Raw genomic sequence first — 45,820 nt, 5'->3', positions numbered from 1 at the left:
GACGGCAAGTGGTACTACTTCGAAGGCTCCGGCGCCATGCGCTCCGGCGGCTGGATGAAGCAGGGCTCCTCCTGGTACTACCTCTCCGGCTCCGGGGCGATGCAGACCGGCTGGCTGAGCAAGGGCGGCTCCTGGTACTGGCTCGACCCGGAATCCGGCGCCATGGCCACGGGCTGGGAGAAGGCCTCGGACGGCAAGTGGTACTACTTCGAAGGCTCCGGCGCCATGCGCTCCGGCGGCTGGATGAAGCAGGGATCTTCCTGGTACTACCTGTCCGGCTCCGGGGCGATGCAGACCGGCTGGCTGAGCAAGGGCGGCTCCTGGTACTGGCTCGACCCCGAGAGCGGGAGGATGGCCACGGGCTGGGAGAAGGCCTCGGACGGCAAGTGGTACTACTTCGAAGGCTCCGGGGCCATGCAGTCGAGCCGCTGGCTGAAACAAGGAACCGCTTGGTATCACCTGAGCGGATCGGGAGCCATGCAAACCGGCTGGTTGCTCACGGGAGGAGCTTGGTACTGGATGGATCCCGAATCAGGCATGATGGCAACGGGCTGGCTCGAGAACGGAGGGTCATGGTACTATCTTGACCCCTCCTCTGGAGCCATGGCGACCGGCACCGCGGTAATCGACGGTACCCGCTACATATTCGACGATTCCGGCGCGTGCGCTGATTTCGTGGATGAATAGAAAAAGAAAGGCCCTTCATGCGCAACGCAGATAATCAGCTCGTCTCTATAATCGTCCCGGTCTTCAACGCGGAGCCGTACCTTGCGCAATGCCTCGACAGCATTCTCGCGCAAACGCACCGCGAGCTGGAGGTCATCTGCCTGAACGACGGCAGCACGGACGGCTCTCTCGCCATTATGCAGGCATACGCCGCTCGCGACGAGCGCATCCGCGTCATCGACAAGCAGAACCAAGGCTACGGAGCCACCTGCAATCGCGGACTGGAAGAGGCGCGAGGCGCATGGATCTCCATCGTCGAGCCCGACGACTGGATTGAACCTGGCATGTATGCCGACATGCTCGCTTTCGAAGCAACCTTCAACGATCCCGCAGACATCGTGAAAACCCCGTACTGGCGCATCTGGATGCCCGACACCCCCGAGCAACGCAAGCTGAACTGCAGCTACCGCCGTCGCATCAAGCCGCCTTGCCAGCCGTTCATCATCCGCGACGCGGCGCATCTGCTCACGCACCATCCGTCCATATGGTCGGCCATCTACCGCAAAGGATTCCTTGAAGAGCACGGTATCCGTTTCCGCGAGTATCCGGGAGCGGGATGGGCCGACAACCCGTTTCTGATAGAGACGCTCTGCCAAGCCGAGCGCATCGTCTATCTCGACGAGCCGTACTACTGCTACCGCGAGGAAACGCCCGAGAAATCGAAGTCCTTCGCGCTGAACAACACGCTACTGCCTTTTGACCGATGGAACGACATGATGGATGCGCTCGAACGCATAGGCATCCGCGACGAAGCCGTGCTGCGCGCCCACAACAGCCGCGGCTTCACCTACCTAGGTGGCGTCCTGGAAGAAGTCGACCTGACGAACGACGAGGTGCGGGCGGCAGCCACGCGCATGTTCGAGCGAATGGATACCGATCTTGTTCTGTCTGACGCCGAGATACCTCCAGGATGCAAGCGCATGTTTGCCGAACTGCGCGGCATGCCCGAACCGTACGTCCGCAGCGCGCCCTACGCCTGGGGGCTCGTCAAGCAGGGGCTGTACAACCTACGCAACGTAGGTCCTTGGTTCACTCTTCGCACCTTTAAGAAATACGTGACGAGAAAAAGCAGCCGCGAAGGCGGGAAATAAAGGAAGACCCCGAGCATTCGGGGTCTTCTTGCATACTAAGTGGCTTACGCCGCTTCTACTTCGGGCAAGGCTACGACCGTCGTCGGATCGCCGCCGGATTCGACCACTTCGATAACCTTCCTCCACGTTCCCTCGTCGCGAGGAACCATCCAGAGGCCGTCATGCTCCTCCATAAAGTCGCCAACGTAAGGGCCGGTACCCGACTGGAAAGCGATCCTGTCGGCGTTCGCGGCGAAGTCCGCCACCATAGCCGCCAGCTCGTCCTTCGGCCAATTCGTTTCGGCATTGCCAAGAAGCGCGTCAAGGTGCGCCGCAGCGTTCGCCGGGTCGGCCGCAACCTGCTTGATGCCCGCCTCGACCAGCTGGCGGTCCTGGATCTGGCGGCACGCCTCGATATCGGTCGCGTATAGCTTGCGTACACGGGCGAGAACAAGGGCCTCGGGGCCGTCGAGCTCCTGCGTTCCGGCGCCCAGCTCAATGGTGCCGCCGTTCACGATGTCCTTCAAATGCATGTCGATGGGGACGTTCGCCGTGACTCCTCCAAGCGCGTTGACGAAGTTCTCGAAGTCGACGAAGCCCATGTCGAGATAGTACTGAACATGCACGCCAGTCAGGCTCTCCACCCCTTCGACAGCGGCCTCCATGCCTCCCTGGCGGTATAGCTCGTTGATCTTCACCACCGAACCTTCGTAGTCGGCCTCAGTATCGCGCGGCACGGTGACTAGCGTTATCTTGTAGGTAACGGGGTCGACGCGAACCAGCATCATGGTGTCGGAGCGCCCCGTGCCGTCGGCGTAGTCCTCGAGCGAGATCTGAGTCGTTCCAACGCGCGAATCGTTTCCAACCACTAGCACGTAGAAGGGAGCCTTCGCATCGCCGGCAGCCTCCTGCATGAGCTGCGTATCGGTGGGCTCCGACTCCGCAGCAGGCTCCTGTTTCTGACAGCTAACCATAACTGCCATCGTTAGCGCCATCAGCGCCGCAACCGCACCGTAGCGCACGATGTTCTTCAATTTCACCTGTACCATTCCTTTCGTTCGAGCAGTGCGCCTAACGACCCAAGCGCTCCTTGAGTCGACAAGGCAGGGCCATGATAGCATGGCCTATCCGGTACGTCGTGGAGCCAAGGTACTCTTGACGAATTCCCCCGGTTTCTCGCGCGTGCTCAATCACGTGCAAGCGAAACGACACACCCTCGTCGGGATCCGATGCGCCCAGCTGGGTCGCGCACGCCTCTAGTTGCGCCTCATCGAGCGACAGGGCATCGAACGCCGCCCGATCGTAGCAGAACGCCACATGACGCAGCAAAACGCGGACGAACGCCTCCGAGCACTCCCCCACATGGACGCGCAGCCACGCCTCGATCTCGTACGCTGCCTTGAAGTGACCGTACACGTGCTTGATCTCGCGATCCTCGGTCATCGTGGAGCCGCGCCGCACCCGCCTCACGTACAAAGACTCGTTCAGAAAGCCGGTTCGCGGCGCCAAGGCCAGCATGAGGCAGGTGAAGAGGTTGTCCTCGTGCACGATTCCCTCGTAGAACCGAAGGCCAACTTTGTCGAGAAAGCTTTTACGGACGAACTGCATTCCGGGAGACACGCAGAACGAATCCTCTTCGACGAAGCGCACCATAAGCTCGCGACCCGTCATGATGCCGTCGATGTCGGAGCGACCGCCATACTCATCATGATAGCGCGCTCGCACGTCCTCCCCTTCGTACAGCGTGCGGGCCGAGAAGAACAGGTCGTCCAACCCGTCGCGCTCCGCCCGCTCGAACAGCATCTGCAACGCACGATCCTCGTAGTAATCGTCGGAATCCAGGAAGACGACGTACTTCCCCGTCGCGCGGGCGATGCCCGCATTGCGCGCGGCAGACTGCCCCGCGTTCGCCTGAGAAAGGAATGAGAAGCGAGCGTCGTCGCCGCCCGCCTTCCGAGCGGCTTCCAGCGTGCCGTCGGTCGAACCGTCGTCGACGCACAGCGCCTCGAAATCGCCGAACGTCTGCCGCTTCAACGACAGCAGGCAGTCCTCGATATAGGGACGCACGTTGTACATGGGTATGATCACGGAAACAGCCGGCATGGCCTCTCGTCCTTCCTTGATGCCTATCAGACCGACGCGTCCGAAGACGCAGGGATGATCGCAGTCGATTCGACGTCCAGCTCGCCAGGATCCTCGCCGGCGTCCACCGCGGCCATGAGGTTCGCCCACCCTTCCGGGTTCTCGTAGCAGAACCATAGACCGTTATGCTGCTCCATGAAATCGCCGTTGCTGGGGCCGGTGCAGCTGTATACGGTCATCTCACCCGAGCCGCCCGAAAAATCGAGGGCGAGCGACAGGATGTCCGACGTGTTCATGTCGGTGCCCACGCTCTCAGCAAGATCGAGCACCGTGCCCGGCAATTCGGCCAGGGGTTTCTCGAGAACCTTCTCGACAATGGCCATGAGCACCGTCCTGATGTTGCTCTGCCGCTTCGCCTCCTGGTTCTCGCCATACTCATGACGAGCGCGCGCGAATATCTGCGCCTGCTGGCCGTTCAAAGCTTGCACGCCCGGCTTGATGGTGACCTTGTCGCCCGTGAGCGCATCTTTGTACGACACCTCGATAGGCACGTCCACCGTTATACCACCCAGCTTGTCGACGATTTCCTGAAACTCGGAAAAATGCACTTCGGCGTAATGCGAGATGGGAACACCCGTCAGCTTCGACACGGCCTTGATGGAGCCGGCCGCTCCTTCGATGTTGTACACCTCGTTGATCTTAACAACGCTCCCACCGTCCAGCGTATAGGGAGTATCGCGCGGCACGGACACCAAAGTAACTTGCTTCTTGCCTGCGTCGACACGGGCTAAGATCATCACGTCGGAACGCTGGTTGTCGCCTTGCATGTCGGGATTCTTCGACGTGCCTGACCCTTCCCTGGAGTCGGAACCAAGAAGCAACACGTAAAAGGGCTTGCCCGTTTCGGGCCTCACCAAAACGGAGTCAACCGAAGCATCCTGCTCGGAGCCCATGGACAGAGCGCCATCGAGGGCATTTGAATACCACAGCGCATACCCACCTGTCGCACAGACCGCCACGAGCAGCACGGCCAGTACGCACAAACCGATGCGCCTGATCAGCCGGTTGCGCTTTCGATTCCTAACACGCTCGGGATATAGCTGCTGCGCGGTGGGCCTGGGCGCCGGGCGCACCGAGCTGCCCGCTGGGCGACCCTGAAGCGAACTTGACCGGTAAGATCGATTGCGGTCATACGGCGAAACCACGCCCGGCGTGCGCTCTCCACCCCGACCGTAAGGAGCCCGTCGGTTCGAACTCGGTCCCAAAACCTCACCCTTCCATCATGCGTGAATCTGTTCGGCATCAATGATAGCACGCGCACAAAACCCCAGAATGAGAACCCATTAGACCAACAAGGCAGCAAACGCGTATGCGGCAGCCAAACGAGCATGCAGCCGAAGAAGACACCACAGAGGATGTAGCTCCATGCAGCACCATGCTATAAACCGGTCAGGCAACAGCAACAATGTCGAACATCCTCCGCCCCGTACGGTCCGTGTTTGATTCCCGCATCGAAGCAATACGTGGGAATTGTTAGTTTTCAAAAAAACGATTCAGTGCCCGATCCACAACAGAACCCCCCGATCGCTTGATGACGACTCGAAGGGTTCTAGCAGTCGTTCGTTTTGCCGCAATGTGCATGCGAACGAGAGCATGCACATAAGCGCTTAAAGACCTATTGCATCGTAAAACTCTTTTACCGCTTGAGCATTGAACGCTTCAGCATCAAAGCTCTTGAGATCGGAAAGCCCGGTCTTCTCGAAATCGCACATACCTTCATAGAGGCCGTCCTCTGAATCGTCGACGATGCGCCCATAGCCTTGTTCAAGAAACTCCTTGGGACCCGAAATCGCTGTGGAGATGACAGGCTTCCCCAAGATGAGAGCCTCCATGATCGACATAGGCAAGCCTTCGTAGAACGACGAAAGAATGAAAGCGTCGCAAGAAGCCAGAATGGGGAAAGGATTCGATAAGCTTTTGATAATTACGATGCGTTTTCCTGGATGCCCCTCGACCATGTCGAGGATGGTGCGATGGTCTACCCCGTGTCCTCCTATGATGATGAGCGCGCTATCGGGATGCGCATCCGAGTAGCGACAGAAGGCAGAGATGAGTCGCATATGGCCCTTTTCTGGTGAAAAGCGCCCGACGTTTATAAATTTGGTTATCGACTTGTCCTCAAGGATTGCCTTCAGCTCTTCTATGGGCATGTTGGAGCTGGTCTGGGCATCGTAATGCACGTCTTGCAAAGCGAGATTCCGGATAGGATCTATCCTGTTTATGTTGTGAACCACCGAGATTTTGTCAGGACTTATGTTGAAACCCTGAGCAATGATCCCCTTCAAACCGTCTCTCACTACTGCAACTTTGTCGAACTCCCGATAAGCCCTCGTTACCGACGGTATGTGATAGTTCGACCTCATAGATCTTTCTTGCAACATGTCACTGTGGACGTAGATTACGTTCTCTTCGCTCTCCATCCCCAGGATAAGGTGCATCCAGCTTCGCTCATACCCGCTAAAATGAATACACCTTGTAAGCGACATCGAAGGAAAGAGACGGAGCGCTTCTCGAGAAAAGAGGCTTTTGATCCTTTTTGAAATCCAGGGATTCTCAATGCTGAATCTAAAGAACAGGAATCGAGCTATTGCCTCCGAATAGGTCATCACTTGCTCACCCTGGATGGGGTAGTAGCCAAGGTCGTCGCTAAATCCGTTTATGGTTTCGATGACGGCAGCGCCCTTGTTTGATGGGTACGTTACAAGGTAATTGACCTGATCGAAGTCTAAGGAGTCCAAAAGCCCAAGCAGCGACGACGTGATTCCGTTCTTTGTCAGCGCCCCGCCAAAAATAATAATGTTCGGGTTGTCGTTGTGATACTTTGCGCCCGGAATGACCATCATGTCTTGCTCGGTCTTTGAGAACAGCAAATCGCAAAGCTTTTTAGCTGCATCTTCGCAGTCGTAAGGGCAGTATGTTTTCCTCGCCTCGGGATAGCGAGAAGCGGTCGACTCGCTTTTCGTGGTTTTGTTTATTCTCTCGCAAAGATCATATACATCGATTGTCCGATCGAACGGAAGCTCGTCTAACGAAACATAAGCTCCTCTCGTTTCAAAATATTCGACCTGGTCATAAGGAAAGAGAACGATCTCCTTGTTCGTGTTCAAGAAATCGAACATAACACTAGAGTAATCCGTGACAAGAAGATCGGCCATAGACAGCACTTCGTATGTTTCAAGATCGGAAGGAAACTGCTTTACGTGCTTGAAACTTTTGAAATTGATCTTTCGGGTGTCGTAATAGTGGGGCTTGGCGAAAACTACGACATCGTCATCAAGTCGTTCGTCAAGCGTCATCAGAATGAATTGAAGCATTTGAGAATGCTTACCTTTATGGCCGTTCTTTTTTCCTTGCCTCCAGGTTGGCATGAATACGACGACCCGCTTGTCCTCAACGCCAAGCTTTTCTTTCATAGCTTGCTTTAGCTCATTGTCGTAGAGCACGGCGTTGCACGGGTAACCGCTTAAAACGTATTTGCCGGAAAAATACGGAGCTATCATGTAGTCGTTTTTAAAATGTTCGAAAGAGTATTCGTTTGGATAGAGCAGGTAGTCTGACATGAGGAAATTGCGCTGCGTATTACCCGTCTTATGAGGCTCATCTATGATTTTTCTTCCCATAGCCTTAAGAGGGGTTCCGTGCCACGTGTTTAGGTAGATTTGCCCCGACCTCTTTATGAAGTACGTGGGAAAAGTCGAATTGTTGACGAGATACTTTGAGGCAACGAGGGCATCTACGTACTCTTCAGAATGGACGGCTACTATTGGGACATCGGACAATCCATGATTGTCCAGCAGGATCCGCGTGGCTTCAATGCGGGTTTCATTAACAGCTACAATAACGGTTAGGTGGGCATATTGCTTGTTCGAGCGCAATTCTTTAAGTAGGTAAAATGGGTTGCCGCCAAAATTTTTCCCGTTGAACGATTCGAGCAGGACACGATGCTCGTCTATTCGAGGAGCCTTGTCAAAAGCAGAAGCGTAGAGGAACTTTGCCCTAAACTGGGGATCGCTCTTGAATTTCTTTATTGCGCGGCGCACGGCCTTCAAATTTTTTCCCATGTCTTTCCGATCCTCCTGTTAGTCAATTAGAGATCACCAGCAATTTTGACTGCTTTCGGCGGTAAGCCCGAGTCGAGCGAACGGGACAGCATCGCCTAGCTGGACTGGTTTTGACCGAATGACTCAAGGGCGGAGATTCACATAATCGGGGTTATCAGACTTAAACATTGAACCATTTCTCCCGTTCGAAATACTGCAGCAAACTGTAAGCCATTCGTAAACTGCCTGTCGATTGTACCCGAAAAACTATCCCTGGCAAATACTCCAATAGGCAAGTCCCGGAAATCCTGTCACACGTAAAGCTCGTGACCTGGGATGTTGCGCCGTTTTCTCGATAACCCCGATTATGTAAACCCATCCTGTTCGGTCATTCTTAATGCGCCATACGGATACATCGCACCTGGTAAGGACTCCTTTTTTGCGAAAAGGCACACTCGATGAGCTGGCGTTTCCGCAAGAACGATGCTACGAGCGGTAGGAGCGAGGCTTTCTCCTTCGTCTTGCCGTTCGGGTTCTTCTCCCGTAGACGCAACGCAATGTCGCTCGTGTCGCTTGCTTCCGTTCGCACGCCCTGCGCAGGACACGCTGAAAGCCTGACTGCGCGAGTGGGAGGCCTCGAACCGCGCCCGACCGTATGGCCTTCCCTCCCCTTCAAGGGGGAAGGAAGGCTCAACCTCCGCCTAATCCGCATAGACATCCCGCTCGAAGAGGCGCTCACGATGCCGATCCATAACGTGGTGCGGCTTAGAGCCTCCGCATCCCTCTTCGCCGATGACTCCTCCGGCGTGCGGTTCAGCGCTTTCATGCCCAAGTACCTCGCTGCGCACACAGCCTTTCATGTACTCGATGACGAGCGCCTTGTCCTGTACTTCCGGCAGAACGCCGGGAAAGGTACGACCTTCACCGTCCGACATCTGAACGTCACGGACTCATGGACGAAACAAGCAAAGCTGTTCCTCGCATGGGCGGCTTCCAAGCTTGCATTCTGGATCGACCCGATTCTGCTGTACGAGAAGAACGGACGGCATTACGAGGAGAGCGGGCGTGTCGTCTTCGAGCGGCTGGTCGACGAGGGGTGCCCGAACGTCCGCTTCGTTATCGATCGAGGCGTCGCGAACGAGCTCGATGTCGATCCGCGCTATCGGAAGAGGTTCCTTTACCAGCACACGTTCGCGCATTACGTGCGGTTCTTCCGCTGCCAAACCTTCTTGGGAACGGAGACCGCGGCACACGCCTTAGAACTTCGCTGTCAGAACCTCTTCGTGCAAAGAAAGCTCAAGAGCAGGCGCTCGACCCACGTCTTCCTGCAGCACGGGGTCATGTACATGATCTCGCTGGACTCGCCGCAGCGGACCTCCTTCCGACGGACAAACGTCAAAGGCCGGTTCTTGGTCGTAGTATCCTCCCACAAGGAGGCGCAGCACTTCATCGACTCCGCCGACTTCTCCGAGGAGGAGCTCATCGTGTGCGGGCTGCCCAAGTTCGACAGGAGCTTCATGAACGATGACGCCGACAAGATCCTGGTCATGCCCACATGGCGGATATGGGAGTTCGCTGAGATGAGGGAGCATCCGGAGAAGGCCGCATACACCAAGATGGTAGCCAAGATCGTCTCGTCCATCCCGGAAAGCCTGCGAGACAAGGTCGTGGTCGCCCCTCACCCGTTGTTCGACCAGGCGACGTTCGCCGGCTCGCCGGGCAAAGCCGCCGTCGGGAGCTACGACGAGCTCCTCAGGGGCGTCCGCCTGCTGATCACCGACTACTCGAGCATCGCCTTCGATGCATTCTACCGGGGTGCGAACGTCGTCTTCTGGTGGGAGGAGAAGGACGAATGTATGGCCCGGTACGGCGAGGGCACGCATTTGATGATAGACGAGCAGAGCGCCTTCGGTCCCGTTTGCTACTCCCCCGACGAGCTGGAGGCGGCGGTGGCCGAGCTGTACGGCAAGCCGCAGTCGCGCGAGTACGCGGAGCGCTTCGCCGAAATCGTCGAGCATCGGGACGGCCACAACACCGACCGTCTTTTGAAGGAGCTGGCCGACAAAGGGGTGCTGAATAAATAACTCGTCGATTATGCTGCCAGGTCATATTGCTACGAAAGGTGTCAACATGTCATCGAACGAATTGAAGAAAGATATTAAGAGAGCCGCCAAGAAGGTTCTGCCCGATCCCGCCATTCGGAAGATCCGAGCCTACCGTAAAACTCGGAAAGGATCTGAGCCCAAGCCGAATACCTACCGAAGCAGCCAGACCTACACGGTGGTCACCGCCGTGTACAACGTTGAGGCTTACTTGGATGATTTCTTCACCAGCCTTTACAACCAAACCATGTTTAAAGAAAGCATCCGCGTCATCGCAGTAGACGACGGCTCCACGGACTTATCAGCTGAGATCATCAAGCGCTGGCAAGATCGTTGGCCTGGCGCCATCACGTATTTAAAAAAGGAAAACGGGGGCCAGGCATCCGCCCGCAACCTCGGCATGAATCATACCGAAAGCGAATGGGTGACGTTCATCGACCCGGACGACTTCGTATCAAAGCGCTATTTCGAGGAGGTCGACCGAGCGATCGTCGCATGGCCGTCAGTTCAGATGGTCAGTTGCCGACTAGTGTACTTTTTTGAAAAAGGGAGACGCTACTCCGACACCCACCCGCTTAACAACAATTACAAGCATGGCGACAAATTCTATTCGGCGCTTGACGAGCACATTCCTATGCAGTTTTCAATGAGTACTGCTTTTTTCAAAATGTCCGTAATCAAGGATCGTGGGCTGAAAATAAGCGAAGACATTAAACCGAACTTCGAAGACGGACATTTCGTTGGGAGGTACCTGCTCGAACTGACGGCGGGAGTAGTTGGATTTTTAAGCAAGCCGAGATATTACTATCGGAAACGGGAAAGCGGCACTTCGACAATAGATGGATCATGGCGTGATACCAACAAGCTGATTTCAGTGCCACGATACGGCTACCTCGATCTGCTTCAATACTCTAAAAGGGTACGAGGGTTTTATCCTGTCAATATTCAAAAAACCATCTTGTACGATTTGTCGTACTACCTTGGCTGGTTTGTCAATCGACCTCAACGCAGCAGGTTTGCCGAAGAAGCTGGCGTGCAGGAGGAGTTCCTTGATCTACTTCGTGAAATATTCGCATGCATTGACACGAAAGTTCTTTTCGATTTCCCTGGACGTTTCTTGCGTTTTGCGCACAAGGCGGCGATATCGCAGTTTTTCATGACTCGCGAACCTCCTTACCAGATCGCCTATGTCACGAGCATCGATCTTCCTAAGAAGTTGATCCATATTCGAACATGCTCGAAGAAAATCGCCTTCTACCTTGACGGCAAAGTGCTGACCCCCATTCGGAGCAAAAGGGTTGGGAATAGCTTCTTCGGAGTCAATCTGTACGACACGTATGAACTTTCGTTCAAGTTTGAAAGGCAGAACCAAGTCCTTTCGTACGTCGGCAAAAAGAGAGAATCCGCACGCCTTACGGTCGACGGTAAGCAATTTGAAAACAGCTTAAGCGTTCGCGAAGCTATTAGACGCTATACCAGAAATTGGTCTGCGTACGAACAAAAAGGATCGACGTGGATCATCATGGATCGCGACACGCAAGCAGACGACAACGGAGAGCACTTCTACCGTTATATGATGAGAAATCATCCTGAGCAAAGGTGCTTGTTCGCATTGCGCAAGGAGTCCCCCGATTGGAAGAGGCTCGCTCAAGAAGGCTTTAACCTGCTTAATTTTGGATCGAAAGCTCATGAGTTAGAGCTTCGGAAATGCTCAATGATAATCAGTTCCCATGCCGACAATTTCGTCCATTCCTATTTCCAAGATAATTTTTTCAAATCGAAAAAATTTATATTCTTGCAGCACGGTCTCACTGTTCACAACTTATCTACATGGTTGAACGGAAAACCTATATCGCTTCTTGCTGCGGCTTCGACGGAAGAGTATCACTCTTTCGTCGATGACGGATCACCCTACGAGATTGCACCGGAATCCGTGACCTTGTCGGGCTTTCCTCGACACGATGCACTGCTCAAGATGCAATCTAGCAGGCGTTTTTCTCAACAAGCAAGACATGCCATTATGATTGCTCCCACATGGAGGGCATCGCTAGTTGGAAACACTTTGGGGCTAGGAAATAATCGCGAATTCAAAGATTCCTTTTTAGTTTCCGAATACAAAGAAACCTGGGAGTCGTTTCTCAACAACTCAACCTTGAAGAAACTCGCAAAGAAAAACTCATGTGAAGTCCTTTTCGTACCACATGCGAACATTGCTCCCTATATCGAGACAGGGGCATTCTCCGTTCCCGACTATATAACGGTACACACAAACAATAGAGACCGCTCAATTCAAGAATGCTTTTGCAGCGCATCCGTCTGCATAACCGACTACTCATCAATGGCGTTTGATGTGGCCTATCTGGGTAAAGAGTGCATTTTCTACCAATTCGACAGGGAGTTCTTCTACGGCGGAGCTCAGGTGTATTCCCAAGGCTATTTCGACTATGAACGCGATGGCTTCGGCCCTGTCGTCGACAACGAAAACGACCTTCTGGCGGAACTCGAGAAGCTAGCCGCCCGCGACTTCAAACCCGACGACGTATACAAAAAGCGAATGGAAGAGACATTCGCTTTCCGCGACGGAAAATGCTGCGAACGGGTATATGAGGCAATTATGCAGCTTGACGAGCCTCGGAGCTAAAAGGCAACTCCCTAACTCGGACGCCCGAGACAGGATGAGCCAGTTGGAGCGGGGGCGAATAATCGCCCCCGCTATTCGCACGTTCACAACATCAACAATAGGAGAAGGCCACGCCGAACCTTCTTCGATCACGGCATCGGCACACCTTTGCCAAACAGGCACTAGGCATCCCACCGATTCCTGCCGAAACCTCGAGATTCTATCGCACGGCCAATATCGATATGGGTTTGCCGGATCCTTGAACGCCGTCGTCAACCACGAGCATCCGGCCGCCTACGCCAATGCCGGAACGCAGCCGACAGGAAGGCCGTCGAGTCTTAAAATTCACCGATGGGAAGTGAATTCCAAGCTTCAAAGCGCCCGGTGACGGCATTCGGCACCTTCCAGTTGCACCTGCCTCGCATTTGCGCAGGCCCCGATCATAATGACGACCGCCATCCCCGCATCGAGTCTACAGCGGTGATTTTTGCGACTCAGTGCTTGGCTCCGCTATCAAGCCAGCATTAACAGGCACCGATACCGATCCCTCCGACGAGGTTTTTTACGAGACGCGACCCGCCCAAGCCATGTCAATGTCGGTTTAACAGCGGAAACGGCGTCGAGCGGTAGGAATCAATCGGTTTGGCAATTCTGACGAGGGCTCGGCCAAGGCGTTTCGGATCCACCGAGCGCACTCGAAGGCGCTTTCCCAGTTCGGATGCTCGAAACGCAAAGTAAAGCGAATCAGTGTGATTACCAAGCCGATCGATTGCTACCGCGGAGCGGAGGTTTCGCCACCGTGCAGGCATTGACGGATGCCAGCATGCGCCACCTTCTGAATCGGCCGGCATCGCCTCGATTTCGTTGATCGCCTCGCAAGCCTCTTACGGCAGCGCGACAAAACTAGCAAGCCTTTCCAGCACCCTCGCGCAAGCGCAACCATCGTCCAGCGGGCAGAACTTCTCAACGAACGCCGCGTAAGCCTGCTCGTACTTCGTTCGATGACCCTCCACGTGCGTCAGCTCCTCGACCACTTCGTCGGTAGTCGAGCAAAGGGGGCCGGGAACCTCCTCCAAGTCGAAGTAGAACCCGCGAATAGCATCGGCATAACGCTCGCGATCCGGCACGAACAAGACGATGGGCCTGCGCAGGTTGGCATAGTCGAACATGACGCTAGAATAGTCCGTCAAAAGCACGTCGGAAGCCAGATACAGGTCGTTGACATCATCCACCTTCGACACATCGATGACGAAGCCTTCGTAGGCGGAGAAATCGAACTGGTTGGCTATATAATAGTGCGGACGGAACAGCACGACCCATTCGTCGCCCAACTGTTGCCTCATAAGGTCGAAATCCAACAGGTAATCGAACGTGTAGCCCACGCCGTCTTGGTACGAATCGTCACGCCACGTTGGTGCGTAAAGCAGCACGCGCTTCCCTTCCGGCACGCCCAACGAATCGCGCAACCTTGCGCGAACGGATTCGTCGCCTCGCGAGCGAACGAGGGCATCGTTTCTCGGGTAGCCCTCCTCGACGATCACGCTCCCGCGCTTCTCCAGAGGCAACCCGAACGCATCCGCCAGATGCTTCGACGCGTACGGCGATGGAGAAAGCAGGTGAGTCCACTTCCGTGCATCCATTCCGAAGCGCTCGGCAAGCTCGTTAGTGGTGTTCAGAGCGCTTTCCATCTCGATCTCCACGTCGTACCCCAGGCGCTTCAAGGGGGTGCCGTGCCAACATTGGACGTACACCTGGTCGTCTTTCGGGTACACGTATTCCGGCAACCGGTTGTTCACGACGATGCAGCCCGCGCGAGCTAACGTCTCAAAGTACGCACTCGAACCACGCTTGACTATGGTCGCATGCTCCAGGTCCGGCTCGTCCGAAGGGACAGCGCCCTCCCGAAACGCCCAGACAAGTTCGCAGCCCGCAAACCGCTCATCGCCCAGCATCTCCTGGTAAAGAGCCTTCGGCGAGCACGCGTACGAACGTCCGCCGTACGCTTCGAACAGCACCGTGCGCGCCTCCGTGGCTATAGACTTTGCAAGCGCATCGTACTTGCGCTTCTGCAACGCCCAGTAAGCGTGCCTGACGGCAAGCCTCGTGCGGGGCGCGCGACGAAGCACCGCGTACCCCGCCGCTCGAGCGGCATCGCTCACTCGTCCAGCTGTCCTCACAGCGAATCCTTACCCAAACGGCCTTTGACCTCCGTGGTCGATATGCCGTCGGTGCGATCGAGGTACACCACCTCGCACTGGTTCCGTAGCGCCTCGAAGCGAGGGTCTCCCTTCCAGTCGCCTCCCATGCACACCACGTCGACGCAATAGCGCTCCACATCGGATGCCTTCTGCTCCCAATGCGTTTCCGGAATGACCAGGTCGACGTAGCGGATAGCCTCCAACATCTCACGGCGAACCTCATACGAGTAGAAGCTCTTCTTCCCCTTCAACGCGTTGAACTCATCGGTAGACAAGGCCACGATCAGGTAATCACCCAAAGATGCCGCCCGCTGCAGCAGACGGATATGTCCGTAATGCAGCAGGTCGTACGTGCCGTAGGTCAAAACTCGCCGAAGCCCGACATGCGAGCTTCCGTACACCACGTCATTGGTCGCGCTGATCTCAACAGAATGAACTCCCTGCATCCCGTCTTTCTCGCTCATCGCTCAATCCTTTCTTTCAGCCGCGAGGCGCTTCCCTACAGCGTCGCCCGCGCAAACCCATCATCATCCCCGACCGTCTTCGAGCCAGCACCAGCGGCCGATGCCACCTCGGCGACGATCCTTTTCGTGCAGCCCTGTCTCAAATCGCCCAGATACGCCTTCGCGCATTCGTCGAAAGGCCGCACCTTGCTGCCGTCCGTCCGGATATCGGACGCCACAGCGCTCGCCAAGGAATCTGCGTCCTTGAAAGAAAGCTGCGGATACTCCTCGAGCGGATCAACGTTCAACCCAGGCGAACGACGATACTCCTCAATGTCGGGAACGTAGAACAGCACCTTCTTCGAAGCAACCGCCGCCTCAAACGCGACAGCGGAATAATCGGTCACCACGTAATCGACCCACGAAAGCACGTCAATGGAGGCGGCACCGCGCAGGAAGGCCACGTTCCCCCCATCATGCTGGACATCAGCCTGCAAAGGATGACCGGCCACGACGAGCGCCGCATCGATTTCGCCGAAAGCCCTTGTCAGCTCCTCCGTCGAGCGATCGAACCACGCATCGCCTCCGGCCACCCCGCGCCGCAGCGTGGGAGCGTACAGCACTACGGCCCTCCACCGATCCCGATCGATGTCCAACCGCTCCACAGCCGCACGCTGGCGTCGAGCGCGTTCGTCTTCGAACTCGGAGGAAAGCAGGTAATCGACACGAGGAAGACCAAGGGGCAGAATCCTCTTCTCCGAACAATCGAACGCCTCGGCGAATGCCGGCACGGCGCCCGGAAGCCCCGCGACCACCATGTCGTAGCCGCGATGCATACGCAAAGCGCTCGCGGCCTTCGACGATCTACCGTCCGGCGTGTCGAGAGCCTGGTAGCCGAACCTCTTCATCGCGCCCAACGAATGCCATAGCTGCACGCATAGAGCCCCTTCATGGCTCTTCGGAACGCTCACGGCGGGAACATAACCGTCGACGATGCATACACGCGAAGTAGCTGCATGCCACACCTGACGAAACGCCAACAGAGGCCCGAAAGAGCCGGACTCTGGAACGCACGACCACACGATGTCGTAACCGGGAAGCGAACGCCTGATCTCCGGCTCAAGCAGCGCGAAATCGAAAGGCCTCGACGATTGCCGAGATAGGAAGGACACCTTGTCTCGACGCGGAAACAACGCGCACACGAAGTACGCGAACCGGATGAACCACGCCGCAAGCCTCATCATGAGCGAGCTCGCTTAGTAATTCTTCTCGTAATATGCCGTTGCATCGTCGATCGAACCGTCGAACACCTTCGTCCCCTGGTCCAGCACGATACCTCGACCGCAGAACTCCTTCGCGGTCGCGGACGTATGCGTCACGAACAGCACCGTGACGCTCTCGTCCATCATGATCTCGCGTATGCGGTTGATGCACTTCTTCTGGAAAGCCCGGTCGCCCACCGAAAGGGCCTCGTCGACGACGAGTATCTCGGGGTCGATGGCAACAGCGAACGCAAAGCCCAAACGCGCTTTCATACCGCTCGAGTATGTGCGCATCGGCTGGTCGATGTACAAGCCGAGCTCGGCAAACTCGATGATCCGGGGTTCGAGGTCGCGTATCTCCGATCGCTTCAGGCCGAGGATCTGGCCGCGCAGGTTGATATTCTCCCGCCCCGTCAGCTGGGAGTCGAAACCCGCCGTGAGCTCCAGAAGCGCGGAAACGCGACCTTTGACCTCGATGTCTCCGCTGGTCGGATGCGTCACGCCCGTGACCATCTTCAACGTCGTGCTCTTCCCTGCGCCGTTGCGGCCGAGAAAAGCCACGGCCTCGCCCTTCTTGATTTCGAACGAAAGGTCCTTGCTGGCATCGACGCTTCCCAGGAAAGAGCCCTTGCGGTTGTAGTTGAAGATGCCCAGGAAACGCCCGCGATCGTTCTTGTACAGGTTGTACGTCTTGGTCACATGATCGAACTTGATTACCACTTCGTCGCTCACGCTGGTTTTATGAAGGGACTTGGTATCCTTCAACGACTCGTCGTTAGAGGACATCGCACACCTCCTCATTGAACTTCTTGTACACGAACAGCGCTGCCAGGAGGGTGATCGCGAACACGACAACGAAGCCCACGCAAGCTGACGGATCGTTCCAGAACCACGTCTTGTCGTAGAAGGCGCCGCGAAACGCCGTGACGAAGAAGGTGATAGGGTTGAAGTCCAGCATGGTTTGAACCCAGCCGATATGGATATCTTTGACATCGAACAGCACCCCTGAAAGCCAGAAGAACGGCGTCGACATGGCAGACATGAGATTCTTCACGTCCTTGCTCATAGCGGAGAGCTGCGAGAACAGGATGGACACAGTGTTCCAGAACAAGAACATGAGCACCAGCAAGATAGGAACCTGCAAAAGATACACGTCCAGCGGCATACCACACGCGAAATAGATGACGAACAACGCCACCATAAGCATGAGTTCAACGATCAGGGTAGCGCCAGAGAATATCGTGGAAATACCGCTGAGAGGGAACTTGATCTTGTTCACCAAATATGAATACCGGTGCAGCACGTCGAGACCCGGCCCCAACATGTCCTGCATGAAGAACCACGGAATGAGACCTGCGCACAGCCACAGGATGTACGGAGGGGCGCCGGCATCGCTGTTGCCCGCACGAAGCCCTATTTCCAAAGCGAACCAGAAACAAAAGATGTACATCGCAGGCTTGATGAAAAACCATGCCCAACCGAGAACGGCGCCACGGCTTTTCTTGACCAATTCGAATATGGCCAACCGGCCTATTTGCTTGCGCCACTCCCAGTTGTCCTTCAATATCGTCGCAAGAGTACTCAGCACAACGCTCCCATTCGACATCCCAAACAGACAAATTGACATAATAGCATAGCAACAAATCTAAAACGATTCGCCATCGCCTCTACGAGTGGGAGGGCAGCTTCACGATGCCCTCGGGATCCTCCCCTGCGTCCACCACAGCCATCAGCTCGGCCCAGGCAGCGGGATCCTCCTGCACGACCCACAACCCTTCCGCGTTCTCGCCGCCCGCATAAGGCCCCGTGGTCGAATAGATCGTCACCTCTTCACGATTCGCAATGAAGTCCACAAGCAAGTACCCCACCGAGGCCATGTCCAAATTGGTATCCGTGTACTCCTCCAAGTCGACGAGCACCGCGTTCGCGTTCTTCTCGCTGTCGAGCGAAAGCACTTTCTGGATCATGGCCGTCTCGATGTTGCGCACGTTCATCTGCCGAAGGGCCTCTTGATGCTCACCGTACTCCTTGCGCGCACGAGCGAGGACGAGCGCCTCCGATCCGTCGAGACTCTGCGACCGGCCCGCTTTCAGGGACACGTTCTCGGCCGTCATGGGATCGGGAACCGTAACGTTTTTCGGCACGTCGACGGTGACGCCGCCAAGCGCGTCGATCAGCGCCTCGAACGATGTGAACGTGGTCAACATGTAGTACTCGATAGCCACGCCCGTCAGGCGCTCGACGCTCGCCACGACCTCCTCGGGATCGCCGCCCAGCAGAGAGTCGTTGATCTTCAGCGATGTGCCCTGAAACACCGTGTCTCGAGGGATGCTGACAAGCGTGATGGTGTAGGTTTCCGGATCAACGCGCACGAGCGTCATGACGTCGGCGTGCTGGTCGACCTGGGCATGGTCGGTTTTCTTACCCGTGTAGAGCGCCGTGCCCTTGCGAGAGTCGGAGCCAATGAGCAAGGTATAGAACGGCTCGGACGACGAGACAGCCTCGATGGAGACGCTGTCGATCTGAACCTGCCCGGCTGCGTTGTCCAAGAACGACACCAGCCCAATGAACGCAAGCGACAGCACCGCAACGACGGCGACGGCCGCTGCGGCCGTCCTCTTCGACTGTCTCCTATGCGCTTCGGAAATCTCAGTCATCGCTCTACCAGCTTATCGTTGGCGCGGAACGCGCGGGCCCCGCTTGCCCCTGTTGTCGTAATGATGCTTCAAAACAGGCTTGAACAAACCGAATTTCCAGATAACGAAGAACAAAACCACAGCCAGCACAATGCATACCATCCAGCGCACCGGCCCCGAGAAGCTTCCCATCAGGCAACCTACGAGCACGAGTGCCGCCGAGCAAAGCCACAGCACCGCCACCGAGCGCTTCTGGCTCAACCCTGCGCGCATGAGACGATGATGGATATGCCCCAAATCGGCGTCTTTCACCGGCTGATGCAGACGCTTGCGTCGGACGATAGCCGAGACGGTATCGAGCACGGGAACTCCCGCGATAATGAGCGGCACCAGCATGACCACAAAGCTCTGCGTCCGAACGACGCCCACCACCGACACGATGCCGACGACCAACCCGAGCAACAGCGATCCGGAATCGCCCATGAACACCGAGGCGGGAAAGAAATTGTAGCGCAGAAACGCAAGGCAGACGGCAATAAGCGCAAGGCAGACGAGCACGAGGGTGAAGCTTCCCCGCATCAAAACAAGGTACAGCAGTCCGCCGGCGACTATGGCCACCAAACCCGAAGCGAGCCCGTCCAGCCCATCGATCAGGTTGGTGATGTTCACGAACACCACGAGGTACAACACGGTCAAAGGATAGTCGATCCAACCGAGCGACAGATAGTCGCCCACGACCAGCGTGCGCACCGCGCCGATGGTGATGCCCGAAAGCGTGACGACCGTCGCGGCCACAATCTGCCCCGCCAGCTTCACGCCGGGCGACAACTGCGTGATGTCGTCCACCAGACCCACGGTGAACATTGTCGTCACGCCGACGAACAATACGATGTAGTTCACGTCGCTCAAAATATACAGATCATGCAAATCCCAATCGAAGAACCGCACTCCGAGGAACATCGTGAAACATGCCGCGATCAGCCCAACATACAACGCGATGCCTCCGCAACGCGGGATAGGCTCGCGATTCATACGACGATACCCCGGGTAGTCGATAGCACCGATCCGAAATGCGATCTTCTTGGAAACGGGTACCATGCAGTACGCGACCGCAAAGGCCACGGCAAACACGATTACCGCCTGATACCATTCCATGATTGTCCTTGCCGGATATCGCGCAAATGCGCTCGTTCAACGCCCTTATTATAACAGTACGGAAACGTATGCGAGTCGACACGTAAACAGAGCGTCGGGGACGGCGCATCTCAGAATTCAATTGTAGTCCCGAAAAGGGCGAAACGCCGCAAAGCGGATCGTCAACCGCAAACCGCACTCTCACTTCGAGCGCAAACGCTCCTTCAGCCGCCGCACAAGCCACTTGAGCGATCCCTGGGCGTCCTGGAAACCGCACTTCTGCTCCTGGACCTCGGCCGCCTCGATATTGGCGCACGCCAGCAAGAATCGTTCGCGCGAACCCCGCTGGAGCGCTTCGAGCAATTCCCGATAACGATGGTCGAGAATGCGGTCGGCGTCGACGTGCGCCAGGTCGTACGCTTCGAGCCCGCCGGAAGCCAGTCGCTCGTAAGCGACGGCGAACGCGTCGAAGTCGCGATACGTCGGCAAGTTGTAATACACCGCATCGAGCAGCCACGCCTGGTACGCCAAACGCAACGGCTCGTACAAGCCTTCCTCCTGCAGCCACGCGCGCAACGCGGCGAACGCGTCGAGGAAATCGAGCGGATGCCGCCCTTTGTCGGCCATCGCGTTCGTGCCGGAGAATTCGCGATGCACCACGAGCGGGCGGGCGATGCGCACGATGCGCCTCGCCGACACCGCCGCAGGCAGCGAATACATGAGATCCTCGGTCAAGCGCAGCTCCTGAAAGCGGATGCCGCGCTCCTCGAGCAGCGAGCGACGCACCATCTTGTTCCAAGGAACGTTCTGCACCGTCTCGAAGAACAGATCGGGCGCCGTCTCCCACGTGAACGAACCTGCAGGGTACGAGGGGAACGCGTCCTCGTGCCGCATCCCCCATTCGGCCGGATAGGTCCTGCCTGCCCGCTGGTTGTACGTGCGGAACGCCACAAGCGCCATATCTGCCTGCGCGTCGTCGAGCGCTTTCACGCAGCTCGCAAGCATATCGCACTCGAGGTAGTCGTCCGCATCGAGGCAGTACACGTACCGTCCGCACGCCCGCTCCAGCCCGGCGTTGCGCGCCGCACCTGGTCCCGCGTTCGCCTGGCGAAGCGCCGCCACGCGCCCGTCACGCTGCGCACGCTCTTCCACGATCGCCCAGGTATCGTCCGTCGAACCGTCGTCGACGCAGATCAGTTCGAAATCGCCCATCGTCTGCCCGAGCACGCTGTCGAGGCACTGCGCCACGAACTCCCCCGCGTTGTACGTGGGCACGATAACGGATACGACGGGCTGCTTGCCATTGCGCTTCATGAAAGCTTCCTAATATGTTTCCGGATGGTCGGCTGCGAACTTCGCCGCCCCGCTGTCGAGCAATTCGCCGAGAACGTCTCTACTGATAGGATCGAACAGCTGCATATCGAGCTCGCCTGCTTCCCGCGCCGCCGCGTACTCGTCGGCCATGCGCTGCGCGAACGCCTCGTGGGCGCTCGCGTCGATGCGCTCGTAATTCCACCGGTATTTGCTCCATTTGTCCACGTAGAACCATGGCAGCAGCGCGCGGCAGCGGTCAGGACGGGCGCGCAAGAACCGCTCGCAGTCTTCCAGCTCGTCGCACACGACGAACACTTTGTCCGTCGTCTTCACCGACGAACCCGGGTTGTCCATGCGGTAGTGCAGCAGCGGCTTGCGCACCAGCGCGCACCGACGGGCCGCGAACCACGACTTCATCACGAACGACGTGTCCTGAAACGACGCGCCCGGCGTCTCGCGAAAGCGGATGCCCTCATCGTCGAGCCAAGCCTTGCGATAGAGCCCCGTCCAGATCGCGGGGATCGTGCAGACGATGCGCGGCTGCTCGACGGGATCGAAAAGCCTGCCGTAGGGGAAATCGGCGAAGTTGCGTATGCGGTCGTCATGATCCTCGTAGTGCTCGAAAAAGTTGCATTTCACGAGGTCGCAGTCATGTCGCTGCGCCATGCGGAGCAAGCGTTTGAACATGTCGCGCTCAGGGAAGTCGTCGGGCTCAACGATGCCGATGTACGCGCCGCGTGCGGCCTCGATGCCGCAGTTCATAGAAGCGCCGTACCCCGAATTCGGCTTGTCGACGATGACGATGCGCTCGTCCTTCCGCGCCCATTCCTGCAAAACAGACAGTGATCCGTCGGTCGACCCGTCGTTGACGGCCACGATCTCCAAGTCGCGCAGCGTCTGCGAGCACAGCGCCTCAAGGCACTGCGGCAAATAGCGCTCCACGTTGTATATGGGAACCAGCACCGAGACGCTGGGGCAAGCTTGCTGCATCGACTCACCGTCCTTTCTCGAACCTGCATTGTACATGCTTATTGTATGGCATCGCCGCTCGCTATCCGATACAGGCGCATATCGCCCTCGGACAAAACCATCTCGAAACCGGGCGTCTCATCGACCACGCCCTCGATGCCCTCCCAGACAGCCGGATCGTAGAGGAAGAACAGCTCCTTCATGCGCTCGACATCCCGATCGAGAACCAGGAGGTACTCGGCTCCGGTCGTCAGAACCGCGTCTCGCACCGAAGGATTGGACGCCTCGGCAGCCAGCCGACAGCGGATCGTCGAGCTCTCCGGCCGTTCGTCCTCTCCACCGTAACCCGATATGTCGCGATAGTACAGATTCAAATCATCGAGGCTGTATGCGAAAAGCGATCCGTCGTAAGGCTGGTTGACGATAAGCGCCCCGGACGGCACGACCTCTTTCACGTGCTTCGAGAACCGGCTCTTCTCTTCGCTGTAGGCGTTTACCGCCGAACCGTCATTGAGAGCCGTTGCGGTGGCGGCGATGCCCTGGAACGCGCCCTGGCCCAGTCCGAGCGCCCCTCGAACCGGCAAGAAGTTCAATGCGAGGAAGGCGACGGCAACGACGGCCAGAGAAAGCGCCTTCAAACGGTTCTCGCCTGGCGCGCGAACGGATGCAAGAGTCTTCCCGACGATCTTGCACGCGACGTACAGTCCCATCGCCAGAAGCGGAAGAGCCAGTATCCCGGCCAGTGCGGCGGTGCGATAAGGATCGGTGTACCAGAATCCCGACAGCGCGTGTTTGAGCAGGGTATCTCCCTCCACGGCCGAAACGTAATAGATGCAGCATGCCAGAAGATACGAGCACGTCAGCCAAAGATAGCGTCGTTTGCGCAGCGTGTACAGCGCGCCCGCCGCGACTAGGCACGCAGCGATCGGCTGCACGGAGGATCCGGCGAATCCCATGCCGAGCACGCTCACGAGACCCTGCGCCCTTGAATGGATCGGAGGCCAGTACACTGCGACGGCTCCTTGCATGAAGGGCAGAGAAAGCGCAGCCACCCACAGCAAGGCAACGCACGCGAGCGCGACCGACCCGGCCGCCAGCATGACCTCCATGCGACGTTTCGGCTCCCGGCATCGACGGCCCGCCTCGACCGCCGATCGATACACGCAAAAAGGAATGAGGAAGACCGCCGCCGAGAACACCGCGTTCGGCTGCATGAACGCCATGCAGCAACAACCGAGAACGAACACGGCGCCGTACGCGACGCGCTCCCTCCTCGAGGCGTCCCGGCCCCAAACCGCCGCAAAACACGCAACAAGAACCGGCACCAGCGCGAACGCCGCCGTGTTCGGATACAGAGGCCACACCTCGACGAGGACCCAGGGGAACGCCCCGACGGCGACCGCGCCCAATGCTCCGATCAAGGCGATAGCGCGATCGCCGGAGAACAGAACCTTCATGAGGAACGCCATGCTCAAGGGGAAGACGATTGCCGCGAACAGGAAGTTCACGGCATTGACGGCCAATGCCACCTCGACGCCCAAAGCGCTTACCACCATGGAGCATACGATATGCCATCCCGAGGGATAGTATCCGGTTCCCGGCAGAGGGTTGGCTGCGGGATCGGAAACGTCCAAGTACGACGAGACGTGCAGCGAAGACCACATGCCGGAATCCGAGAAGCTGCGCACCGAGGCGAAGTGATGCACGTTGTCATACGTTTGAACGGACGATGCCGGGCCATCCAAGGGAAGGACGAACGCGAATAACCCGACGACCACCCCGACAGCCAAGTACGCCGAGACGAGAGCGGCATCGAACTGCCGGTCTGCACGCTCGCCCGAACCGAGCGCGACGCCTTTCCTGCGCGCGACGAACAGGAGGAGGCCGTAGGCCGCAAGCGACACAACCGCCACGGAAAGCCCCACCGACAAAGCAGTCGATCGCACGCCGAGAAAGAAATACACGACCCCCAAGATGGAATACGCCAAGATCGAAAAGAGGGGTGCGCAGGACAGCGCAGCCAATCCCCTCATACCAAGGGCTCTCCAAGCGAAAAAGCCCGGCCCATACAACACCGCGGTGCCAGTTAGAACGGCCAAGCAAAAATCAACCCACATGCGAACTCCCTGCCACCCCGTCGCAAACCGACAGGAAAACGGTATCTGTCAAACGATATCTGCAAGGGTAGCATAGAGCGCATAAAGGATGGACTCCGCCCGGCCTGAAAAAGAAAAGGATCGTTACGTGGTATCATGCGGTTTTGCGAAGGTTGCAGAACACACCGCGCAGGGGCGCGCGTCGCATCAGAGAGGCTACGATCCGCATTATGAGTGCAGCTAAGACACGGTTCAAACGAGATTGGTTCATCCTCACCTCTCTCGTTTCGAAAGATTTCAAACTCAAATACCGACGCAGCATGCTCGGCGTGCTGTGGTCGGTACTGAATCCCCTGCTCATGATGATCGTGCTCACCGCGGTGTTCTCCGTGGTGTTCCGCTTCGACATCCCGAACTTCCCCGTCTACCTGATCCTCGGCCAAACCCTGTTCACGTTCATGAGCGATGCCACATCGGGCGCCATGAGCTCCATCATCGATTCGGCTCCTCTCATCAAGAAGATCCGCATCAACAAGATGCTGTTCCCCCTTGAGAAAGTCGTGTTCAGTCTGCTGAACTTCGCCATCTCGCTCGTCGCCGTGGCGGCGGTCATCGCCTTCTTCCAGATCCCCCTTACATGGAACATCCTGCTCCTGCCGCTTCTGCTGTTCTACATCTTTCTGTTCTGCCTCGGCCTTGGGCTGCTGCTGTCGTCACTCGCCGTGTTCTTCCGCGATGTCATGCACCTGTGGGGTGTTATATTGACCGCCTGGACGTACGCGACGCCTCTGTTCTATCCCACCAGCATCCTCACGGACTGGATGTGGACCATCATGCAGTTCAATCCCATGTACTATTACGTCACCTATTTCCGCGACATCGCCCTCAACGGCGTGACGCCGAGCCTGGGAGCGAATGTCATCTGCCTCGGCTGCGGCGTCGCCACCCTCGTCATCGGGTTCGCCGTGTTCCGCAAGCAGCAGAAAAAATTCATCCTGTACGTATAGAGACGAAGGTTCGTTATGCCTGAAAACGTCAACACCTCTTCTTTGGCCGCCGCAGTCGAAGACCTCAGCGAGGACAATCGTCGGACTATGGTCAAAGTCGATCACGTGTCCATGATCTTCAACATGGCGTCCGAACAGCTCAACAGCTTGAAGGAATACGCCATCCAGATCGCCCGGCGCAAACTCTTTTTCGAGGGTTTCACCGCGCTCGACGACGTTTCGTTCGAGGTGAAGAAGGGCGACGTGTTCGGCATCATCGGCACGAACGGGTCGGGCAAGTCCACCATGCTCAAGATCATCGCCGGCGTCCTGGAGCCCACGAAGGGAACCTGCGAGATCAACGGCAACATCGCACCCCTCATCGAACTCGGCGCCGGCTTCGACACCGAGCTGTCCGCTCGCGAGAACATCTACCTCAACGGCGCGCTGCTTGGCTATTCGAAGGAGTTCATCAACGATCATTTCGACGAGATCGTGGAGTTCGCCGAGATCGAGAAGTTCCTCGACATGCCGCTCAAGAACTACTCCTCGGGCATGGTGGCGCGCATCGCGTTCGCCATCGCCACGGTGATCGTCCCCGAGATCCTCGTAGTGGACGAGGTGCTTTCGGTTGGCGACTTCATGTTCCAGAAGAAATGCGAAGACCGCATCAGCGAGCTTATCGAGAAACACGGCGTGACCGTGCTCATCGTGTCCCACAGCAACGCCCAGGTGGAGCGCCTTTGCAACAAGGTCATCTGGATCGAGAAGGGACACACGCGCATGATGGGTGACGCTGCGTCGGTGTGCCGCGTATACGGAGGCCTTGGCGGGCGAACCGGCAGCGCAGAAGCGGAACAGCGCGTATTCGAAGCGCTTCAGCGCAGTGGAGAGCACGAGGAAAGCGATTTCAGCACGATCGCCGGAGACGACGCCAACGGCACGGCCGTGCAGCTTGCATACCGAGGCTGGGAAAACGGGTTCGATACCGCCGTGGTGGTATGCGCCTCCACCCATATCAACGCGATCATGGCGAACGGTCTTGCCGGAGCCGTCGACGCCCCTGTTCTGCCGGTGAAACCCGACAGGATCCCCGACGCAGTCGCATCCATTCTGAGGGAGACGAAGCCCTCCACCATCTACTTCGTCGACGCCGAGCGCAATGCGGTCGAGCCGCTTGCTGCCCTCGAACGGCTTTCCTGGTCCCCCGCCATCATTCCTTTCGTAGGCGACGGAAGCCTGTTCGACCTGTCTTTGGGCATCCATCGCCACGGCATCGAGCGCGGGTTCTGGGGGGACGAGATGATGATCGTCGATTTCGACGACAACCCCGAATCGCTTGCGGCAGCACCGCTTGCAAGCGCTAAGCGTTGCCCCGTTATCGCCACACGCGGAGCGATCTCGTACGACGCCCTCGAGAGCGCTGTGCATGAAGCAGGGCACAATCGAGCGCTCGTAGTCGGCCACGCCGCCGACATGACGATCGACGATCGTTTGCGCAAGCGAGGCATCTCCGTCGAGCGCATCGCCTGCGACACGCCTCAGAAAACCTGCATCGCCCTCTGCGAGCGAACCCTTGTTGAAACGCAGCCCCCGCAAAACGGAGGGCGAGAGCTGTGCGTCGCCTCCCTCTCGCTTTCCCAATGGCCCGAGCTGCTGGGATGCGGCGCGTACGCGGCGAAGCAGGGAAGCGCGCTTTTGCTCGAGAATCCCACCGACCTTGACGACATCGACCAGTGTCTCGACTTCGTCAAGCGTTCGAGCACGCAGGTCGACAAGCTCGCGTTCGTCGGCAAGGAAAGCGGGGTCGCCCGCCTCGACCGAGAGCTGCTCGTCGAAGCCCTCGACGACGCTCGCGCGAGAGGATAGAGAGAAGCATGAGCGACACCCCCATCGTCTCCATCGTCGTGCCGGCCTACAACGGCGAACGCCATATCCGCCAGTGCGTGGAAAGCGTGCTGACCCAGACCATACCCGACTTCGAGCTCATCTGCGTAAACGACGGATCCACCGACGGCACGGGAAGCCTCCTCGACGACATGGCCGCCCGCGACGATCGTATGCGCGTCATCCACCAGGAGAACAAGGGCGAGGGCGCCGCCCGCAACGCCGGACTGGACGTGGCGCGCGGACGCTACCTCGCGTTCTTCGACGCCGACGACTTCGCCGAACCGCAGCTGCTTGAGAAAGCCGTTCGGCGCGCCGAGGAAACCGGTGCCGACGTGGTGGCGTACCGGGTCGATTCGTACAACGATGAAACCGGCGAGACGCTGCCCATGCCCTGGTCGCTCGACACCGACGCCTTCCCCGCCGGCCGCGTGTCGTCACCCGGCGACAACCCCGACAAGCTGTTCTACGCCTTTCAGAACTGGACATGGAACAAGCTGTTCCGATCCTCGTTCGTACAGGCGAGCGGCCTACGTTTCCACGAGGTCCAGCGCAGCGCCGACCTGTACTTCGTCTGCTGCGCGCTCGCCCAAGCCGACCGCATCGCCACGGTAGACGAGGTGCTGTACCACTATCGAGTGAACAACCCGAACAGCAACATCGCCACGAACGAACGAGCCCCCCTCGACTTCCACCGATCCTTCGTCGCCGCCAAGCAGCACCTTGAGAACGCCGGGCGCTTCGCCGCGGTCGAGCGGGGCTTCAAGAACTGGGCGGCCGAGTCGGTGTTCTTCAACCTCTGCAGCCTGAAAGCCCGCGACGCCTTCGAGGAGCTGCGTCGTGAGATGCAGGAGCGCGGATGCGCGAAACTCGGCCTGGATACGATGAAGGAGGCCGACTACTTCGATCCGCAAACCTACGACCAGGTGCGCCACCTGCTGTGCGACAATGCCGACGATTTCCTGTTCTTCCTGCTAAGGGAAACGAATCGGCGCATGGAAGAGCAGAAGAACGATGCACTGCGCGCTTGGCGCGAAGTCGAGGAATTGCGCGCATCGAAGACGTACCGCGTCGGCGAGGCCGTCCTCAAACCCGCGAAAAAGATCCTCGGCCGTTAACGGCGCGCGTCCTCCGGCGAGGGAAGCGCGAAGTACAGGCTGTCCCTATCGAGGTTCGGGTTCGAGAACGGATCCCCCTGCTCGAAGAACTGCGGCCATTTCTCTTGCATAAGAGCGCGCTCGCGCAGCCAGCGCTGCATCTTCGAGGGATCCCCCTCTTCGCGCCCACGAGATACGAACTCGTTGTGGTACAGCTTCGCGTACGGCGTAAACGTCACCGAGTAGCCCGCTGCGCTCACTTTGCAGCAGAAGTCGGCGTCGTTGTACCCCACCGCGAACTCCTCAGAGTAACCACCCACCTCCTCGAACACCGCCCTCTTCACCATCTGGCACGCGCCCGTCACGCTTGAAAAGTTGCCGGGACGCACCGAACGGCCCAGGTAACAGCCTTGCGAATCGGGCACGTTCTGGTTTACGTGCACAACCGTGCCGTCAGGGCCGATGAGCATGCCCGCATGTTGCACGAGACCGTCGTAATACAGCAGCTTCGCGCCGACGACGCCCACCTCGGGACGTTGCAGGTAGCCCGCCATCTCCTCGATGAAGTCGGGTGCGATCACCTCGGTGTCGTTGTTCAACAGCAAAAGCAGATCCGCATCGGTGCTAGCGGCACCGAAGTTCATGATCTTGGCATAGTTGAACCCGTGCGGCCATTCGATGACGCGGACGCGATCGCTGCGCGCCTCGAGCTCGCGGTAGTAGGCGAACGTCTCGTCCTCCATGCTGTTATTCTCGATGACGGTGATGCGGTAGTTCCCGTAGGCCGACTTCTCCAAAATGCTGCGAACGCAGCGATCCAGCACGTCGACATGGTCTTTGCTGGGGATGAGGATCTCCACGCTCGGCTGAGGGTCGGGCAGCTGGTAGCGGACCCGGTACACGAACGGCCCGTCGCCGTCCTCCACCGAGACGGGTATCCCGCGGCGGTCGAAATGCCGGCGCAGCGCGATCTTCCCCGCCTGGTGAGCGTAGGGCTTGCTCCCCAGGTTGTCCCCTGCGGTCGACTCGCCATGCACGCGCCAGTGGTACAGCATGTGCGGCACGTGCACAATCTCGCGTCCGGTTTCCGACACACGCAAGGCGAGGTCGTAATCCTGCGCCCCATTCACCTCGTCGTCGGACAGGCCCGTCTCGGCCAAAACATCCTTGCGCACCATGAGCCAATGCGTGATGCAATTGTGTGAGTACAGCAGATCTCGGTTGAAATCAGTCTTGAACACAGGGTTCCTGAACGCTCCCCCGACCTCGAACGAGTCCTCGTCGCAGTACAGCAGGCCCGCGTCGGGATGCTCGACGATGGCCTGGACGTACGCCTCCAGCGCGTTCGGCTCCAGCACGTCGTCGTAATCGAGGAACGCCACGTACTCGCCCCGCGCATGCTGAATGCCGGCGTTCGTGTTGCCCACGATGCCGAGGTTGTCGCGCAGCGGAACCACCGTGATGCGATCGTCAGCGATGCGCTCGACGATGCCCGGCACCTTTGAGGATTCGCTCTCGGAATCGACGAGGACGAGTTCCCACCGAACGTAGCTTTGCGCAAGGACGGATTCCAGCATCTCCTCGAAGTAGCGCTCGTTCACCCGATAGCAGGGCACGACGATGCTCACCAACGGAGAGAGGGAAACTTCAGGATCCAAGCGCGACCCGGAAAGCCCTTCCATCTTCCGCGATTCGCGCCAAGCACGATAGTCGTCCTCGTCCGCAGCGTTGCGCACGCGCCGAAGCGCGCGGTGCAGCTCGCCGAAAAACGCAGCCTTATCGAACCCCAGCATGGCGGGCAAGGCAGCACCCGTCTCGTCCTCGGCGACTACGAACAAGCCGCCCGTCGCAGCGGGAACGCGAACCGAAACCACCATCCGACGGCGAACGCCTTCGACAGTGCCATCGGGTATGCACTGATCCTCGAAGAAGATAGGATCTATTTGAAGCGCATGCCCTACACCGTCCCAGGCAGAGAACCTCGGCTGAGATCCCAGCGAACGGGACTCGGCGGCAATGCGCCATACCCCCTCCTCGCCATCCGGCATACACATGACCAGCGAAAGGCGCAAACGATCGACCGACCGCTCGTCCGCGCCACGCAAAGCAACGCACAGGGACGGACGGAGGCGGTAGTTCAGGCGAGAGAGCCATTTCAGCTTCCCGGCAGGCAAGCGCATCGCGCACAAGGGTTCATCCCCGCCGCGCTGCACGACTCTGACGAACAACGTGACATCGTCGAGCAAGGGGAACACCAACACCCCGACAACATCCGAAGCGGGATCGGACTCCTTCAGCCAAAGGGTCGGAATCGATGAGCCATCTTCAAGCGCCGCCTCAACCGCAACGTCACGTCCGGCAGAGCCAACGATGCGGAGACGGGCATAACCTTTGCCGTCGCCTCTGCACAGGACAAGATTCTTGATTTTCATAAGCTAGGCGAGATCCTTGAGCCCCGGATGCGCCTTGTCCTTCTCGCTCAGCACGAGTTCCATACCCTCCGAGATGGGCCACTCGATGCCGATCTCGGGATCATTCCACATAAGCCCGCCCTCGTCGTTGGGATGGTACACGTCGTCGCACTTGTAGCAGAACTCGGCGATATCGGACAACACGAGGAAGCCGTGGGCGAACCCGCGCGGCACGAAGAACTGGCGACGGTTCTCCGCCGACAGCACCGCGCCCTCCCATTTTCCGTAGGTGGGGCTGTCCGGGCGCAAGTCGACGGCCACGTCGAACACCTCGCCCGACACCACGCGGACGAGCTTGGACTGCGGATGCTCTATCTGGAAGTGTAGGCCGCGCAGCACGCCCTTGACCGAGGAGGACTGGTTGTCCTGCACGAACTCGCAGTCGATGCCGCCCGCGACGAAGTCGGGGCGCTTGTAGGTTTCCACAAAGTAGCCTCGTTCGTCGCCGTAAGCGGTGACGTCCACCACGAGCACGCCCTCGATGGAGGTCTCGGTGAACGTGAAGTTGCCGTGCTTGACGCTGTCTCCCGCTGCCATACCGCCTCCTACTGTCCCTGCTTCGCGTACTTGGCCTCGACGGCCTCCTTGGCGCCCTGCCACCATCCGGGGTTGTCACGGTACCATGCGATGGTGGCCTTGAGACCTTCCGCGAAGTCGGTGTGCTTCGGCTCCCATCCCAGTTCCGAGCGCAGCTTCGAGGAGTCGATGGCGTAGCGGCGATCGTGGCCGGGACGGTCTTTGACCCAGTCGAAGTCGTCCGCGCTCTTGCCCATGCCCTCCAGGATGGCGTGCAGCACGTCGATGTTGTTCTTTTCGCCGTCCGCCCCGATCAGGTACGTCTCGCCCAGACGTCCCTTCGTCAGGATCGCCCACACGGCCGAGGAGTGGTCCTCTGCGTGGATCCAGTCGCGCACGTTCAGGCCGTCGCCGTAGAGCTTCGGACGGATGCCGGTGAGCACGTTGGTGATCTGGCGCGGGATGAACTTCTCGATGTGCTGGCGCGGGCCGTAGTTGTTCGAACAGTTCGAGATGGTGACGCGCACTCCGTAGGTGCGGAACCACGCGCGCACCAGCATGTCGGACGACGCCTTGGTGGAGCTGTACGGGCTGCTCGGACGGTACGGCGTCTCCTCCGTGAAGCGCGCCGGGTCGTCCAATGCGAGGTCGCCGTACACCTCGTCGGTGGAGATGTGATGGAAGCGCACGTCGTGCTTGCGCGCGGCCTCCAGCAGGCGAAACGTGCCGTGCACGTTGGTGCGCACGAACGGCTCCGGGTCGGCGATGGAGTTGTCGTTGTGGGACTCGGCGGCGAAGTGCACGATGGCGTCCACGCCGGGGACGATCTCCTCCAGCAGCGCCTCGTCGCAGATGTCGCCGTGGACGAAGGTCATGCGCTCCTCGGGGATGCCGGCGAGGTTGTCCAGGTTGCCGGCATAGGTGAGCGCGTCCAGCACGACGACGTGCACGTCCGGCTGGTTGTCCACCACCCAGTGGACGAAGTTGCTTCCGATGAACCCGGCTCCGCCGGTGACGATGATGCGCTTCGGTTCGAAGATCTCTGACATTCCTCTAGCCTTCCATCTCGGGTAGGTTGTTCAAGTACGCGGAGAGCGCGTCGCGCCACGGGCGCATCTCGTTGCCCACGGTGTCCTCGAGGCGCTTGTTTCGCAGAGACGAGTACGCCGGGCGTTTAGCCGACGCGGGATTCATGGCCGCGTACTCCTCGGACGTGCAGCGGATGACGGCGCAGTCGAGCCCCGCGCCCTCCATGACGGCCTCGGCGAAGTCGGCCCATGAGCAGGTGCCCTCGTTCGTGCAGTGGTACACGCCGTAGTTCTCGGTGGCGGCAATCTTCAATATCTCGTGCGCCAGGTCGTTCGCCGACGTCGGGTTGCCCAACTGGTCGTCCACCACGGTGACCTCGTCGCGGTCCGCGCCCAGGCGCATCATGGTCTTGACGAAGTTCTTGCCTACGTAGCCGTACAGCCACGCCGTGCGCACCACGAAGCAGCGGCTGCACGCCGCGAGCGAGCGCTCCTCGCCGGCCAGCTTCGTGCGACCGTAAGCCGAGACGGGGCCTGTCGGGTCGTCCTCGACGCGCGGCTCGGGCTCGGTGCCGGGGAACACGTAGTCGGTCGACACCTGCACGAGCTTCGCGCCGACCGCCTCGGCGGCGCGCGCGAGGTTGCCCGGCGCTTCGGCGTTCACGCGGAATGCCGCGTCCTCGGCCGTCTCGCAACCATCGACGTTCGTCATGGCGGCACCGTTGACGATAAGGTCGAAGCCGCCCTGGGTCACATAGGCCATGACGGCGTCGGCATCGGTGACGTCCAGCTCGTCCACGTCGGCCGCCACGATCTCCGCACCCGCGTAGGCGTCCGGGATCGGCCCGATCTCCGAGCGGCCCTCGCGCAGGATGCGCTGCAGCTCGTTGCCCAGCTGGCCGTTGCCGCCGGTGACGAGGATCCTCATGCTCACATCGCCTCCTTGTGCGGCACGATCCTGCCCTCGGCGACCTTCTTGAGGTGCTGGCCGTAGACGGACTTGCCGTACTTGTCGGCGGCGGCCAGAAGGCGATCGCGGTCGATCCAGCCGTTCTGGTAGGCGATCTCCTCCACCACCGACACGCTCAGGCCCTGGCTGCGCTCGACGGCGCGCACGAACTCGGAGGCCTCGAACAGGCTCTCCATGGTGCCGGTGTCCAGCCACGCGTAGCCGCGGCCGAGCGTCACCACGTTGAGCGAGCCGTCCTCCAGATACATCTGGTTGAGGGTGGTGATCTCAAGCTCCCCGCGCGCGCTCGGCTTCACCTGCTTGGCCAGCTCGCACACGCGGCTGTCGTAGAAGTACAGGCCGGTCACCGCATAGTTGCTCTTGGGATGCTCGGGCTTCTCCTCGATGGACACGGCGTTGAACTCCTCGTCGAACTCCACCACGCCGAAGCGCTCGGGGTCGTCCACGTGGTAGCCGAACACGGTGGCGCCGCCCTCGCGCTCGGCGCGCTCGACGGCGGCGCGCAGGTGGCGCCCCAGGCCGTTGCCGTAGAAGATGTTGTCGCCCAGCACCAGCGCGCAGCTGTCGCCGCCCACGAACTCCTCGCCGATGACGAAGGCCTGCGCCAGGCCGTCCGGGCTGGGCTGCTCGGCGTAGGACAGGCTCACGCCGTAGTCCGAGCCGTCCTTGAGCAGACGCTCGAAGTTCGGCAGGTCGGCGGGCGTCGAGATGATGAGGATCTCGCGGATGCCCGCCATCATGAGCACCGACAGCGGGTAGTAGATCATCGGCTTGTCGTACACCGGAAGCAGCTGCTTCGACGTCACCGTGGTGAGCGGGTACAGGCGCGTGCCGGAACCCCCCGCCAGTATGATGCCTTTCATGTATGCTCTCCTTTGCTGTTGCAGATAATCTTATTGTAATGCAACACGTCGAAGCTTCCGGTTCGTTCCAGGAAAAGCATGAAAGACGCGCTCCCTATCGCGCAAGAACAACGCCTGCCGCGCCCTACTCTTTGTCGGGGAGGCGGAAATAGTACGATCCCGGCTCCCTGCGACTCAGATTAATGTTGAGGTATGGGTCGCCTGCGGCATAATATTCGACCCAACGATCGTTCATGTAGGCGACCTCCCTGAGAAAGCGGGTCACTTTCTCAACCGTGTCCTCCGACCCCCGCGAGAGGGATTCGTAATGGTAGAGCTCAACCTCAGGGGTGTACACGACCAGATAATCGCGCTCCCGCAGCTTAAGGCAGTAGTCAAGATCGTTGAACGCGACCGCGAGATCCTCCGTCATACCGCCCACCTGCTCGAAGGCGCTGCGCTTCGTCATCATGCATGCAGCGGTGACGGCGCTCAGGTCCTGCTGCGCGTCGTTGAGGGCGAAATACCCCGCATCGCTTCGCGGAAGCGACTGGTGCAGACAGGCGGCGACGGAGGGGGCTATGCCAATGCCCGCATGCTGGATGGTGTCATCGGGGTAGTACAGCTTCACGCCGACCGCACCCACGTCCTGCCGAGCGCACAGTCCCAGCATCGTCTCGATCCAGTCGGGAGTGATGACCTCCGTATCGTTGTTCAAGAGGATGCAATACTCCCCCTTCGCAGCTTCGACGCCCTGGTTGATGATCTTCGAGAAGTTGAAGGGACCGTCGAAGAACACGCATCGCACGCGCGAATCCTTCGCGACTTCTTCGTAATAGGCAAACGTTTCCACCTCGGTGCTGTTGTTTTCGACGATGACGATCTCGTACGCATCGTAGGTTGACTTGTCTAGAATGGAGTCGACGCACTGCCTGAGCACGGCCAGGCTGTCCTTGTTGGGAATGACGATCGACACCAGCGGTTCGTCCTCCGGAACACGGTACTTAACCCGATACGTTGCAGGTCTTCTCGCCTGATCGACCGTCGCCGAAAGGCCGAGGCGACTCAAGTGGTTCTCGACGGCTCGAATGCCGGCAAGCGTGGCGTACGGCTTGCTTCCCTCGATGCCCCCCGCCGTCGACCCCGAGCTCACGCGCCAATGGTACAGAATCTTCGGCACATGATGGATATGCCGAGCGCATTCGCTCACTCGCAAGGTCAAGTCATGATCTTGAGCTCCGTCGCATGCCGGATCAAGCAGGCCGACCTGGTCGAGCACGCTGCGTCGCACCGTGAGCATATGGCAGATATAGTTGTTGTTCCGCAGCAAGTCGAGGTTGAAATCGGGTTTGAAGAACGGGTCGAAATACCGTCCGTCCTCCCCTTTTTTGTCCTCGTCGCAATACAGGAGATCAGTGTCAGGACGTTCGAGAACGGCAAGTGCGTACTCATACAGCAAGTCGGGCTCGATGAGGTCGTCATGATCGAAGAAGCTCACGAAATCGCCCGACGCGACGGCGATGCCGGCATTCGAGTTCGCTGATATCCCTCCGTTCTCCTCAAGAGCCAAGATCTTGACTCGTTCGTCGGAGCGGCTCGCCTCTCGAACCGCCCCGGCAAGCTCCTCGTCTTCAGGGCTAGCGTTGACCAAGATCAGCTCCCACCGGGCGTACGTCTGAGCCCGAACCGACAGCACCATCTCGTCGAAGAACCTGCGCGGAGTCTTGTACAGGGGAACCACGATGCTGAAAACGGGGGCGCTCTCCAACACCGTCTCGCGCTGCACGCGAAGCACGGCCTCGTCGGCGCGATGCTTCTCGAACCACGCAGGGTAGCGGGAATCGATCTGGGCGTTTCTGGTCAATGCGCCGAAATCTTCCAACATGCAACCGAGCAGCCACGCTTCGAGGACGCTGAACCGCGTCGCGGAAGGATCTGCCACATCGCGGATCTCGAAGCAGTAGTTCTCAAGCGACTTGGGAACGCTGATAGAAACCGGGATGCAGGCGTACGAGAACCCGGATCCCTTGACGGGCTTCACGACCGACCCTCCGCAGCGCATGACCCCGACATCGACGCTCCTACCGTCGGCGCCGATGCAGGCTATCGACAGATCCTCAGGAGAGGAGGCTCCCGAAACGACCAGCGCCGCGCGCACGAGGAAGCGATCGTCATCAGGAACCGCCGCGACGAACTCCAGGTGGTTCTCGGAGAAGCGAAACGTACCGTCGTAGTTGCGGATGACGTCGACAAGCTCTCGGTCGAAGCGGTAGCGGAACCGCGATTCCCACTTCGCCCTCCGAGTCGAGAGCTTCTTTCTGAATGCGTCCCTTACGGCACCCGAAGAATCCACCTCCTCGACGACGAGCGTTTGGTCGAAGTCGACGACGGGCAGCGCCGCGATGCGCAACCCGTTCTCCTCGTACGAGTCGCAAGGCAATCGGCCGAACGCCTCGCCCTCCGAGCGAAACCGCACGAGGCAAGCATCATCGACCGAGGAAATGCGCAAGGCGACGAATATCTTCCCATGCCCGCGGCACAAGCCGCAATACGAAACCTGCATGAACACGCCTTCCTAGAATACGGCAAACCAAGACAAAACCGTCGAGCCCGAGCCGCTCAACCGGTCGCTACACCCCCACGGCAACGGAGAAGGTGCGAGCAAGGTACATCGCGTTGACAGCGATCATGATATAGACGAACCCCATGCCAAGAGGGATATCGATACTCATATGTTTACTTCGTATAATCAATGCGGCCATGGGAAGCAACGGAAGGAAGTAGCGCCCTTGCACGCCCTGCACGACGCTTTCGCTGGTGAACGTCCACCCGACCAGCATCGAAAGGATCACGCCCAAACCCCCAGCCAAGGCCAAACCTCCACACAAAACCCTGTGCGCACTGGGAATGACGGCGTTATCGCCTTCGGAGCGTTGCGCCGACAAGACCACGATGAACAGCAAGGCTACCGTGATGTAGAGCGGTGCCTTGAGATCGGCCTGGAACCAAGCAAGAGACCCGCCGACGAGGGTGTCCAGGTAGAAAGAACCCTGCACGTCGAACGTTCTGAGAAAAAGCAAGACCGTGTTCAAGGGATCCGAGACGAGCCCGGATAGGCTGTAAAACGTGCCGTATTCGTCGCCACGCGAGCCCTCGGCGGTCGACGAAGATGCGACTCCCGCCATTTGCAGCAAGCCCGCAGCCCGGAACACGAGCACGGAAAGTAGAGCACATCCGATCGCGATGGCTTTGAACCGTGCAGAAGCGGCAGTCGAGGAGAACCGCTTTCTCGGTATCAGGATGACGAGAAGCACGATGACCGTGTACACCACCTTGCACGGAGCAAGCAGAACCGCAACGACAACGATCCCCGCCTTTTCCTTTCGGCTCATAAGGCCCTCTCCGTACACGGCTCGCAAGCACATACCCGTCAATAGGAAGGCCAAACCCATGATTCCGGCATCGTACGAATAAGAAGACGCCAGATGCAGCGTCATGGGAAGAAGCCCTGCAACCATCATGGCGTTCTTGCCAACTGGGGTAATGCGAACGGCGAAATACGCCAACGCCGCAAACATCAGCAAATTGAAGAATCTTCCCAGATAGAACAGCGGAAAGCTTCCGAGATTGAGCAGCGTGGCCAACACGATGCCCAAAGCCGAGGGAAGCTTGATGTACGGAGGGTTCGCAGTCCAGTCGAACGAAGAGACGGGCTCGACAGCAACACGGGATGCGTCGTTCACGAAAAAGGCGAACTGGTCTATGACCGAGCGGTACTTGTCGTATCCGAGAGCCCATGATTGAAGCATGCCGTCCAACAGGGCCGAATCGTCTGCTCTCACCGGCAGGGAATCCACGGTGGGTCCTTGCAGCATGATGTAGTCCGCGAGCTTGTACGACGCCTCGAAATGATAGGTTTCGTCAGGAACGGTCCCCGGCGCGAAAACCACAGAATACAAGAGGCCGCAGCTTATCAAACCCACCAAGAACGCCATTTCAACCCGATGGCGCACCCTCGATTCAAGCGCCCGTATCAACAGGTACGCAAACGCAACGACGATCACGGAAACGCACGAAAAAGCAAGGGCGAGCCGCGAATCGCTGAACGAGTAACAGTACAGGGCGTGGATCGTCATGACCGCAACGACGGCGATCAGGATCATATCGACTCTGTGCCTGTGCAAAACCTCGAGAAATCCCTTTTGCATAACTTGCTTGGCGGAAGCGATCCGCGCCTCTCCTGTCGATCGAACCATAACGCAGACGAGCAAAACCACTCGTATTGCAGAGCATCAAGAATGTACAAGTGTAAGGCATTCCCAACCTCGAAATGAAACTTTCCCGAAGCAAAACAGAATGTGCGCACCTGCTGCAGCTCACAACCGATCTCATAGATTCGAAACGTTCACCCGTTACTCGTCAACACGAAACAGAAAAAGCTACGCCTTGGGTCGGCCCGCCTTCACCAAACCGGCAATCGGCAAAACGAAGGGCAACGCCAGATTGAAAGCAAATATGTAGCGATAGTCCCCGACTGCAGGAGCCGCAACGAACAGCGTTGCAAGCAGCGCAATGAGAGGCATAACGCATACCAAGCATCTTGCCCGCTTCTTCTTCTCAAGTCCGACGCATCCGACGAAAACAAGCGCAGCCACCGCCCAAATTAGCGTGCCGGAACTGAAAGGAACAGGCAAAGCCGCGATCAGCTTTTGCGCCAAGAAACCAGGATCCCAATCGAATCCGAGGTAATCGCGCGGGGCTTGCTCGTAAAGAGTGGAGTTTGTCACAAGCCACGACGGATAGCCCGGATTCCAGTATCCTTGCGTTTCATCGATCCAGGCTTTGACGTATATTCCAAGATTGCTGGGAAGCATCGAAGCCCAGGTGACCAAGAACTCGATCTTATGCTCCTCCAAAAAGGCATCGTCGAAAGACTCGTGGAACTTGATCGGATTGGGAGTTTGAGGATTGTAAGAGTCCCTCATGGCTTCCATAGGAAGAACCCTGTTGATGAACTCCTCTTGCTCTTCGTTGATATGTCCGCCTTTGTGCACGGTCGCTGCGATTTGCTGAAGCGGAATGCCCACGGACTCTGAAAAATGCCCCTTCTGCACTCCCATGATCGAGAGCAACGGACCCTGGACAACCAGAAAAGCGCAAAACACTGCGGCGCCCACAGCCGCGACCTTCTTTCTCAGATCGGGCTCGATCACGAACAAGACAAGCAAGGTAGCTCCCACGACCATGAACCCATTGCTCCTCAAAAAAGTGAGCAGCAGACAAGCGACAAGCAGGGTTCTTCCAATGTGTTTCTTCTCGCCATGGAACAAAAGCGAATACAGGCGAACAATCAGAAACAGGGCGCAACAGCTAAACAAGACATCCTTCCACATGGTCACCGAGTAGTTTGCGAGAATCGGGTTGAACAGCATGAAGGCAAAAGCCGCCAGGATGTACCTTTTTCCAAAACCAAGCCTGACAAACACCGAGATGCACCAGCTGAGCACAAGGGCGGCCACGGTCATCTGAAGGAAAAGAAAGATGCCTATCGACAGATCGATGCTGCCAAAGAACGCCGTAGCCTGAAAGACCACCCAAACAAGGAAGGTGTAGAAAATAGGATGGTGGTTCGCCAACCCGTCGTAACGATGCCACGTGCTCCACTCGGAAACGCCCAAGACCTGGTTGACGATGTCGTTTGAGTCCGTAGAGCAAAAGCCAGGCCAATTAGACAGCAGCACCGCAAGAAACGAAACCTCCAAAGCAGCAAAGCAGAGCAAGAACGCGATCCTCACCTGCTTCGAAGACCTACGAGCGGCGACCCGTTCTTTCCGGTTGATCTGCTTGATTTGGTCGCAAATCGCAACAAGAACGGAAGCCGAGACGATCGATAGCCCGATCGAGAAAAGAGCGACCTGCTTGAGACCGAACTTCCCCAACTCGGGAAGCAAGACGGCCCAGGCAAATAGGACGGCGAAAACAAAGCAAGCGCAAACTTCACCGCGCTTCAAATTACCCGCCCAGTCTTTCATCAGCTTCCCAATCATCAAAACTCCTCAAACGAAAAACAATACGATGGCTTTCACATGCGGCTTTACGGCAACGACCCAATCCGCTTTTGCCGCAACAAGGGTCACGGTGGCGAGCTCGGGACAAAAACCAAAAATGCCGAATCATATGATACAGGGAGCAAGGAGGATAAGCAGGAAAAAGATGCAGACGTTCGGCCCAGCTTGAGAATCGACCCATCGATCCATTGCGGGACTTAATGCGGGTTTAAGGAAGCATACGCGCGAAAGAGGGTTCGAACTACGGTATACTTCGATATATGGATACCTCGAATGCATATCCCAACAACAAGCACCTGAACGTCCTCGTCGTCATCCCCGCCTACAACGAGCAGGAGAGCATCGTTTCGGTCGTCAACGACGTAGTGTCCGCAGGATGCGATTACGTCGTCGTCAATGACGGATCGACAGACGAAACCCAGTCGTTATGCGAATCGCACGGGTTCAACGTTTTGAACCTGCCTCAGAACCTCGGCATCGGCGGCTGCGTGCAAGCGGGTCATAAGTACGCGCTCCTCAACGGCTACGACGTTGACATCCAGTTCGATGGCGACGGCCAACACGATGCCCGCTGCATTCCCAGTCTCGTCAAGCTGATCGAGTCGGGATCGGATCTGGCCATCGGCTCCCGCTTCGTGGAGGACACCGACGGATTCCGATCGACCGCCCTCAGAAGGCTGGGCATCGTTTGGCTGTCATTCTGGATAAAAGCATTCTCCGGCAAGCGCATCACCGATCCGACGTCCGGCTTTCGAGCTTCAAGCAAGAAAGCCATGGCGCTGTTCGCAAGGAACTACCCCACCGACTACCCGGAGCCCGAGTCCATCATGCTCGCCATCAAATCGGGTCTGTCCGTGAACGAAGCTCCGGTAACCATGCGCGAGCGCCAGGGCGGAAAATCGTCCATTGGAGGGCTTTCCAGCCTGTACTACATGATCAAAGTGTCGCTGGCCATCTTGATCGTCAGCTTTTCACACAAGCGCAAGCGAGTCTAGAAAGCGGAGGGTTTCGTGTTCGTTCTTCAAATTGTCGCAATCATCCTATGCGTCGCCTTCTTCGCGTACGTCGTCCATCTGGTCGCCCGAGAACGACTGTTGCTCAAGTACTCGCTGCTGTGGATGGCGCTCACCGTCGTCATCGTGCTATGCGCCCTGTTTCCTCAGCCCCTGTACTCCATCTCGTCCTTCCTCGGGTTCGAAACCCCTTCGAACTTCATCTTCTTCATCGGATTGTTCTTCTTGCTGGCCATATCCCTTTCGCTTAGCTCAATCGCCAGCAAGCAAGCCCTCATGATCAAGAACCTCGTGCAAGAGCAGGCTCTGCTCGCGAAAAAGCTGGAGAAAGACGATCGGAGCCCAAGCGACTCTGACCCAAGCGGGCTCTCCAATGCAGACACCGTTCAAGATCAGGTTCGGTAACACATTGACGAACAAGAACGACACCTTCTGCATATTTTCCGCCCACTACCTCCCTCACGTCGGAGGCGTTGAAAAGTACACCCAGAACCTTGCGCGCCAACTGGCCGACCAGGGTAATCGCGTCATCATCGTCACATCGAACGTCTACGATCTCGCCGAGAGGGAAGACCTGGGAGAAGGGGTCGAGATAGTTCGTCTCCCCTGCTATAAGCTTTTGGGCGACAGATACCCCGTTACGCGCCACGATAAGGCATACGAACGGATCATGGCGTACCTTCACAACCAAAATATCGACTACGTTGCCATTAACACCCGGTTCTACCGCCATACGCTGGAAGGAATCGCGCTAGCGGAGGCCAAGGGCATTCGCCCTATCATCGTCGACCACGGATCGGCTCACTTGACCATGGGAAGCAAGCTCGTCGACCCCTTCGTGGCAACAGTCGAACACGCAGTCACCGAGCTGGTGAAGCGCCACTCCGCCGATTACTACGCGGTTTCCCTCGCGGGAACCGAATGGCTCCGGCATTTCGGCATCGAAGCCCGCGGGGTGCTTAACAACTCCATCGATGCACGGGCCTTCGCTGAAGGCTCGTCTTGCCGATCGTTCAGGAAAGAACTCAGCCTATCCGACGAAACGCTCCTCGTGGCTTTCACCGGAAGGCTGATACCTGAAAAGGGAATACCGGCCCTCATCGAAGCTATGCGCATCTTGGCCGATGAAAAATCGATTCATTTCCTCATCGCAGGAGAGGGTCCACTGGAAGACAGCCTCCTCCGGGCATCGCTTCCCAATGCAACGTTTCTCGGCCGTCTGGACTCGCCGGATGTTTCTGCCCTGCTTACAGAATCAAACGTGTTCTGCCTTCCATCGCGCTCTGAAGGATTCTCGACCTCCTTGCTGGAAGCAGCTGCATGCAAAGCAACGCCCATCGTCACAAATGTAGGAGGCGTGCAAGAGCTGGTGCCGAGCAACGAACACGGCATCATACTCCCCTCGGCAGACGGCGAAACGATAGCAAACGCCATACTCGAACTCAATAGCGATCGCACACGATGCCTCATCATGGGTCAAAACATCAATCAACTGGTTATCGATAAATTCTCTTGGAGCGAAACAGCTCGTTTAACTGCCCTCGCCTGCGCCGAGGCGCAGGAACGGCGAAACCAACCCATCTTGTAAATCGCATCAAGAAAGCCGCTTGAAAACACGTGGAGGGTCCTCTGGACCCCCCACGATCCGTTCTATGACAGAATCCTTTGCGCCGTCGTCGTAGATGCTCCCTTCGAGGCGAGCGACACGTACTGGCAGCGACCGCCGAATGTCGGCTCTTCGTAAATCATTCCGCCGCCGGCATACAGCACCACGTGCTCAGGCAGCATAGGATTGTAGTTCGGCCACGCACCGTAATACATCAAGATGATATCGCCAGGTTGGGGATCGCCGAACACTCTCACGCCGCTGTACATCTGATCATACGTCTCGAAACCGATATCGATCCCTAGCTGCTTATACAGATACCACGTAAACGAAGCGCAATCCATGCCTCCGTCCTGCGGGTACACGCCAAGCCATACATAGGGCACGCCAAGAAGCGAGCGCGCCGTGCGCATGATGATATCGATGCCCGCCTGCTTGTCATGGCGTCCCGACCCGTTCATGTACCAGTAGGTGCCGTCCGACACCTTCACGCTTGCGTTGGAAACCATCGCGCCGCTGCTCTTCAGGTAATACCAATCACCGCTCTCCTGCAGCCAACCGGTCTGCATAGCCCCCGTCGAAGGATCGAGATAGTACCAAGAACCGCCCACGGAAACCCAACCGGTGCGCATGACCCCGCTCGAGGGATCCAGGTAATACCACGTTCCGGAGACTTTGACCCATCCCGTTTGCCTGATGCCCGAAGCGTCGGCGTAGTAACGAACTCCATCGACGTCGAACATGCCCGTACGCAACGCGCCTTCGTCCTTCGGATCGAAATAGAAGGTCTTTCCAGCGGCTGTGCGCCAACCCGTCTTCCCATCGGCACATACGATTCTGCCCTGAGCATCGTACGAGGCGACGAGCACGGCATCCCCCGAGCCATCGATGAAGCCACAGGAGCCGTTCCCAAGCGACACCCATACGTTGTTGACCATAGCACCGCTGCCAGAGAACACGTACTCGCGTCCATCGATCGTGCGCCTACCGACAGCCATGGCTCCGGTTTCCGGATCAAGCCAATAACGCGCCGATCCCTCTTGGTACCAACCGGTGCGCATGGCGCCTGATGCGCTGAGCGTATACCATGTGCCGCCCAGGTTAAGCCATCGATCGGCAAGCATCGCGCCGGATCCGTTGAAGTAGTACCACTTTCCATCAGTCGCCTTCGCCCATCCAGTAGCCATGGCGCCGCTTTCGGGATTAAGCCAGTACCAAACTCCGTGTTGCTTGAACCAGCCCGTGCGCATAGAGCCCGATGGGTTCAAATAGTACCATGTCCCAGCCTGTTTCAACCAGCGATTGGCGAGCATCGCACCTGATCCGTCAGAGTAGTACCAAGTTGACCCATCACGATACCAGCCGGTCTCCATAGCTCCCGAAGAACGATCAAGCCAGTACCAGATACCACCTTGCTTCAACCAACCGGTAGCCATCGCACCGGATGCCCTAAGGTAGTACCACGTTCCTCCCTGCTTCATCCAGCGATTGGCAAGCATCGCACCGGACCCGTCAGAATAGTACCAGGTCGATCCATCTTTATACCAACCCGTTGCCATGACTCCGGTTTCCGGGTCGAGCCAGTACCAGGTGCCGCTCAGCTTCAGCCAGCCGGTGCGCAAAGCGCCCGAGGGACTCGCATAGTACCAAGCGCCATCCGTACGCACCCAACCGTTGCCGGTGACGAGCGCCCCGCTCGGACGTGCATGGTACAGCGTCGATCCCACACGGTAGGAGCCGGTCAACATGGCACCACCTCGCGAAGGATCGAGGTAGTACCAGGTCCCGCCCAGCTTCAGCCAGCCGGTTTCTATCTCGCCCGACGCAGCTGCGTAGTACCAGGCGCGATCGACCAGCAGCCATCCCGAAGAGAACAGAACCCCATCGGTATCGAGATAGTAAGACTTGCCTTCGATAGCGACGAAGCCGCGCGCCATCGCATTGCCGTTGCCAGGATCCAGGTAGTAACGCTTCCCTCCATCAATCAACCACCCGCTCTTGAGCTTTCCTTGCTCGTCGGCAAAATAGCGGTTGCCATCGACAGTGTTCCACCCAGGGACATATGCAGGCGAAGGAGAGACCCCTCCCGAACCTGCACCCTCGTCAGAAGGAGCGTCGGGATCATGTGGATTTCCGGAGCCAGAATCATCTTCATCCTTATCAGCAGCCCCGTGGGCCTCCGTCGAAGCCTGCGTGCCGCCATCGACTGCTCCAGCCTCATGCCCAACGCCCGTCTCTTCACCAAAGGCAATGCTCGGCACCATCACGCCCGATAGAAGCACCGCCGCGAACAACGTGAGCACTATCGGCATGCGAACCGAAAAGAAACGAGAAGCATCCCCTATCATATCATCAGCCTTCCTTCATATTGCAGCTACTCTTTGAAGTTTAGCATAGATATCAACTTAAAAGAGAGCCCCTAGCGCAAAGGTAATTGCGGAGCCCCAGAACGCGCGGAGGCCCCGCCTCCCGAGGGGGGCGGGGCCTCCGCATGCCGAAACGCCCTTCGCGAGCGCGACGCCCTATCCTCCCACAGCCTGACGCTGCAGTACTTTCGGCGATGGCGGGCTTAACTTCCGGGTTC

32 protein-coding genes and 1 pseudogene are annotated in these 45,820 nt (G+C 58.2%); 10 read left to right on the top strand and 23 right to left on the bottom strand.

Going from position 1 to position 45,820, the window contains the following annotated elements; all coding sequences use genetic code 11:
* Nucleotides 1-687: pseudogene (locus GT590_RS13815) on the top strand (N-acetylmuramoyl-L-alanine amidase family protein); the annotation flags it as partial.
* 17 nt (nucleotides 688-704) lie between these two features.
* Nucleotides 705-1,817, top strand: a complete 1,113-nt coding sequence (locus tag GT590_RS13810; RefSeq protein WP_114526350.1) for a glycosyltransferase — start codon at nucleotides 705-707, stop codon at nucleotides 1,815-1,817.
* A gap of 44 nt (nucleotides 1,818-1,861) precedes the next feature.
* On the opposite strand, the gene GT590_RS13805 is transcribed toward GT590_RS13810, so the two are convergent.
* From GT590_RS13805 to GT590_RS13790, 4 genes are all read right to left on the bottom strand, one after another.
* Nucleotides 1,862-2,845, bottom strand: a complete 984-nt coding sequence (locus tag GT590_RS13805) for an LCP family protein (protein WP_114526352.1) — start codon at nucleotides 2,843-2,845, stop codon at nucleotides 1,862-1,864.
* A 22-nt stretch (nucleotides 2,846-2,867) separates the two neighbouring features.
* Nucleotides 2,868-3,899, bottom strand: a complete 1,032-nt coding sequence (locus GT590_RS13800) for a glycosyltransferase family 2 protein (RefSeq protein ID WP_021411007.1) — start codon at nucleotides 3,897-3,899, stop codon at nucleotides 2,868-2,870.
* Nucleotides 3,900-3,925: 26 nt separating this feature from the next.
* The gene (locus GT590_RS14625) at nucleotides 3,926-4,705 is read right to left on the bottom strand and encodes an LCP family protein (RefSeq protein WP_227101278.1); all 780 of its coding nucleotides are present in this window, start codon (nucleotides 4,703-4,705) and stop codon (nucleotides 3,926-3,928) included.
* 840 nt (nucleotides 4,706-5,545) lie between these two features.
* A complete protein-coding gene (locus GT590_RS13790) occupies nucleotides 5,546-7,999 on the bottom strand; it encodes a glycosyltransferase (RefSeq protein ID WP_021411003.1) in 2,454 nt (817 codons plus the stop codon).
* Between the two features lie 605 nt (nucleotides 8,000-8,604).
* On the opposite strand from GT590_RS13790, the gene GT590_RS13785 reads away from it, so the two are divergent.
* Nucleotides 8,605-10,062, top strand: coding sequence for a CDP-glycerol glycerophosphotransferase family protein (locus tag GT590_RS13785; protein WP_157666220.1), 1,458 nt, complete (start codon nucleotides 8,605-8,607; stop codon nucleotides 10,060-10,062).
* Nucleotides 10,063-10,108: 46 nt separating this feature from the next.
* On the top strand, nucleotides 10,109-12,721 hold the full coding sequence (locus GT590_RS13780; protein WP_021411001.1) for a CDP-glycerol:glycerophosphate glycerophosphotransferase: 2,613 nt from the start codon (nucleotides 10,109-10,111) through the stop codon (nucleotides 12,719-12,721).
* A gap of 863 nt (nucleotides 12,722-13,584) precedes the next feature.
* Here GT590_RS13780 and GT590_RS13775 read toward each other — a convergent pair.
* The 10 genes from GT590_RS13775 to GT590_RS13730 all read right to left on the bottom strand — a co-directional run bounded on the left by GT590_RS13775 (nucleotide 13,585) and on the right by GT590_RS13730 (nucleotide 24,773).
* Nucleotides 13,585-14,877, bottom strand: a complete 1,293-nt coding sequence (locus GT590_RS13775) for a CDP-glycerol glycerophosphotransferase family protein (protein ID WP_086414467.1) — start codon at nucleotides 14,875-14,877, stop codon at nucleotides 13,585-13,587.
* Nucleotides 14,874-15,362, bottom strand: coding sequence for a glycerol-3-phosphate cytidylyltransferase (gene tagD, locus GT590_RS13770; protein WP_021410995.1), 489 nt, complete (start codon nucleotides 15,360-15,362; stop codon nucleotides 14,874-14,876). Before tagD ends, GT590_RS13775 begins: the two co-directional genes overlap by 4 nt.
* A 35-nt stretch (nucleotides 15,363-15,397) precedes the next feature.
* Nucleotides 15,398-16,585 (bottom strand): CDP-glycerol glycerophosphotransferase family protein, encoded by a 1,188-nt coding sequence (locus GT590_RS13765; RefSeq protein WP_021410994.1) that lies wholly within the window; start codon nucleotides 16,583-16,585, stop codon nucleotides 15,398-15,400.
* A gap of 12 nt (nucleotides 16,586-16,597) precedes the next feature.
* Nucleotides 16,598-17,389: an ABC transporter ATP-binding protein gene (locus GT590_RS13760; RefSeq protein ID WP_021410993.1), complete on the bottom strand. Its 792-nt coding sequence runs from the start codon at nucleotides 17,387-17,389 to the stop codon at nucleotides 16,598-16,600.
* Nucleotides 17,379-18,209: an ABC transporter permease gene (locus tag GT590_RS13755; protein WP_229026937.1), complete on the bottom strand. Its 831-nt coding sequence runs from the start codon at nucleotides 18,207-18,209 to the stop codon at nucleotides 17,379-17,381. Before GT590_RS13755 ends, GT590_RS13760 begins: the two co-directional genes overlap by 11 nt.
* A 61-nt stretch (nucleotides 18,210-18,270) precedes the next feature.
* The gene (locus GT590_RS13750) at nucleotides 18,271-19,260 is read right to left on the bottom strand and encodes an LCP family protein (RefSeq protein WP_161171176.1); all 990 of its coding nucleotides are present in this window, start codon (nucleotides 19,258-19,260) and stop codon (nucleotides 18,271-18,273) included.
* A 12-nt stretch (nucleotides 19,261-19,272) separates the two neighbouring features.
* On the bottom strand, nucleotides 19,273-20,394 hold the full coding sequence (locus tag GT590_RS13745; protein ID WP_009304079.1) for a glycosyltransferase family 4 protein: 1,122 nt from the start codon (nucleotides 20,392-20,394) through the stop codon (nucleotides 19,273-19,275).
* Between the two features lie 180 nt (nucleotides 20,395-20,574).
* Nucleotides 20,575-21,687, bottom strand: coding sequence for a glycosyltransferase family 2 protein (locus GT590_RS13740; protein ID WP_114513156.1), 1,113 nt, complete (start codon nucleotides 21,685-21,687; stop codon nucleotides 20,575-20,577).
* A 9-nt stretch (nucleotides 21,688-21,696) separates the two neighbouring features.
* A complete protein-coding gene (locus tag GT590_RS13735) occupies nucleotides 21,697-22,677 on the bottom strand; it encodes a glycosyltransferase (RefSeq protein ID WP_240129898.1) in 981 nt (326 codons plus the stop codon).
* Nucleotides 22,678-22,715: 38 nt separating this feature from the next.
* The gene (locus tag GT590_RS13730) at nucleotides 22,716-24,773 is read right to left on the bottom strand and encodes a DUF6541 family protein (protein ID WP_009304076.1); all 2,058 of its coding nucleotides are present in this window, start codon (nucleotides 24,771-24,773) and stop codon (nucleotides 22,716-22,718) included.
* Between the two features lie 209 nt (nucleotides 24,774-24,982).
* Here GT590_RS13730 and GT590_RS13725 point away from each other — a divergent pair, with 209 nt between their 5' ends.
* Genes GT590_RS13725 through GT590_RS13715 form a run of 3 tightly spaced genes read left to right on the top strand, consistent with a single transcriptional unit; the run spans nucleotide 24,983 to nucleotide 28,743 of the window.
* On the top strand, nucleotides 24,983-25,759 hold the full coding sequence (locus GT590_RS13725; RefSeq protein ID WP_161171174.1) for an ABC transporter permease: 777 nt from the start codon (nucleotides 24,983-24,985) through the stop codon (nucleotides 25,757-25,759).
* A 15-nt stretch (nucleotides 25,760-25,774) separates the two neighbouring features.
* Nucleotides 25,775-27,607, top strand: a complete 1,833-nt coding sequence (locus GT590_RS13720; RefSeq protein WP_114519679.1) for an ABC transporter ATP-binding protein — start codon at nucleotides 25,775-25,777, stop codon at nucleotides 27,605-27,607.
* Nucleotides 27,608-27,615: 8 nt separating this feature from the next.
* On the top strand, nucleotides 27,616-28,743 hold the full coding sequence (locus GT590_RS13715) for a glycosyltransferase (protein ID WP_086414463.1): 1,128 nt from the start codon (nucleotides 27,616-27,618) through the stop codon (nucleotides 28,741-28,743).
* Here GT590_RS13715 and GT590_RS13710 read toward each other — a convergent pair.
* The 8 genes from GT590_RS13710 to GT590_RS13675 form a co-directional block, all read right to left on the bottom strand.
* A complete protein-coding gene (locus tag GT590_RS13710; RefSeq protein ID WP_227110662.1) occupies nucleotides 28,740-30,599 on the bottom strand; it encodes a glycosyltransferase in 1,860 nt (619 codons plus the stop codon). The two genes, GT590_RS13715 and GT590_RS13710, sit on opposite strands and share 4 nt — an antisense overlap.
* Nucleotides 30,600-31,157: 558 nt before the next feature.
* Entirely contained in the window at nucleotides 31,158-31,730 is a 573-nt protein-coding gene (gene rfbC / locus GT590_RS13705; RefSeq protein ID WP_009304071.1) for a dTDP-4-dehydrorhamnose 3,5-epimerase, read from the bottom strand.
* Nucleotides 31,731-31,738: 8 nt separating this feature from the next.
* Entirely contained in the window at nucleotides 31,739-32,758 is a 1,020-nt protein-coding gene (gene rfbB, locus GT590_RS13700; protein ID WP_035584990.1) for a dTDP-glucose 4,6-dehydratase, read from the bottom strand.
* A gap of 4 nt (nucleotides 32,759-32,762) precedes the next feature.
* On the bottom strand, nucleotides 32,763-33,665 hold the full coding sequence (gene rfbD / locus GT590_RS13695; protein WP_035584987.1) for a dTDP-4-dehydrorhamnose reductase: 903 nt from the start codon (nucleotides 33,663-33,665) through the stop codon (nucleotides 32,763-32,765).
* Between the two features lie 2 nt (nucleotides 33,666-33,667).
* Nucleotides 33,668-34,570 carry a glucose-1-phosphate thymidylyltransferase RfbA gene (gene rfbA, locus GT590_RS13690; RefSeq protein WP_021410980.1) on the bottom strand — a complete coding sequence of 301 codons (903 nt, stop codon included), beginning with the start codon at nucleotides 34,568-34,570 and terminating at the stop codon, nucleotides 33,668-33,670.
* 124 nt (nucleotides 34,571-34,694) lie between these two features.
* Entirely contained in the window at nucleotides 34,695-37,112 is a 2,418-nt protein-coding gene (locus tag GT590_RS13685) for a glycosyltransferase (RefSeq protein WP_052106127.1), read from the bottom strand.
* A 67-nt stretch (nucleotides 37,113-37,179) separates the two neighbouring features.
* Nucleotides 37,180-38,712: a DUF2142 domain-containing protein gene (locus GT590_RS13680; RefSeq protein WP_229117067.1), complete on the bottom strand. Its 1,533-nt coding sequence runs from the start codon at nucleotides 38,710-38,712 to the stop codon at nucleotides 37,180-37,182.
* Between the two features lie 276 nt (nucleotides 38,713-38,988).
* Nucleotides 38,989-40,596 (bottom strand): DUF6020 family protein, encoded by a 1,608-nt coding sequence (locus tag GT590_RS13675; RefSeq protein WP_035584982.1) that lies wholly within the window; start codon nucleotides 40,594-40,596, stop codon nucleotides 38,989-38,991.
* A gap of 281 nt (nucleotides 40,597-40,877) precedes the next feature.
* Between GT590_RS13675 and GT590_RS13670 the strand changes: the two genes are divergently transcribed.
* Genes GT590_RS13670 through GT590_RS13660 form a run of 3 tightly spaced genes read left to right on the top strand, consistent with a single transcriptional unit; the run spans nucleotide 40,878 to nucleotide 43,218 of the window.
* Nucleotides 40,878-41,612 (top strand): glycosyltransferase family 2 protein, encoded by a 735-nt coding sequence (locus GT590_RS13670; protein WP_035584981.1) that lies wholly within the window; start codon nucleotides 40,878-40,880, stop codon nucleotides 41,610-41,612.
* Nucleotides 41,613-41,627: 15 nt separating this feature from the next.
* Nucleotides 41,628-42,035, top strand: a complete 408-nt coding sequence (locus GT590_RS13665) for a DUF2304 domain-containing protein (protein WP_009304063.1) — start codon at nucleotides 41,628-41,630, stop codon at nucleotides 42,033-42,035.
* Nucleotides 42,004-43,218: a glycosyltransferase family 4 protein gene (locus tag GT590_RS13660; RefSeq protein ID WP_052106126.1), complete on the top strand. Its 1,215-nt coding sequence runs from the start codon at nucleotides 42,004-42,006 to the stop codon at nucleotides 43,216-43,218. Before GT590_RS13665 ends, GT590_RS13660 begins: the two co-directional genes overlap by 32 nt.
* A gap of 62 nt (nucleotides 43,219-43,280) precedes the next feature.
* On the opposite strand, the gene GT590_RS13655 is transcribed toward GT590_RS13660, so the two are convergent.
* The gene (locus GT590_RS13655; protein WP_035584978.1) at nucleotides 43,281-45,584 is read right to left on the bottom strand and encodes an NlpC/P60 family protein; all 2,304 of its coding nucleotides are present in this window, start codon (nucleotides 45,582-45,584) and stop codon (nucleotides 43,281-43,283) included.
* Nucleotides 45,585-45,820 lie beyond the last annotated feature (236 nt).

This window comes from Eggerthella sp. BIOML-A1, from assembly GCF_009875595.1.
Taxonomy (GTDB): Bacteria; Actinomycetota; Coriobacteriia; order Coriobacteriales; family Eggerthellaceae; genus Eggerthella; species Eggerthella lenta.
The sequence above is the reverse complement of the archived record's forward strand: the minus strand, read 5'-3'. Positions and strand labels throughout refer to the sequence as shown.

Bases quoted from the DNA above. Each gene is read 5' to 3' on its own strand.
- GT590_RS13810 (WP_114526350.1), top strand. From the start codon at position 705: ATGCGCAACGCAGATAATCAGCTCGTCTCTATAATCGTCCCGGTCTTC.
- GT590_RS13805 (WP_114526352.1), bottom strand. From the start codon at position 2,845: ATGGTACAGGTGAAATTGAAGAACATCGTGCGCTACGGTGCGGTTGCG.
- GT590_RS13800 (WP_021411007.1), bottom strand. From the start codon at position 3,899: ATGCCGGCTGTTTCCGTGATCATACCCATGTACAACGTGCGTCCCTAT.
- GT590_RS14625 (WP_227101278.1), bottom strand. From the start codon at position 4,705: ATGCAAGGCGACAACCAGCGTTCCGACGTGATGATCTTAGCCCGTGTC.
- GT590_RS13790 (WP_021411003.1), bottom strand. From the start codon at position 7,999: ATGGGAAAAAATTTGAAGGCCGTGCGCCGCGCAATAAAGAAATTCAAG.
- GT590_RS13780 (WP_021411001.1), top strand. From the start codon at position 10,109: ATGTCATCGAACGAATTGAAGAAAGATATTAAGAGAGCCGCCAAGAAG.
- tagD (WP_021410995.1), bottom strand. From the start codon at position 15,362: ATGAGCGAGAAAGACGGGATGCAGGGAGTTCATTCTGTTGAGATCAGC.
- GT590_RS13765 (WP_021410994.1), bottom strand. From the start codon at position 16,585: ATGATGAGGCTTGCGGCGTGGTTCATCCGGTTCGCGTACTTCGTGTGC.
- GT590_RS13760 (WP_021410993.1), bottom strand. From the start codon at position 17,389: ATGTCCTCTAACGACGAGTCGTTGAAGGATACCAAGTCCCTTCATAAA.
- GT590_RS13755 (WP_229026937.1), bottom strand. From the start codon at position 18,209: ATGTCGAATGGGAGCGTTGTGCTGAGTACTCTTGCGACGATATTGAAG.
- GT590_RS13750 (WP_161171176.1), bottom strand. From the start codon at position 19,260: ATGACTGAGATTTCCGAAGCGCATAGGAGACAGTCGAAGAGGACGGCC.
- GT590_RS13745 (WP_009304079.1), bottom strand. From the start codon at position 20,394: ATGGAATGGTATCAGGCGGTAATCGTGTTTGCCGTGGCCTTTGCGGTC.
- GT590_RS13740 (WP_114513156.1), bottom strand. From the start codon at position 21,687: ATGAAGCGCAATGGCAAGCAGCCCGTCGTATCCGTTATCGTGCCCACG.
- GT590_RS13735 (WP_240129898.1), bottom strand. From the start codon at position 22,677: ATGCAGCAAGCTTGCCCCAGCGTCTCGGTGCTGGTTCCCATATACAAC.
- GT590_RS13730 (WP_009304076.1), bottom strand. From the start codon at position 24,773: ATGTGGGTTGATTTTTGCTTGGCCGTTCTAACTGGCACCGCGGTGTTG.
- GT590_RS13725 (WP_161171174.1), top strand. From the start codon at position 24,983: ATGAGTGCAGCTAAGACACGGTTCAAACGAGATTGGTTCATCCTCACC.
- GT590_RS13720 (WP_114519679.1), top strand. From the start codon at position 25,775: ATGCCTGAAAACGTCAACACCTCTTCTTTGGCCGCCGCAGTCGAAGAC.
- GT590_RS13715 (WP_086414463.1), top strand. From the start codon at position 27,616: ATGAGCGACACCCCCATCGTCTCCATCGTCGTGCCGGCCTACAACGGC.
- GT590_RS13710 (WP_227110662.1), bottom strand. From the start codon at position 30,599: ATGGTGGTTTCGGTTCGCGTTCCCGCTGCGACGGGCGGCTTGTTCGTA.
- rfbC (WP_009304071.1), bottom strand. From the start codon at position 31,730: ATGGCAGCGGGAGACAGCGTCAAGCACGGCAACTTCACGTTCACCGAG.
- rfbB (WP_035584990.1), bottom strand. From the start codon at position 32,758: ATGTCAGAGATCTTCGAACCGAAGCGCATCATCGTCACCGGCGGAGCC.
- rfbD (WP_035584987.1), bottom strand. From the start codon at position 33,665: ATGAGGATCCTCGTCACCGGCGGCAACGGCCAGCTGGGCAACGAGCTG.
- rfbA (WP_021410980.1), bottom strand. From the start codon at position 34,570: ATGAAAGGCATCATACTGGCGGGGGGTTCCGGCACGCGCCTGTACCCG.
- GT590_RS13685 (WP_052106127.1), bottom strand. From the start codon at position 37,112: ATGCAGGTTTCGTATTGCGGCTTGTGCCGCGGGCATGGGAAGATATTC.
- GT590_RS13680 (WP_229117067.1), bottom strand. From the start codon at position 38,712: ATGATCCTGATCGCCGTCGTTGCGGTCATGACGATCCACGCCCTGTAC.
- GT590_RS13675 (WP_035584982.1), bottom strand. From the start codon at position 40,596: ATGATTGGGAAGCTGATGAAAGACTGGGCGGGTAATTTGAAGCGCGGT.
- GT590_RS13670 (WP_035584981.1), top strand. From the start codon at position 40,878: ATGGATACCTCGAATGCATATCCCAACAACAAGCACCTGAACGTCCTC.
- GT590_RS13660 (WP_052106126.1), top strand. From the start codon at position 42,004: ATGCAGACACCGTTCAAGATCAGGTTCGGTAACACATTGACGAACAAG.
- GT590_RS13655 (WP_035584978.1), bottom strand. From the start codon at position 45,584: ATGATAGGGGATGCTTCTCGTTTCTTTTCGGTTCGCATGCCGATAGTG.